52 protein-coding genes, 5 tRNA genes and 2 pseudogenes (2 of these 59 running past the window's edge) are annotated in these 55,259 nt (G+C 62.8%); 26 read left to right on the plus strand and 33 right to left on the minus strand.

What is annotated here, in order from left to right; genetic code table 11:
* The 5 genes from C2U37_RS10320 to nhaC all read right to left on the minus strand — a co-directional run.
* Window positions 1–941: the 5' portion of an ABC transporter permease gene (locus C2U37_RS10320; protein ID WP_104452228.1), read on the minus strand. Its footprint begins 28 nt before the window's first position; the window shows 941 of its 969 coding nt (coding positions 1–941); the start codon lies at window positions 939–941; the stop codon falls past the left edge of the window.
* Entirely contained in the window at window positions 938–1,951 is a 1,014-nt protein-coding gene (locus C2U37_RS10325; RefSeq protein WP_103255180.1) for an ABC transporter ATP-binding protein, read from the minus strand. The genes C2U37_RS10320 and C2U37_RS10325 overlap by 4 nt, the downstream gene beginning before the upstream one ends.
* A 165-nt stretch (window positions 1,952–2,116) precedes the next feature.
* Window positions 2,117–3,262, minus strand: coding sequence for an ABC transporter substrate-binding protein (locus tag C2U37_RS10330; RefSeq protein ID WP_104452229.1), 1,146 nt, complete (start codon window positions 3,260–3,262; stop codon window positions 2,117–2,119).
* A 195-nt stretch (window positions 3,263–3,457) separates the two neighbouring features.
* Entirely contained in the window at window positions 3,458–4,381 is a 924-nt protein-coding gene (locus C2U37_RS10335; protein WP_104452230.1) for a LysR family transcriptional regulator, read from the minus strand.
* 105 nt (window positions 4,382–4,486) lie between these two features.
* A complete protein-coding gene (nhaC, locus tag C2U37_RS10340; protein ID WP_104452231.1) occupies window positions 4,487–5,896 on the minus strand; it encodes a Na+/H+ antiporter NhaC in 1,410 nt (469 codons plus the stop codon).
* A gap of 299 nt (window positions 5,897–6,195) precedes the next feature.
* On the opposite strand from nhaC, the gene C2U37_RS10345 reads away from it, so the two are divergent.
* Window positions 6,196–6,405, plus strand: coding sequence for a hypothetical protein (locus C2U37_RS10345; RefSeq protein WP_010675758.1), 210 nt, complete (start codon window positions 6,196–6,198; stop codon window positions 6,403–6,405).
* Here the strand turns inward: C2U37_RS10345 and C2U37_RS10350 are convergent.
* From C2U37_RS10350 to rsmC, 9 genes are all read right to left on the minus strand, one after another.
* Window positions 6,402–6,674, minus strand: a complete 273-nt coding sequence (locus C2U37_RS10350) for a late competence development ComFB family protein (protein ID WP_029314828.1) — start codon at window positions 6,672–6,674, stop codon at window positions 6,402–6,404. The genes C2U37_RS10345 and C2U37_RS10350 overlap by 4 nt on opposite strands.
* A gap of 100 nt (window positions 6,675–6,774) precedes the next feature.
* Window positions 6,775–6,860: transfer RNA gene (locus C2U37_RS10355), tRNA-Leu, on the minus strand.
* A gap of 71 nt (window positions 6,861–6,931) precedes the next feature.
* A tRNA-Leu gene (locus tag C2U37_RS10360) sits at window positions 6,932–7,017 on the minus strand.
* Window positions 7,018–7,062: 45 nt separating this feature from the next.
* Window positions 7,063–7,148 (minus strand) — tRNA-Leu (locus C2U37_RS10365).
* Between the two features lie 45 nt (window positions 7,149–7,193).
* Window positions 7,194–7,279 (minus strand) — tRNA-Leu (locus tag C2U37_RS10370).
* A 55-nt stretch (window positions 7,280–7,334) separates the two neighbouring features.
* Window positions 7,335–7,420: transfer RNA gene (locus C2U37_RS10375), tRNA-Leu, on the minus strand.
* Window positions 7,421–7,536: 116 nt separating this feature from the next.
* Window positions 7,537–8,997: a glycogen synthase GlgA gene (glgA, locus tag C2U37_RS10380; RefSeq protein WP_104452232.1), complete on the minus strand. Its 1,461-nt coding sequence runs from the start codon at window positions 8,995–8,997 to the stop codon at window positions 7,537–7,539.
* The gene (gene glgC / locus C2U37_RS10385; RefSeq protein WP_010675755.1) at window positions 8,987–10,204 is read right to left on the minus strand and encodes a glucose-1-phosphate adenylyltransferase; all 1,218 of its coding nucleotides are present in this window, start codon (window positions 10,202–10,204) and stop codon (window positions 8,987–8,989) included. The genes glgA and glgC overlap by 11 nt, the downstream gene beginning before the upstream one ends.
* A gap of 149 nt (window positions 10,205–10,353) precedes the next feature.
* Window positions 10,354–11,382 carry a 16S rRNA (guanine(1207)-N(2))-methyltransferase RsmC gene (gene rsmC / locus C2U37_RS10390; protein ID WP_104452233.1) on the minus strand — a complete coding sequence of 343 codons (1,029 nt, stop codon included), beginning with the start codon at window positions 11,380–11,382 and terminating at the stop codon, window positions 10,354–10,356.
* A gap of 278 nt (window positions 11,383–11,660) precedes the next feature.
* Between rsmC and dapA the strand changes: the two genes are divergently transcribed.
* From dapA to C2U37_RS10405, 3 genes are all read left to right on the plus strand, one after another.
* Window positions 11,661–12,533: a 4-hydroxy-tetrahydrodipicolinate synthase gene (gene dapA, locus C2U37_RS10395; RefSeq protein WP_039040606.1), complete on the plus strand. Its 873-nt coding sequence runs from the start codon at window positions 11,661–11,663 to the stop codon at window positions 12,531–12,533.
* A gap of 95 nt (window positions 12,534–12,628) precedes the next feature.
* Complete coding sequence (locus C2U37_RS10400) at window positions 12,629–14,275, plus strand: sensor domain-containing diguanylate cyclase (RefSeq protein ID WP_104452234.1); 1,647 nt, start codon at window positions 12,629–12,631, stop codon at window positions 14,273–14,275.
* Window positions 14,276–14,411: 136 nt separating this feature from the next.
* Window positions 14,412–15,002 (plus strand): HAD family hydrolase, encoded by a 591-nt coding sequence (locus C2U37_RS10405; protein ID WP_041211731.1) that lies wholly within the window; start codon window positions 14,412–14,414, stop codon window positions 15,000–15,002.
* A 136-nt stretch (window positions 15,003–15,138) separates the two neighbouring features.
* Here C2U37_RS10405 and hfq read toward each other — a convergent pair whose 3' ends face one another.
* Window positions 15,139–15,498 carry an RNA chaperone Hfq gene (gene hfq, locus C2U37_RS10410; protein WP_039040603.1) on the minus strand — a complete coding sequence of 120 codons (360 nt, stop codon included), beginning with the start codon at window positions 15,496–15,498 and terminating at the stop codon, window positions 15,139–15,141.
* A 176-nt stretch (window positions 15,499–15,674) separates the two neighbouring features.
* On the opposite strand from hfq, the gene C2U37_RS10415 reads away from it, so the two are divergent.
* The 3 genes from C2U37_RS10415 to C2U37_RS10425 are packed head-to-tail and all read left to right on the plus strand — an operon-like array spanning window position 15,675 to window position 19,154.
* The gene (locus C2U37_RS10415; RefSeq protein ID WP_104452235.1) at window positions 15,675–16,946 is read left to right on the plus strand and encodes a paraquat-inducible protein A; all 1,272 of its coding nucleotides are present in this window, start codon (window positions 15,675–15,677) and stop codon (window positions 16,944–16,946) included.
* Window positions 16,939–18,585 (plus strand): intermembrane transport protein PqiB, encoded by a 1,647-nt coding sequence (pqiB, locus tag C2U37_RS10420; RefSeq protein WP_069651939.1) that lies wholly within the window; start codon window positions 16,939–16,941, stop codon window positions 18,583–18,585. Before C2U37_RS10415 ends, pqiB begins: the two co-directional genes overlap by 8 nt.
* Window positions 18,585–19,154, plus strand: coding sequence for a PqiC family protein (locus tag C2U37_RS10425; protein ID WP_039040600.1), 570 nt, complete (start codon window positions 18,585–18,587; stop codon window positions 19,152–19,154). Before pqiB ends, C2U37_RS10425 begins: the two co-directional genes overlap by 1 nt.
* Before the next feature lie 55 nt (window positions 19,155–19,209).
* On the opposite strand, the gene ompA is transcribed toward C2U37_RS10425, so the two are convergent.
* Complete coding sequence (ompA, locus tag C2U37_RS10430) at window positions 19,210–20,247, minus strand: porin OmpA (RefSeq protein WP_104452236.1); 1,038 nt, start codon at window positions 20,245–20,247, stop codon at window positions 19,210–19,212.
* A gap of 278 nt (window positions 20,248–20,525) precedes the next feature.
* A complete protein-coding gene (locus tag C2U37_RS10435) occupies window positions 20,526–21,533 on the minus strand; it encodes an SGNH/GDSL hydrolase family protein (protein ID WP_103858231.1) in 1,008 nt (335 codons plus the stop codon).
* A gap of 235 nt (window positions 21,534–21,768) precedes the next feature.
* On the opposite strand from C2U37_RS10435, the gene C2U37_RS10440 reads away from it, so the two are divergent.
* A complete protein-coding gene (locus C2U37_RS10440; RefSeq protein WP_104452237.1) occupies window positions 21,769–22,149 on the plus strand; it encodes a YgiW/YdeI family stress tolerance OB fold protein in 381 nt (126 codons plus the stop codon).
* A 57-nt stretch (window positions 22,150–22,206) separates the two neighbouring features.
* On the opposite strand, the gene mltC is transcribed toward C2U37_RS10440, so the two are convergent.
* The 5 genes from mltC to C2U37_RS10465 form a co-directional block, all read right to left on the minus strand.
* Window positions 22,207–23,310, minus strand: coding sequence for a membrane-bound lytic murein transglycosylase MltC (gene mltC / locus C2U37_RS10445; protein WP_104452238.1), 1,104 nt, complete (start codon window positions 23,308–23,310; stop codon window positions 22,207–22,209).
* Window positions 23,311–23,429: 119 nt separating this feature from the next.
* Complete coding sequence (locus C2U37_RS10450) at window positions 23,430–23,702, minus strand: oxidative damage protection protein (RefSeq protein ID WP_010675742.1); 273 nt, start codon at window positions 23,700–23,702, stop codon at window positions 23,430–23,432.
* The gene (gene mutY, locus C2U37_RS10455) at window positions 23,699–24,784 is read right to left on the minus strand and encodes an A/G-specific adenine glycosylase (RefSeq protein WP_103259506.1); all 1,086 of its coding nucleotides are present in this window, start codon (window positions 24,782–24,784) and stop codon (window positions 23,699–23,701) included. The genes C2U37_RS10450 and mutY overlap by 4 nt, the downstream gene beginning before the upstream one ends.
* A 167-nt stretch (window positions 24,785–24,951) precedes the next feature.
* Window positions 24,952–25,635 carry a GspB family T2SS assembly factor variant ExeB gene (gene exeB, locus C2U37_RS10460; protein ID WP_010675740.1) on the minus strand — a complete coding sequence of 228 codons (684 nt, stop codon included), beginning with the start codon at window positions 25,633–25,635 and terminating at the stop codon, window positions 24,952–24,954.
* The gene (locus C2U37_RS10465; protein ID WP_010675739.1) at window positions 25,635–27,278 is read right to left on the minus strand and encodes an ExeA family protein; all 1,644 of its coding nucleotides are present in this window, start codon (window positions 27,276–27,278) and stop codon (window positions 25,635–25,637) included. The genes exeB and C2U37_RS10465 overlap by 1 nt, the downstream gene beginning before the upstream one ends.
* 229 nt (window positions 27,279–27,507) lie before the next feature.
* Here C2U37_RS10465 and C2U37_RS10470 point away from each other — a divergent pair, with 229 nt between their 5' ends.
* A complete protein-coding gene (locus C2U37_RS10470) occupies window positions 27,508–28,746 on the plus strand; it encodes a multifunctional CCA addition/repair protein (RefSeq protein ID WP_045522083.1) in 1,239 nt (412 codons plus the stop codon).
* Between the two features lie 101 nt (window positions 28,747–28,847).
* Here C2U37_RS10470 and C2U37_RS10475 read toward each other — a convergent pair whose 3' ends face one another.
* The gene (locus tag C2U37_RS10475) at window positions 28,848–30,113 is read right to left on the minus strand and encodes an inorganic phosphate transporter (RefSeq protein ID WP_041211725.1); all 1,266 of its coding nucleotides are present in this window, start codon (window positions 30,111–30,113) and stop codon (window positions 28,848–28,850) included.
* 25 nt (window positions 30,114–30,138) lie between these two features.
* On the minus strand, window positions 30,139–30,819 hold the full coding sequence (locus C2U37_RS10480) for a TIGR00153 family protein (RefSeq protein ID WP_010675736.1): 681 nt from the start codon (window positions 30,817–30,819) through the stop codon (window positions 30,139–30,141).
* 169 nt (window positions 30,820–30,988) lie between these two features.
* Here C2U37_RS10480 and C2U37_RS10485 point away from each other — a divergent pair, with 169 nt between their 5' ends.
* Window positions 30,989–31,942 (plus strand): CYTH domain-containing protein, encoded by a 954-nt coding sequence (locus C2U37_RS10485; RefSeq protein ID WP_104452239.1) that lies wholly within the window; start codon window positions 30,989–30,991, stop codon window positions 31,940–31,942.
* Between the two features lie 79 nt (window positions 31,943–32,021).
* Here C2U37_RS10485 and C2U37_RS10490 read toward each other — a convergent pair whose 3' ends face one another.
* From C2U37_RS10490 to hslR, 7 genes are all read right to left on the minus strand, one after another.
* Window positions 32,022–32,492, minus strand: coding sequence for a glycine zipper 2TM domain-containing protein (locus C2U37_RS10490; protein ID WP_010675734.1), 471 nt, complete (start codon window positions 32,490–32,492; stop codon window positions 32,022–32,024).
* A gap of 131 nt (window positions 32,493–32,623) precedes the next feature.
* Window positions 32,624–33,076, minus strand: a complete 453-nt coding sequence (locus C2U37_RS10495) for a GNAT family N-acetyltransferase (protein ID WP_104452240.1) — start codon at window positions 33,074–33,076, stop codon at window positions 32,624–32,626.
* 137 nt (window positions 33,077–33,213) lie between these two features.
* Window positions 33,214–35,016: an aminopeptidase P family protein gene (locus tag C2U37_RS10500; RefSeq protein WP_045522080.1), complete on the minus strand. Its 1,803-nt coding sequence runs from the start codon at window positions 35,014–35,016 to the stop codon at window positions 33,214–33,216.
* A 33-nt stretch (window positions 35,017–35,049) separates the two neighbouring features.
* Window positions 35,050–35,715: a GntR family transcriptional regulator gene (locus C2U37_RS10505; protein ID WP_029314822.1), complete on the minus strand. Its 666-nt coding sequence runs from the start codon at window positions 35,713–35,715 to the stop codon at window positions 35,050–35,052.
* Between the two features lie 173 nt (window positions 35,716–35,888).
* Window positions 35,889–37,514 carry a phosphoenolpyruvate carboxykinase (ATP) gene (pckA, locus tag C2U37_RS10510; protein ID WP_010675730.1) on the minus strand — a complete coding sequence of 542 codons (1,626 nt, stop codon included), beginning with the start codon at window positions 37,512–37,514 and terminating at the stop codon, window positions 35,889–35,891.
* Window positions 37,515–37,663: 149 nt separating this feature from the next.
* The gene (hslO, locus tag C2U37_RS10515) at window positions 37,664–38,548 is read right to left on the minus strand and encodes an Hsp33 family molecular chaperone HslO (protein ID WP_182951373.1); all 885 of its coding nucleotides are present in this window, start codon (window positions 38,546–38,548) and stop codon (window positions 37,664–37,666) included.
* Window positions 38,549–38,652: 104 nt separating this feature from the next.
* A complete protein-coding gene (gene hslR / locus C2U37_RS10520) occupies window positions 38,653–39,051 on the minus strand; it encodes a ribosome-associated heat shock protein Hsp15 (RefSeq protein WP_103259513.1) in 399 nt (132 codons plus the stop codon).
* 216 nt (window positions 39,052–39,267) lie between these two features.
* On the opposite strand from hslR, the gene exeC reads away from it, so the two are divergent.
* The 14 genes and pseudogenes from exeC (at window position 39,268) to exeN (ending at window position 51,012) form a co-directional block, all read left to right on the plus strand.
* Entirely contained in the window at window positions 39,268–40,116 is an 849-nt protein-coding gene (gene exeC / locus C2U37_RS10525; RefSeq protein ID WP_372587280.1) for a GspC family type II secretion system variant ExeC, read from the plus strand.
* A 21-nt stretch (window positions 40,117–40,137) separates the two neighbouring features.
* Window positions 40,138–42,192 (plus strand): GspD family T2SS secretin variant ExeD, encoded by a 2,055-nt coding sequence (gene exeD / locus C2U37_RS10530; protein ID WP_010675726.1) that lies wholly within the window; start codon window positions 40,138–40,140, stop codon window positions 42,190–42,192.
* Window positions 42,192–43,697: a GspE family T2SS ATPase variant ExeE gene (gene exeE, locus C2U37_RS10535; protein ID WP_041211720.1), complete on the plus strand. Its 1,506-nt coding sequence runs from the start codon at window positions 42,192–42,194 to the stop codon at window positions 43,695–43,697. Before exeD ends, exeE begins: the two co-directional genes overlap by 1 nt.
* Window position 43,698: 1 nt before the next feature.
* Complete coding sequence (exeF, locus tag C2U37_RS10540; RefSeq protein WP_039040588.1) at window positions 43,699–44,919, plus strand: GspF family T2SS innner membrane protein variant ExeF; 1,221 nt, start codon at window positions 43,699–43,701, stop codon at window positions 44,917–44,919.
* A gap of 189 nt (window positions 44,920–45,108) precedes the next feature.
* Entirely contained in the window at window positions 45,109–45,540 is a 432-nt protein-coding gene (gene exeG / locus C2U37_RS10545; RefSeq protein WP_010675723.1) for a GspG family T2SS major pseudopilin variant ExeG, read from the plus strand.
* Between the two features lie 47 nt (window positions 45,541–45,587).
* The gene (gene exeH / locus C2U37_RS10550) at window positions 45,588–46,151 is read left to right on the plus strand and encodes a GspH family T2SS minor pseudopilin variant ExeH (protein WP_010675722.1); all 564 of its coding nucleotides are present in this window, start codon (window positions 45,588–45,590) and stop codon (window positions 46,149–46,151) included.
* A gap of 74 nt (window positions 46,152–46,225) precedes the next feature.
* Complete coding sequence (exeI, locus tag C2U37_RS10555; protein WP_010675721.1) at window positions 46,226–46,570, plus strand: GspI family T2SS minor pseudopilin variant ExeI; 345 nt, start codon at window positions 46,226–46,228, stop codon at window positions 46,568–46,570.
* A 44-nt stretch (window positions 46,571–46,614) separates the two neighbouring features.
* Window positions 46,615–47,256: a GspJ family T2SS minor pseudopilin variant ExeJ gene (gene exeJ / locus C2U37_RS10560; RefSeq protein ID WP_103858238.1), complete on the plus strand. Its 642-nt coding sequence runs from the start codon at window positions 46,615–46,617 to the stop codon at window positions 47,254–47,256.
* A 25-nt stretch (window positions 47,257–47,281) separates the two neighbouring features.
* A pseudogene (locus C2U37_RS25355) lies at window positions 47,282–47,356 on the plus strand (type II secretion system protein GspJ); the annotation flags it as partial.
* Window positions 47,357–47,381: 25 nt separating this feature from the next.
* Window positions 47,382–47,456, plus strand: a pseudogene (locus C2U37_RS10565) (type II secretion system protein GspJ); the annotation flags it as partial.
* On the plus strand, window positions 47,446–48,471 hold the full coding sequence (gene exeK, locus C2U37_RS10570; protein WP_104452241.1) for a GspK family T2SS minor pseudopilin variant ExeK: 1,026 nt from the start codon (window positions 47,446–47,448) through the stop codon (window positions 48,469–48,471). The pseudogene C2U37_RS10565 and the gene exeK, both read left to right, overlap by 11 nt.
* Window positions 48,472–48,584: 113 nt before the next feature.
* Window positions 48,585–49,769, plus strand: a complete 1,185-nt coding sequence (exeL, locus tag C2U37_RS10575) for a GspL family type II secretion system protein ExeL (RefSeq protein ID WP_081331954.1) — start codon at window positions 48,585–48,587, stop codon at window positions 49,767–49,769.
* Window positions 49,766–50,257 carry a GspM family type II secretion system protein ExeM gene (gene exeM, locus C2U37_RS10580; protein ID WP_104452242.1) on the plus strand — a complete coding sequence of 164 codons (492 nt, stop codon included), beginning with the start codon at window positions 49,766–49,768 and terminating at the stop codon, window positions 50,255–50,257. The genes exeL and exeM overlap by 4 nt, the downstream gene beginning before the upstream one ends.
* Complete coding sequence (gene exeN / locus C2U37_RS10585; protein ID WP_104452243.1) at window positions 50,254–51,012, plus strand: GspN family type II secretion system protein ExeN; 759 nt, start codon at window positions 50,254–50,256, stop codon at window positions 51,010–51,012. Before exeM ends, exeN begins: the two co-directional genes overlap by 4 nt.
* A gap of 48 nt (window positions 51,013–51,060) precedes the next feature.
* Here the strand turns inward: exeN and C2U37_RS10590 are convergent, their stop codons facing one another.
* Window positions 51,061–51,870 (minus strand): helix-turn-helix transcriptional regulator, encoded by an 810-nt coding sequence (locus C2U37_RS10590; protein ID WP_104452244.1) that lies wholly within the window; start codon window positions 51,868–51,870, stop codon window positions 51,061–51,063.
* Between the two features lie 145 nt (window positions 51,871–52,015).
* Here C2U37_RS10590 and tyrS point away from each other — a divergent pair, with 145 nt between their 5' ends.
* Window positions 52,016–53,281: a tyrosine--tRNA ligase gene (gene tyrS / locus C2U37_RS10595; protein ID WP_104453217.1), complete on the plus strand. Its 1,266-nt coding sequence runs from the start codon at window positions 52,016–52,018 to the stop codon at window positions 53,279–53,281.
* Here the strand turns inward: tyrS and C2U37_RS10600 are convergent.
* Window positions 53,276–54,181 carry a LysR family transcriptional regulator gene (locus tag C2U37_RS10600; RefSeq protein WP_104452245.1) on the minus strand — a complete coding sequence of 302 codons (906 nt, stop codon included), beginning with the start codon at window positions 54,179–54,181 and terminating at the stop codon, window positions 53,276–53,278. The genes tyrS and C2U37_RS10600 overlap by 6 nt on opposite strands.
* Before the next feature lie 116 nt (window positions 54,182–54,297).
* Here C2U37_RS10600 and C2U37_RS10605 point away from each other — a divergent pair, with 116 nt between their 5' ends.
* Window positions 54,298–55,259, plus strand: the 5' portion of a protein-coding gene (locus C2U37_RS10605) for an NADH:flavin oxidoreductase (RefSeq protein WP_048208481.1). It continues 145 nt past the right edge of the window; 962 of the gene's 1,107 nt are visible here — the first part of the coding sequence; it begins with the start codon at window positions 54,298–54,300; the stop codon falls past the right edge of the window.

A 55,259-nucleotide genomic window follows, 5' to 3' on the forward strand; every position in this document is an offset into this window, starting at 1 on the left:
TTCGCGATGGTGAGGTAGATGGCGATGATGAGGATCGGCACCAGCGAGAAGGCGGCAGCGAAGGGCAGGTTGCCCGCCGTGCCCTGCTGCATGTAGACCACCTGACCTATGTACATGGTGGAGTTGCCTATGATGCCGGGGATGATGTAGTCCCCCAGCGTCAGGGAGAAGGTGAAGATGGAGCCCGCCACCACGCCGGGCAGGGCCAGCGGCAGGATCAGGGTACGAAAGGTCTGGGCCGGGGTGGCGCCGAGATCGCCGCTCGCTTCCAGCAGGGAGCGCGGGATCCGCTCCACCGCCGCCTGGATGGGCAGGATCATGAAAGGCAGCCAGACGTAGACGAACACGATGAAGGTGCCGATGCGCGAGAACGACAGCGACGGCCCCCCGATCACCGGCAGCGAGAGGATGGCGTCCAGCAGCCAGTCCAGTCCCAGAGTATCTGCCAGCCAGCTGATGACCCCCTCCTTGGCCAGGATCAGCTTCCAGGCGTAGACCCGCACCAGATAGCTGGACCAGAGCGGCAGCATGATGCCGACGTAGAACAGGGCCCGGGTCTTGCCGCTGGTGTAGCGCGCCATGTAGTAGGCGATCGGAAAACCGAGCAGGGCGCAGGCCAGGGTTAACAGCAGCGACATGCCGACGGTGCGCAGGATCACGTCCAGGTTCTCCGCCCGCAGCAGGGCGACGAAGTTCTGTAGGCCCAGTTCGTGGCGGATCTGGCCGCTGAATTCGTCCAGCTCGAAGAAGGCGTTGGAGAGCAGCATCAGCAGGGAGCCGACATAGATGATGCCGAGCCACAGCAGGGGCGGCCCGAGCAGGATGGCCAACAGCAGACCCGGCCGCCCGTAGAGCAGGGTGGAGAGGCGCCGCAGCGGCCGATAGGAGAGGGGGGCAGTGGGTTGGCTCATGGCAAGGCTCGCACTGTGGGGGGCGCTCATGGTTGAGCTCCCTGAGGGGCGGTGTGCAGGCGATGGATCGCCTGCTCCGGCCAGCTGAGGCTGACCCGGGCGCCACGGGGCAGGCGGGCCTGGCCCTCGTTGGGGTGGTTGACGATAAGCTCGAGCTGCTCGCCGAGATCGACCCGGTAGCGTACGAAGGGACCGAGGTACTCCACTTCGCGCACCTCCCCTGACCAGCCCGGTGTGCCGGCCTCGGCGAGCCGGATCCGCTCAGGGCGGACCATCATCTGGTGAGCATCGCCGCACAGCCGGCGGGCCTGCTCCCCATCGAACAGGTTGACGGTGCCGACAAAGCGGGCGACGAAGGGGGTGGCGGGGGCGTCATAGATGGTATCCGGCGCGGCAATCTGCTCGATCTTGCCCTGATTGAAGATGCAGATGCGGTCGCTCATGGAGAGCGCCTCCTGCTGATCGTGGGTGACGAAGATGAAGGTGATGCCGAGTTGGCGCTGCAAGGCTTTCAGTTCGAGCTGCATCTGCTCGCGCAGCTTGAGGTCGAGGGCCCCGAGCGGTTCGTCCAGCAGCAGGATGCGCGGCTGGTTGATCAGTGCCCGGGCGATGGCGATGCGTTGGCGCTGGCCGCCGGAGAGCTGGCCCGGCTTGCGGTTGCCGACGCCGGGCAGGCGCACCAGCTCCAGCATCTCGTCCACCTTGCGGTAACGCTCCGCCTTGGCGACGCCCTTGAGCATCAGGCCATAGCCGATGTTGTCGCGCACATCCATGTTGGGAAACAGGGCGTAGTCCTGAAACACGGTATTGAGGTTGCGATCGTAGGGGGGCACGGTGGAGCAGGGCTCGCCGAACAGGCGGATCTCCCCCTCGCTCGGGTACTCGAAGCCCGCGATCATCCGCAGGCAGGTGGTCTTGCCGGAACCGCTCGGCCCCAGCAGGGTGAAAAATTCTCCGGACGGGATCTGGAAGGAGATGTCGTCGACCGCCTTCACCTCGCCATAGTGGCGGCTGACCCGGTCAAATTGTACGGCGTTCATGGGACGTCCTTGTCTGTGTGGGAAGCGGGCCGGACTCCTGTCCGGCCCCATCTGGTTATCCGGTCTTAGCGGCCACCCAGGATGGCGATATAGTCCGAAACCCAGCGGTAGCACAGAGGACACGCAGGTCCCCTGCCGCTGGGATATGGCCTTGTTCTACCAGCATCAGCGGCCACCCAGAATAGCGATATAGTCCGAGACCCAGCGGTAATACGGCACGCAGGTTCCCTGGCTCTTGCACTGGGAGACAGGGGTACGCCAGAAGTGAACCCGATCGAAGTTGTCGATGCCGTTGGTCTTGCACCCCTCTTTCCCGAGCAGGGCATTGCCCTCGCAGGCGGCCGGCACCACGGGCACGGACCCGAACCAGGAGGCGAGATCCCCCTGCAGCTTGTTGTTGAGGGAGTGCTCCAGCCACTGATAGGCACAGGTGAGGTTCTTCGCTTCGCTGTGCACCATGCTGGTGTCGGCCCAGCCGGTGACCCCTTCCTTGGGCACCGTCGTGGCGATGGGCTGCTTGTCGGCGATCAGGGTATTGGCCTGGAACGGCCAGGAGCCGGAGGCCACCACCCCCTCGTTCTTGAAGTCGTCGATCTGGACGAAGGCATCGTGCCAGTAGCGTCCCACCAGCTTGCGCTGCTGGCGCAGCAGATCGAGGGCGGCCTTGTACTGATCCTCGTTCAGCTCATAGGGATCCATGATGCCGAGCGCCGGCTGGTGGCTCATCAGATAAAGGGCGGCATCGGCGATGTGAATGGGGCCGTCGAACGCCTGCACCCGCCCCTTGTTGGACTTGCCGTCCGGCAGGGTCTGCTCCTCGAACACCACGCTCCAGGAGTCGGGCGCCTTGGGGAACACCTTGGTGTTGTACATCAAGATGTTGCCGCCCCACTGGTAGGGCACGCCGTAGTGCTTGCCGTCTACCGTGTGCCAGGGGGCATTCTGCAGGCGGGGGTCTATCTTGCCGTAGCTCGGGATGAGCGCCAGGTTGAGTGCCTGCACCTTGCCACCGGCAATCAGACGCAGGCTGGCGTCGCCGGAGGCGGTCACCAGATCGAAGCCCCCCTCGTTCATCAGCGCCACCATCTCGTCCGAGGTGGCGGCCGTCTTGACGTTGACCTTGCAGCCGGTCTCTTTTTCGAAGCCGGTGACCCAGTCGTAGTTCTTGTCGGTCTCGCCGCGCTCCACGTAGCCGGCCCAGGCCACGATGTTGAGCTGGCCTTCCCCCTTGCCGAGGGTGGTGGGGGCAGCCTGGACCTGGCTTGCCAGCAGCGCCGGGATCAGGGCCAGGGTCAGAGGGGTCAATTTCATCTTGCTCTCCTTGCATGATTGGCAACCGTGGCGGCGCCACAGTAGGCATTAACATCCTGTTAACCAGCCATGAGCGTAGGAGAAGCCGGGAGCAATGAGAATTTCAATTTTTAACGGCTTGGGTATCTGTAAAATCGATATCGAGTGCGGATGAATCTGATTTTTTGCCGGAGTCACGGCTGTTCAGGCTCAGTCCTAGCGGGGGAGGTGCTGGCGGGCCCGCAGCCGGCTCTGATCCCGCGCTATGTCGATGAACTCGCGGGCGGTCCACTCGAGGCGCGAGCCGCGCCGCCATACCAGGCCGATGTCGATGGCGGGGATGGGCTCCTTGATGGGGCGAGCCTCCACCCGCTCCTGCTCCAGGGACCAGGGGCGGTAGGCAAAATCCGGCAGCAGGGCGACCCCGAGCTGGCTCGCCACCAGGCTGCGCACTGCCTCCACCGAGGCGGTGCGCAGCACGGTGCGGGGGGAGATACCGTAGCGGCGCAGGCCGGCCCCGATGATCTGATCCAGCTGATCGGCGGTGAGCGAGATCATGGGCTCGTCCCCCAGGGCCTTGAGGGAGAGGGTGGATTCCGCGCAGAGGGGGTGGTTGGCGGCGAGCCAGAGCCTCAGTGGGGAGCGGGTCAGCAGCTCGGTATCGAACGCCTCCTGGCGTATGGTGCGGTTGGTCATCAGGATGCCCACGTCCACCTCGCCGTTGACGATCTGATGCTCGAGAAACGGCTGCTCATCCTCCTTCACCTCGATGCGCACCGCCGGAAAGGCGCGGCGAAAGCGGCCGATCGCCTCCGACAGGTAGTAGCCGGCCACCAGGGTCGTTACCCCTATGGTGAGCTGCCCCTGATCCTGCTGGGCCACCGCCTTGAGGGACTGGCCGGCCTCGGTCATGGCGCCGAGGATGCGCCTGGCATGGAGCAGGAACTGGTGGCCCTGAACCGTCAGGGTGACGCCGCGGGGGTTGCGCTCGAACAGGGCGGCGCCGAGCTCGGTCTCCAGCTCGCGGATGGCGCTGGTGACCGCCGACTGGGAGATGTGCAGTTCGGCGGCGGCGCGGCTCACGGAGAAGCTGTCGGCCACGGCCACGAAGTAACGGATCTGGCGAAAGGTGAAATTCATCTGGGCATCCTGCCACGAGCGACGAGGTTGGCTGCCAGCTTAACCTCTAACCTCCCCCAAGCAAAAGGCGCCGTGATGGCGCCTTTATCATTATTTTTCCGACTGTTAGCGGGAGCTGGCCGCCTCGATCACCGGGATCCGGTTCACCGCTTTGCCCAGATAGGCGAGGGTGATGGTCACTATGATGCAGGTGAAGCTGAGCCACATGTAGGGCAGGTAGTCGAGGGTGGCCACCCCCAGCACCCCGGCCATGAAGATGCCGTTGTCGCTCCAGGGCACCATGCCGCAGGTGAGGGTGCCGCCAAACTCGGCGTTGCGGGAGAGGTTCTTGCGTGCCAGTCCCAGCCGGTCGTAGTTCTTGGCCATGATCTTGGGGGTCAGGATCAGCGACACATACATGGCGGAGCCGAACACGTTGGCCAGGAAGGCGGTGCCTATGGTGTGGCTGGTCAGACTGCCGACGCTGTTGATACGCTTCTCGAAGGCGCTGGCGATGACGGAGAGGATGCCGACCTTCTCCAGCAGGCCGCCAAAGCCCAGGCCGAAGATGATGACGGCCACCGAGCCCAGCATGGACTCCATGCCGCCGCGGCCCAGGATGTTGTCGATGAAGTCGACCCCGGAGACGATGGGGAAGGGGCTGTAGGCCGAGTGCATCGCCTTGACCGGATCCATGCCCTGGAAGGCGATGGCCCAGACAAGGCCAAGCAGGGCGCCGAAGCTGATCACCGGGAAGGCGGGCTTGCGGTTCGCCAGCAGGCCCAGCACCAGGACCACCGGCACTATTGCCATGGGGGTGATGTTGAACTGCTTGTCGAGGGCCTCCATCACCAGGTTGACCTGCTCCAGACTGACGTTGCCGGAGTACTGCATGCCGACCACGGTGAACAGGGCCGCCGTGATGACGTAGGAGAACAGGCTGATGGGCAGCATCCCCTTGATGTGCTCCACCACGTCTACGTTGGACATGGTCGATGCCAGCACCACTGAGTCGGAGAGCGGAGAGAGCTTGTCACCGAAGTAGACGCCGGAGAGCACGGCACCCGCCACCAGGGGGGCAGGCACACCCAGGCTGTGGCCTATGCCCATCATGGCGATACCGGCGGTGGCGGCAGAGCCCCAGGAGGTGCCGGTGGCCAGGGAGGTGAGGGAGCAGATGATCAGGGTCGCCAGCAGGAAGATGGAGGGGTGTATCACCTTGAGGCCGAAGTAGATGATGCTGGGGACGATACCGCCAGCAATCCAGGTGCCGACCAGGGCACCGACGGAGACCAGTATCAATATGGCTCCCATCCCCTTGGCGACGCCGTCGACGGCCGCCTGCTCCAGGGACTTGTAATCGTGGCCGAGCTTGATGCCGAGTCCCATGATGACGAACCAGGCGATGAACAGTGCCAGCTGGATTGGCAGATCCAGCACGCTGGTGAAGGAGAAGGCCAGGGCCAGGAAAATGGCCAGGCAGGCAAATACTTGCGACATGCCCGGCAATCGGATGTGGTGTTGTTGGTTTTGCATAGACGCTCCCTAAACTCTTGCTCGCCAAGGTCAGCCCCTCTCGTCCTGCGGATGCGTCGATCCCGAGAGGCTTACCAAAAGAGGGCGCAATCTACCATAAAGTGGAGGTGTAAAATCCCTGCTCATTCGGCAAAACAGCTTTAAAATTTTAAAATCCCACAAAATAGTTGATCTAATCGGCATTTTTCACTGTTCAATCGACACCGTTTGATAGCCGGAGATCCATAGGCAAGTTCGATTGCAGATGGCGACACCAAAAATGATAATGGTTATCATTAATCTTTCTCGGACTAATGCCAATGAACTGGATAGCACGCGCTCTGCTCTTGGCCGCCCTTCTGGCGGTGCTGGTCTGGGGTCAGGAGAAGGAATACGGGTTCTGGAGCCTGGGGTTCTTGCTGGCTGCCTGGGTCATGCTGGAACCCAGGCTGAGACCGGTGTTGATCCTGCTGCCGGTTGCGGGAATGACAGGGGTCGTCACTCTGCTCTGGCAGCAGGGCTGGCATTAAGCCTGGCGAGTGGGGACGGCCTGGATCTTGTCGTAGGCCTGGCGCAGGGAGGCGATGACCTTCTTCTCCATCTCGCTACGTTCGGCGTCTGTCGTGAAGTAGATCATGTCGACATCGTGGCGGATGTAGTGGGAAGGAAGCTGGTTGAGTGTCAGGCAGCAGAGGTCTGCCAGCTGATAGGGGGTCAATGTTCGAGCCAACCCCTGTTTTTCTATCTCCTTGAGCACCAGATGCTCATAGAAGTTGTGAATATCGGTATCCAGGATCATGAGAAAACCCCCGTGGTGGCGCAGCATCTTCAACAGCATAGCCATGGGGCATGAAAACACAAAAGGCCCGTTACTCTCGTAACGGGCCTTTGCAGAATGATGGTGCGAAGAGAGGGACTCGAACCCTCACATCCGTGGGACACTAACACCTGAAGCTAGCGCGTCTACCAATTCCGCCACCTTCGCACACTGATTTTCTCCAGCTGGTTTTTAAATGCGGTTGGAGCGCATTTTCTGTGTTTTACATGCCAGAAGCATGGTGCGAAGAGAGGGACTCGAACCCTCACACCCGGGGGGCACTAACACCTGAAGCTAGCGCGTCTACCAATTCCGCCACCTTCGCACATCGGGTTATCAGTCTGGATTTACATGCTGTCTGACAAAAGCATGGTGCGAAGAGAGGGACTCGAACCCTCACACCCGGGGGGCACTAACACCTGAAGCTAGCGCGTCTACCAATTCCGCCACCTTCGCACATCGGGTTATCAGTCTGGATTTACATGCTGTCTGACAAAAGCATGGTGCGAAGAGAGGGACTCGAACCCTCACACCCGGGGGGCACTAACACCTGAAGCTAGCGCGTCTACCAATTCCGCCACCTTCGCACATCGGGTTATCAGTCTGAATTTACATGCCGTCTGATAAGAGCATGTTGCAGTATGGTGCGAAGAGAGGGACTCGAACCCTCACATCCGTGGGACACTAACACCTGAAGCTAGCGCGTCTACCAATTCCGCCACCTTCGCATCACTGCGGTGGGGGATTCTATAGAGTTTTGGGGGGGCGTCAACAGCCAAAGGGGACTTTTTTCGCTGTTGACGGATAAAGGCGTGCCAAGGGCACAAAACTTCAGCAATCGGCGTCAGACGGTGGCCAGCGCATCCTGATACATCTGTTCGTACAGGATGACGGAGTCTGCCCAGTCGAAGCGGGTGTTCATGGCGTGGTGTTGCACACGGGCAAAACGTGCCGGCTCCTGCAGATAATGGAGCAGGCTGCGGCGCATGGCATCGAGCAAGGTGCTGGCAGTGGGATCGTTGAAGCAGAAGCCGGTCGCGTGCGCCGGGTCGGCATCCCAGTCCACGACGGTATCTTTCAATCCGCCGACGGCCCGCACCAGGGGCAGGGTGCCATAGGCCAGACTGTACATCTGGTTGAGCCCGCATGGCTCGAACAGAGAAGGCATCAGGAAGAAGTCGGCACCGGCCTCCACCAGGTGGGCCAGACGGTCGTCATAGGCATTGATGAAGGCAAACTTGTCGGGATGCTGCTGGGCAATGCTTTGCAACTGGGCGGCGAGAGAGGGATCACCGGAGCCCACAATTACCACCTGGACCTGATGCTGCAAGAACTTGTCTAGCGCCGGGATGAGCAGGTGTACTCCTTTCTGCTCGGTCAGTCGACACACCATGCCATAGATGGGGAGGTTGCCGACGGGGAGCCCCGTCTCCTGCTGCAGGATGCGCTTGCAGGTGTGTTTGCCATCCAGGTTGTCGGCATCATAGGTGGCGGGCAACAGAGGATCGAAGGCGGGATCCCAGTCCTGATAGTCACAGCCGTTGAGGATGCCACGCAGGTCAGCTGCCCGCTGCTGGAATACGCTGGCCATGCCGTGAGCGCCCAGGTGTGTCAGCAGCTCGCTGGCGTAGTTGGGGCTGACCGCATTGATCTTGTCTGCGTAGAGCACACCGCACTTGAGCAGATTGATGTGACCATAGTCGTAGTTGATGCGCTGCTCGTAGTCGTGGATTTCCGGCACGGCCCAGAACTGCTGGCGATCGAACACGCCCTGAAAGGCCGCGTTGTGAATGCTGATGACCGACCGGGTGCGCTGGAAGAAGGGGTTGTGGGCATGACGGGTTTTCAGCAGCAGCGGCAGCAGACCGGTGTGCCAGTCGTTGCAGTGGGCGATGTCGGGAGCGAAACCCAGCTGTTCGCACGCATGCAGGGCCGCCGCGGCCAGAAAGGCAAAGCGTTCACCGTTGTCGGGATAGGCCTGGTTGTTCTCGGCATAGAGCTGGGGGCGGTCGAAATAGTGCGGGCAATCGAGCAGATAGACGCAGATCCCGTCCAGTTCCAGCTGATGGATGCGATAGCTGATATCACTGCGATCCTGGGGGGTGGGGAGCCAGCGCGAGGCGAGGAGGGTGGCCTCGTCCCGGCGCTTGATGGTCTTGTAGAAGGGCATAATGATGCGCACATCGTGTCCCTGACGGGCGAGATGCTGCGGCAGGGCCTTGGCCACATCTGCCAGGCCCCCGGTCTTCACCAGCCCCTCAACCTCCGAGGCTACAAACAGGATTTTCAGTGGGTTAATAGCCAACTCTTGCTCCCTTAGGTACCACGACGATACCGCCTTCGGATACGGTAAACCGCTCTCTGTCATGGTCCAGATTCTCACCGATCACGGTGCCGGGTGCAATTTCAACGTTTTTGTCGATGATGGCGCGGCGAATGGAGCAACCTTCGCCGATTTTCACATCCCCCAGCAGCACGGATTCACTGATGTGGCTGCAGGGGCCTATGTTGCAGCGAAATCCCAGTATGGATCGCTGGATCTGGCTGCCCTGAATGAAGCAGCCACCGGAGATCAGGGAGTTGGCGATCTTGACTTTGCAGTCGTCGGTATCGATGAAGGTGGCGGGGGGCAGGGGCGGGTAATGGGTGTGCAGCGGCCACTTGCGATTGTAGAGAGAGAAGGGGGCATCGTCGGCCACCAGGTCCATGTGCGCCTGCCAGTAAGAGTCGAGCGTCCCCACATCGCGCCAGTAGACGTTGGGCTTCTCGCCCGGGATCACGTTGGTGCTGTAGTCGTAGACATAGACGGGGGCACGGGGGAACAGGCTGGGAATGATGTCCTTGCCGAAATCGTGACTGGAGTTCTCCTCGGCGGCATCCCGCTTGAGCTCCCGATAGAGGGCCTCTGTCTCGAAGATGTAGTTGCCCATGGAGACCAGGGCCTGGGTGGGGTCGCCGGGGATGTGTTTCGGGTGACGGGGCTTTTCTTCAAAGCCAATCATGCGCCCTTCCTGATCCACCTCGATCACCCCGAAGGCGCTTGCTTCCTCGATGGGCATGCGCAGTGCCGCGACGGTCAGGGCGGCCGCTTTCTGCTTGTGGAAGCTCACCATCTGGCTCACGTCCATCTTGTAGATGTGATCGGAGCCGAAGATGCAGACGTGTTCGGGGTCGGAGATCTCGATGAAGCGCAGGTTCTGGTAAATGGCGTCTGCGGTGCCGTCATACCAGCGTTTGCCCATTCGCATCTGGGCCGGAATGGGGTCGATGAAGCGATCCGTGATGCCGACGATGTTCCAGCCCTTCTTCATGTGCAGATAAAGGGACTGGGACTTGAACTGGGTGAGTACATAGATGCGCAGGAAGTCGGCGTTGACGAAGTTGTTGAGCACGAAGTCGATCAACCGGTAACTGCCGCCAAAGGGTACGGAGGGTTTGCTGCGGGTGGTGGTCAGCGGTTGCAGTCGGGTACCTTCACCGCCTGCCAGTATCATGGTGAGTATGCCTGCCATCGTCGTTCTCTCCCTGAGATTATGATGTTGAAAAGGTTTTCATTTTGCTGCGAAAAAACACCCCTAAAGGGGTGGTAAACGTTTTCTTGGTACCTTAACAGATCCCGTCTGGCACTCTCTACTTGTTTTATTACAACCGTTGCACTTCTTTAAGCTTTGCTCAGATACACCTTGAATTTGGTATCGCCCGCGATCACCTCGGTCTGTTTGAAGTGCGCATCCAGTATAGGCTGGTATCGCAGGAAGGCATTGGCGACTATGGTCAGGGCGCCATTTGCGGTCAGGTACTCAGGAGCCTTTGCCAGGAAGGTTTCGGTGGCGGCGTAGAAGGTCTTGAGCCCGGCATGGAAGGGGGGATTCGAGACAATCTGTTGGAATGTTTCGGCAATGTCGGAATAGACATCGGAGGCATGAACACGCCCGCTCAGACCGTTGACCGCCAGGGTTCGGCGGCTGGACTCCAGTGCCAGGGCATTGATATCCACCATGGTGACGGCCAGGGCCGGGTTGCGCTTGGCCAGCACGGAACCGATGACGCCGGCGCCGCAGCCAAAGTCGAGCAGCTTGCCCGTCACGGGGGGGAGGCTCGCCAGCAGCATCTGGGTGCCGAGATCCAGGCCGTCTGCACTGAAGACCCCGGGCAGGGCCATGACGGTCAGGGTGGTGTCGCCCGCCTGGCACTCATAGCGACTGAACCAGGCGTCCAGCTCGAAGGGGACGACCGGTTTGTCGAGCGTGCCGTGGTAGAGAGAACAGCGGCGCGCAGAGTCACGCTTGATCGGTTTCTCGCCATAAGGTGCCAGCAGCTTGTCTGCTCCGTTGATGCCGCCCCGGTTCTCGCCGGCGAGGAACAGGTCGGCCCCGCTTTCGAGCAGCGGCGTCATCATGGCCAGCAGGTATTGCGCCTCGGCCTTGGCCTTGGGCATCAGCAGCAGCAGGGCATCGAATCGGGGGGCGCCACCCAGCTGGTGATCGAACAGGATGGCGTCTCCCAGAGCGGCCTGCTGGCTGCGGTAATAGCAGTAATCCGTGGTGAAGACGGTCAGGCTTTGTGCCAGCTCGGCCAGTTGACGAGGATAATCATCCTCCAGGGCACCGCACACCAACAGCCGCTTGCCGACAAAGAGGGCTTGGTTACGTTCCAGCATCTGACTGACGGCACTGACAGGACGGCTCATTGGGTCTCTCCACGCATTTTTGGGCGGCCATTATACATGGCCGCTTTCGCCTTGACATTTATGCCGTGTTCCCGAAATATGCCCAGACGCCTTATTTACCCAGAGATGATGCAATGCGGTCATGCGTATCGAAACGAAAGCATAAACACAGCCTGACCATCGGGCCTGCTGGCGTGCGCGCGTAACCTCTCATCCCTGAGACGATTCAAGCCCCGGTAGCGACTCCCGTACCGGGGCTTTTTATTGACCAATCCATCTGTTTAGGAGAAGGAAATCCCATGTTTCAAGGTTCGATAGTTGCCCTGATCACCCCATTTCGACAGGGCCAGCTGGACGAGGCCGCACTGGCTCGCCTGGTGGAGTGGCACATAGAGCAGGGAACCCATGGCATAGTGCCGGTCGGCACGACCGGGGAGAGCCCGACCCTGACCCACGATGAGCATTGCCGCGTGGTGGAGCTGGTGGTCAAGCTGGTGGCCGGGCGCATTCCCGTGATCGCAGGTGCAGGCTCCAACAACCCGGTTGAAGCCATTGAATACACCCGCTATGCCGAGCAGATGGGAGCGGATGCCACCCTGCATGTGGCCGGTTACTACAACCGCCCCAATCAGGAAGGGCTCTACCACCACTTCAAGGCGGTGCACGACGCCACCACCAAACCCATCATCGTCTACAACATTCCGCCCCGCGCCATCGTTGACGTGCAGCCGGCGACCCTGGCCCGTCTGGCCGAGTTGCCTCGCATTGCCGGCGTGAAGGATGCCACCGGTGATCTGGCCCGCCCCTGGGTTGAACGCCAGCTCATCAAGAAGCCGTTTGCCTGGCTCTCCGGTGAAGACGCCACCGCCGTGGCCTACAACATCGGTGGTGGCCAGGGTTGCATCTCGGTGACGGCCAACGTGGCCCCCAAGCTGGTGGCCGAGGTGCAGAACCTGGCGCTGGCCGGTGAGTGGCAAGCTGCCCGCGAATTGCAGGACAAGCTCATTCCGCTGCACCAGGCCATGTTCGCCGAGCCGAGCCCCGCAGGGGCCAAGTATGCGGTCTCCCTGCTGGGTCTGTGCAGCGAAGAGTGCCGTCTGCCGGTGATGCCGCTCTCCGAGGCCACCCGCGAGCGCATCCGCAGTGCCATGCAGGCATTGAATCTGTTGTAAAAACTGGGCTCTGGATCTCGCTTTTGATTGCCCGGTCAATTAATGGCCGGGCTTTGCCGATATACTCGCTTGGATACAACCAAGGATGATTTGGCATGGAAGAATGGGATCCGGAGCACTTCACCAGTTTTGAACATCTCTGTGAAGTGACCTTGTCTGCGGTCAGGGAAAAAACAGAGGCTGAACAGATCTATCTGTGGCTGCGTGCTCCGACGCCCCAGCTCTATCACTATCGCCCGGAACAGGGTCTGCTCTGCCTGAGCGCCGACATCCTCTCTTCCCTCGAGTTGCCCATCCTCTTCATCGAACGTTCCCTTGCGCTCGGCCAGTTGCTGGTGGAGCCCATCGCGCCGACCCGTGCCATCTGGGAGCGGGAGAGCGTCGAACCCGAGATCCCGCGCCTGCGCGCCAGCTTCCCCCTCAAGCGTCACAAGGGGCTGGAGGCTGTGGTCTATCTGGAAACCCGCCGTCGTCTCGATCGCCTGCCAAGACGCCAGCAACAAAGCATCCAGCTGCTCATGCATTATCTCGCCGCCGAGCTCGAGAGTCGGCGACTCGCGGGACAGGTGGATCTGGAGCGGGATCAGCGGCTCCATACCCAGGCAGACCTCGTGCGCAGCCAGGCCCTGCAGGACTCTTTCCTCAGCATGCTGCAGGCGCTGCATCAGGTGGGGGTCAAGCTCTCCCGCTGCGAGAGCGAGGATCGTTTGCTGCACGACGCGGTGGCACTGGCCCGCCAGGAGTTGCAGTTCGATCGCATCGCCATCTTCCTGACTGACAGTGAATTCAAGACCATGCACGGTACCTGGGGTACCAACGAGGCGGGTGAGCTCATCGACGAGCGCCATTTCATCAGCCCCATTCCGGATCACCCCACGGTGCAGGAGGCGCTGCGTCGCAAGGACTATGTCCTGGTGCTGGAGGACACGCCTCTCTATTACGAGAAGCAGGAGGTGGGTCGCGGCTGGAACGCCATGGTGTCGCTCTGGGACGGGAGTACCCCCATCGGCTGGATCGCCGCCGACAACCTGCTCTGGCGGCGCCCGCTCAAGGCGTATCAGAGCGAGATCTTCAAGCAGTATGCCGCCGTTCTCTCCCAGTTGCTGATCCGCCAGCGCACCCAGGAGAAGCTTGAGCGCTTCAATCGGGAGCTGGAGCTGAGGGTGCAGGAGCGCACCCGGCAACTGGCCGATACCAACCGGGCGCTGGAGGAGGCCAACCGGCGCCTCTCCTTGCTGTCTCTGGAAGATCCCCTGACTGGCATCGCCAACCGCCGCCAATGGGACATCACCATGGAACGGGAGTGGGAGCGGGCTCGCCGCCATCAGGGGGTGCTGGCGGTGCTGATGATCGATGTGGACGAGTTCAAGTCCTACAACGATCACTTCGGCCACGGCAAGGGGGATCTGTGCCTGCAGCGGGTGGCGGCACTGCTGCAGGACACCGAGCGGCGGCGCACCAACCTGGTGGCCCGCTATGGGGGGGAGGAGTTTGTCATCCTGCTGTGTTCACCGCAGCCGGGAGAGGCGGAGCGGCTGGCGGAGCAGATCCACCACGGCCTTGACGCCTTGCAGATTCCCCATCCGGCCTCCCGGGTGGCGGCGACACTCACCGTCAGCATCGGGTTCAGCTATCTGGTCCCATCATCGGACAAGGAGTGGCAAACCCTGACCGAGCAGGCGGATCAGGCACTCTATCACGCCAAATCCCAAGGGCGTGCCTGTACCCTGGCATATCGCTGACACCTGCGTGGGGGCTGCTTCCTGGCATCGCCCTGTATAAATGAGGTGGCAAGCGTTTCTCGCCATCTGGCGCATGGCGATGCGCCCGCGCTCTGGCTAGAATGGGGGCCCATTTTTCACAGACAGATCCTGCACCATGACCCTATCCGGATTTCAAGGCCTGGTTTTCGACCTCGACGGCACTCTGGTGGACTCCATGCCCTTGCACCTGGCCGCCTGGGAGCACACCGCCCGCGAGTTTGGCTTTCGGTTCGACGCCGACTGGTTTTATGAGCTGGGAGGCATGCCCAGCCGCAAGATAGCCCTGCTGGTGGCCGAAGTGCAGCAGATCGCGCTGGATCCCCTGGTGGTGACACGCTGCAAGACCGAACACTATGTCGCCAACCTGCACAAGGCCACCCCCTTCCCGGCCATGCTGGATCTGGTGGAACGCTATCACGGCCGGATCCCCATGGGCATAGGGACAGGCTCTCCCCGTATCAATGCCGAAGCGGTGCTGCGCAACACAGGGCTGGATCGGTATTTCCCCGTGGTGGTCACCGCCGACGACGTGGAGCTGCACAAACCCCATCCAGACACCTTCCTGCTGGTGGCGCGACGCCTGGGGGTCGAGCCCGGTCAATGTCTGGTGTTCGAGGACACGGGCATAGGCGCACAGGCCGGTGAAGCGGCCGGCATGCAGGTCTGCATGGTCAGAGAGGGAAAACCGGTCGGGTTGACCTACTGAGTAACGAAGACGAGCGGGTCAACAACCTGCTCGGGAGAGAAGCCCCACTCTCATACGGGACAGGCGAAACATGAGAGTGGGGAGCAGATGTCACTGGCTGACGCAGCGACACCGTCAGGATGGGCGGGGGCGAGATTTACTGCTCGCTGCCGCCACCCTGGTTGTCGTCATAACGGCTGGGTGCGCCATGGGGGCGCGGCGCCATGGAAACCCGTGGCTTGCGGGCCCGCTGGATGCTGACGGCAGGACGGCCGGAGTGCATGGCAATGGTGGAAATCTTGGCCTTGTAGACCAGTTGCTGATTGCCATGGGCATCGGTCAACAGCACGCTGTACTGGTCAAAACCGCTGATGGTCCCCTCCAGCTTGATGCCGCTCACCAGGAAGATGGCGACCTGGCTACGGTTTTTGCGCAACCAGTTGAGGGCAGAATCTTGCCCGTTCCCGAGGGAGAAGGCCTGCTCGATAGTGGAGTAGCTTGGGGATTCAGTTGTCATAAATTATTGTCCCGCGGAAAAAAAGTGGCGTTTGATTGTGCTAAATGGTCACTGCCTTGTCAAAGTCATTCTCACACCCGGGCAGGATGGACAACGACAGGGCTGGTCGGCAGGGGCCGCTGCTGCAATAATTGGCGGCTCTGGCCCCGTGGCGGGCCTCATGCTGGGGTCTTATCTTGCATCCGGTTTCACACCAACATCCACCCACCTATACCCATGACGCGACCGCCTGCGAAGAGTGTGACCTGCTGGTGCCGGCCACCGAGCTGGCCGTGGGGGAGACGAGCAGTTGTCCGCGCTGCGGCCATACCCTGACTCGTCATCTGCCGGAGCAGGAGCGTAGGCCCATCGCCTATGGCTTTGCGGCCATCATCATGTTCGTGCTCTCCAACGCCTTTACCTTCATGTCGTTCTCGGCCAAGGGGGTGGGGCAGGAGATGACCTTCCTGCAGTGCATCACCACCCTGGTGGATCAAGGCTACCTGTTCCTCGGGGCCGTGCTGAGCATTACCCTGATCGGGTTGCCGCTGGTCTATATCGGCTCCATCATGCTGGTGCTGTGGCGCCTGGACAAGGATCTGCACAGCAAGGCCCTGCGCTCCCTTGGCCGCCTGCTGTGCCGGATCAAGCCCTGGCTGATGGTGGACGTCTTCCTCATCGGGGTGCTCATCTCTCTGGTCAAGCTGATGGGGATGGCCGACATCAAGATGGGGCTGTCGTTCTGGGCCTTCGTTGGCTACACCCTGCTGCTCATCAAGATGATCTCCTCCCTGGATCGGATGTGGCTGTGGCAGCGGCTGTTCGGCCCGACGGCGGCGAGGGAGCTGGATCCCGAGGAGAGCGCCCTGTCGTGCGGTCTGGTGGGCTGTCACATCTGCGGTGCCCTGAACGAGCAAGATGCCCATAGTTGCGTTCGCTGCGGGGATCACCTGCACAGCCGCAAGCCGGGTGGTCTGAACCGCACTTGGGCCCTGCTGATCACCTCGGTGATCCTCTATGTCCCAGCCAACCTGTATCCCATCATGGACACCGTGTTCCTGGGGGATGACAGCCCCTCGACCATCATGGGCGGGGTGGTGCTGCTGTGGACCATGGGCTCCTACCCCATTGCCGCCGTCATCTTCTTCGCGAGCGTGGTGGTACCGCTGGTGAAGATCCTGGCGCTGCTGTGGCTCTGCTACGTGGTGCAGCGCGGCCAGGGGACATCTCCCCTCGGCAAGCTAAAACTCTATCGCATGACCGAATTTGTGGGGCGCTGGTCGATGATCGACGTCTTCGTGGTGGCCATCCTGGCCGGTCTCATCCGGCTCGACAATCTGATGACCATCTACCCTGGCCCTGCGGCCGTCGCCTTTGCCGGGGTCGTACTGGTCACCATGGTGGCTGCCATGAGTTTCGATTCCCGCCTGATCTGGGATTTACAACAAGGAGAACGCGAACGTGAGTGAGCGTAAGACAAGGTGGAAACCGGGCTCTGATTTCATGAGTTCGGCTGCCGCTATCTGGATGGTGCCTTTGCTGGCGCTCTTCATCGGCGCCTGGATGCTGTTCCAGCACTGGTATTCACAAGGGCCGAGCTTCACCCTGACGGTGGCGACCGCCGAGGGCATAGTGGCGGGCAAGACGGTGATCCGTTCTCGTGAAGTGGAGGTGGGCCGTATCGAGACGGTGGAGCTTAGCGAGGATTACAGCCATGCCGTGCTCAAGGCTCGCCTGACCAATGCCGCCGCCGGCATGCTCAAGAAAGACAGCCAGTTCTGGGTGGTCAAGCCCAGGGTCGGGCGTGAGGGCGTTTCCGGTCTTGGCACCTTGCTCTCCGGTGCCTATATCGAGCTTTCTCCCGGCAAGAAGGGCAGGGCGCGAAGCGAATACGCCATGCTGGACAGGCCACCCCTGGCATCCCTGGATGCCAAGGGATTGCGGCTCTCCCTGTCCAGTCGGGATGCCAACGCGCTGGGTGCGGGCTCCCCCATCAGCTATCAGGGATTCACCATCGGCCAGGTCGAAGAGGCCAAGTTCCTGCCCGAGAAGAGCGAGATGCAGTACCAGCTCTTCATCAACGCGCCTTATGACGTCCTGGTGAGCAGCAACTCCCGGTTCTGGTTGACGCCCGGCTTCGAGGTCTCCATGAGCAGCGAGGGGATGAAGGTGAAGATGGACTCGCTGGAGAGCCTGATCAACGGCGGCATCACCATGGGGCTGCCTCCCGGCTGGTTGCCGGGGGAACCGGTGAAACAGAACGACGAGTTCGTGCTGTTCAAGGACGAGGAGAGCGTGCTGGCCGGTAGCCTGGATCAGTTCATCGACTATGTCTTCCTGTTCGACAATGATGTGGGCGGGCTGCATCCCGGCGCGGCGGTACAATATCGCGGCATCCGGGTCGGTACCGTCATCTCGGCTCCCTATCTCATCGACGACAAGGGCGTCCAGCTGTTCAAGAGCCGGCAGATCCCGGTGTTGGCGCGCATCGAGGTGCAGCGTCTCTCCCACCGTTATGCCAATGCGGAGAAGGAGCAGTGGCGGGCCCTGTTCAACAAGCAGTTCAAGGAAGGGCTGAGGGCCAGCCTCAAGACCGCCAGCCTGCTGACGGGGGGCAAGGTGATCGATCTGAACTTCTATCCGGATGCGCCAGTCTATCAGCCGCTCAAGATGGCGGGCTATCAGGTCTTCCCGACCGCCCAGGCCGGGCTGGATCAGATCGAGCGCAAGGTGAACCTCATCCTCGACAAGTTCGTCGACATGGACATGGCCACCACCCTCACTCAGGTCAACAGCACCCTGATGACGCTGGACAAGACGCTCAAGCATGTCAGTGCCGTGAGTGCGAATTTGGAGCAGTTTACTGGTCAGCAGTCGACCCAGCAGTTGCCGGCCTCCCTCAACCAGAGCCTCAAGCAGTTGCAGGAGACGTTGCAGACCTATGATGCCGGTTCCCAGACCAATCAGGAACTGCGCCAGTCGGTGCAATCCCTCAACCAGCTGATGAGCGAGTTGCAACCTCTGGTCCATTCACTGAACGAGCAGCCGAGTTCACTGATCTTTGACCGCGCTCGTCCGCGGGATCCCGAGCCCAAGCGAGGAAAATGATGAAAAAACGGATGATGACGCTGGCCTTGCTGGGCCTGCTGGCGGGATGTGGCAGTGCGCCGACGACGCTGCATTACTATTCGCTGGATGCCGACACGGCGCCGTCGAGTGTCACCACGGCACAGCCGCAGCACCAGTTGGTGCTGCGCCCCGTCGCCCTGTCCGGTCAGCTTGACCGGATGAGCCTGGTCTATCAGCTGGAGGGCAAGGAGCTGCACTTTGCCGAGTACCATCGCTGGGCAGGTTCCCTCGATGCCCAGTTGAACCAGTTGACCCTCAATGGCCTCTCCAGCCGCTTGCCTGGCTGGGTGGTGCGTCAGGACGGGGCCCGCAAGGGGCCTGTGCTGAGCATCTCGGTCGAGCGTTTCCAGGGGCGGCACGACGGCCGCGCCCTGCTGAGCGGTCGCTGGCGCCTGCTGACGGAGGAGGGGGTCGTGTTGAGAGATGTTCCCTTCCAGCAGGAGCGGGTGCTGCCTGCCGATGGGTATGGCGCCCTGGTGAACGAGCTGGGACAGGGCTGGCAACTGTTGCTCGATCAGATTGCGGCGGATGTACGCACGCGCATCTGAGGAAGCATAAAAAAAGACGGGAGGCCATGGCCTCCCGTTTTGTTTGGGGTCGTCGTTATTGCTGTACTTCCGAGACGCCCTGTACCTTGACCTCTACCCGGCGATCCGGGGCCAGGCAGACGATCAGCTCGCGCTTGGATTTGCTGGTGCAGCTGTCGCCGGTGACGGGAGACTGCTTGCCACGCCCTTCCACATTGACCTTGCCGGCGGGCAGCCCCTTGCCAATCAGGTAATCGGCCACGGTCCGGGCACGCTGCTCGGACAACTTCTGGTTGTAGGCCTCGGAACCGATGCGGTCGGTATAGCCGATGACGGTGGCCGACCCGTCTTTAGGCCTTTCCTCTTCAATCTGGCTGTAGAGGGTATCCAGCGCCTGCCCGGCCTGGGGCTTGAGGGTGGCCTTGTTGAAGTCAAACAGCACGTCCGAGCTCAAGGTGAACTGCTTGTCGACCATCACGGGCTCGGGCGCGGGGGCGGGGGCGGGAGCTGCGACCGGCAGAGCCGGTGCAACCTGACCGAAGCGGTAGACGGCGGCCAGGGAGAGCAGGCCGTTGTCCATGCGCAGGCCGGTATCGTCACGGCTGCCATACGGGGTGCTGTACTGGTATTCGAGGCGGGCTGCCCAATCCAGGTTCAGGGCATACTCCGCACCGAGCGCGCCGACGAAGGTGAAGCGGCTGTCGTTTTCCAGCTGATCGCTGTCGGTCCAGCCATAGCCGCCCCCGACACGGCCGTAAAGGTCCAGATTGTCCGCAACCGGGAAGCCCAGTTTCAGCGTGAGCTGGGCCAGCTGGGCTTGCACGGAGTCATTGAAGGCCGCGCCATTGCGGGTGCCGCTGTACTTGAGCTTGCCAAGGTAGTCATAACCGAGTTCGACACCCAGATTCTGGTTGATCTGGTAACCGGCGAAGGCACCGGCGCCGACTTCATCGTCGTCTTTGTCGGTGATGGCGATGGCGTTGCTTTCATCGACACCGTAGAAGTTGGACCAACCCAGTTTGGCACCGCCATACCAGGTGTTGTCTTGTCCGGCTGCCTGGGCGTTGGCCGCAAGCAAGCCTGAAACCAGCAAGGTAATCAGTGTTTTGTTCATAGATGCCTCTGCAATCTTGTGTGTGGGGAGCGCGAATTCATGTCGCCTCGCCTCGTGGGTTGGGCCTGTGTTCGACCACAACACGTTTAAACGTAGCTCGCTTTTCTCGATCTACAAGCAACTGATATAAAACATATTGTGATATCCATCTGCATCATAGTGGAGACAGAAGACCGCCGGGGAACCGTGACTCGAATCTGTGATGGGTGTCATATGGATTGCTTGCCCTTGTGGGCAAGAGGGCCGGCGAAGCGCCGGCCCTGGCAGGATGGCCTCCGTTATCGAGGGAGGAATTCGTACTCCTGTTCGATGAAGGCGGCAGCCCGCTCGCTCAGGGCGGCGTGTACCACTGTGGTGGGGTGGACCTGGTCCCAGAACATCTTGCCTTCACAGTTCAGCTCGCCCGCACTGCGGCGCGCCATGGGCGTTGCGACGGCCTGAGCCAGCAGAGGGTTGCCGGCGATGGCAAGGCGCTCCTCGGGATTGAAGGGGGCCAGTCGACTGTCGGTGGCGGCGCTGCGAGAGGCAAACGGCTTCCACACATAGCCGCCGCCATAGCAGGCGTGTTCGGTGTCGCTCAGGCCGAAGTTCTGTGGCTCGCGCAGCATCTCGGCGAACTGCTTGTCGATCTCGAACAATTTCACCATGCCGGTGGGAGCCAGCTGGCGTGCCAGGTTCAGCAGCAGCTGGTTGTGGTAGGCGGAGACATGGCTGGCCGCCTCGACCACTTTCTGGCTGCGGGCCGAGGGGTTCTGGCCCAGATCCGGCAGGTTGAACAACAGAATCTGCTTGGCGCCGTTCAATACCATGCGGTTGGCCGCATCGCTGATGGCGTCGCGCACCCGCTTGGCATCCTGCTCGGTGTTCCAGCCATAGGCCAGGTAGTCGTTGGCACCGACCCAGAGGATCACCAGATCGTCGGGCTTGAAGCTGTCCTTTTGCAGGAACTGGGTCACCTCGTAATCCAGGTTGTTGATGACCTGATACTTGGGATTCCAGGAGATCTTGTTGTAGGCCACGGCAGTGGCGCCCCCTTCCGCCTCGTTGGCGATGGCGAGGCCCGGGAAGTGCTGGGTGAGCTGCTCCAGCCAGACCGGGCCGTTGGAGAAGCGGCCCTGATGGTAAGGCGGGCTGGAGGGGAGGTAACCGCGCATCTTGTCGTACATCTTGCCGGTATCGGAGAGGCTGTCGCCGAACATCACGATGCGGGAGAAGGGGGGACGCGTCTCGGCGGCATGGGCCGTGAGGGCGAAGAGTCCCAATAAACACAAAAGCCATTTGTTCATGTAGCTGTTCTCATGGATGGGGCAGGACGGGCCTGCGGGCTGTTCCTCGATGGCGGCGGGCTGGGAACCCGCATGGCCAGGTGAAAAAGGTATCCACTCGAATACATTTTTGCAGCATGCCGTGGCCATTTAATCGCTTGCGATCACATCACTCCTCCCTGAATGGGGAGGCTTCACGCTTGTTTCACGCGCCCCCGGGCAAGATGCCCTCATACCGCAAAGACAGGAGCATGAAATGAACAACGCAAAAGCAATCGCCCTGGTGGCCCTGATGTCCGTCTCTTCCTTCGCCATGGCGGCCTACACCGGCCCCAAGGAGCAGAACAAGGTATCGGTCGCCCAGTTGAAAGACGTGGCCGATGATCAGTGGGTGACCCTGGAAGGCAAACTGGTCAAACACCTGGGTGGCGAAAACTACCTGTTCCGTGACGACAGCGGCGAGGTGGAAGTGGAGGTGGACGGTGACGTGTGGCGCGGTACCGAGGTGGGCCCTGACGATCTGATCCGCGTGCGCGGCGAAGTGGACCACAGCTGGAACAAGACCGAAGTCGAGGTGGAACACCTGGAGAAGGTGGGGGCAACGCCCCTGAGCAAGGGCGGCTTTATCGCCAAGTAAGCTTTCAGGCCACAGTAAATGAGAAGGGCGCTCCGGGAGCGCCCTTCTTGCATGCCATCAGCCAGCCCGGCTTGCGACGGTTCGCTTGAACCCCTTCTCGGCCTGATTGACCTTGTAGAGATAGCGGCGAGCCTCTGCCTTGGGATGCTGTTCGGTCAGCACCTGATAGACGGCCTCGGGGGAGAGGCGGTTTATCATGCCGGGGGCCGCCTTGCGATCGTTGGAGAAGGTGTTGAGCACCCCTCCCGCACCACCGTTGTAGGCGGAGATCACCGCATAGCGGCGGGACTGGGGATCCTGGATATCCGCCAGATAGACGGTCTGCAGCAGGTGCAGGTAGGCTGTCCCCACATCGATGTTGTAGGCCGGATTGAACAGATCTTCCCTGGTCGGCTGGCCATCCTTGCCCTTGACCCTCACATAGACATCCCGCCCAGCGGTAGCCGGGATCACCTGCATCAAGCCATAGGCGTTGGCGTGGCTGACCGCATAGGGGTTGAAGCTGCTCTCGGTCTTGATCACTGCGTAGATGAGACTCTCGGCGACGCCGTACTTGCGGGAGGCGTCGCGGATGATGCTGGCGTATTTGTAGCCGCGCCTGTCTTCGTGGTTGGCCACCATGGGAATGTCGATGAAGAAGATGTTGCGGATCCCGAGGGTGCGCTTCTTCATCGCGTTGGTGATCAGATAGTCGGCATAACGCTCTGCACGCCAGCTGGAGCGGATCGCTTGTCCCTGGTTGTCCAGCACCTGGCCATAGAGGAAGGGCTCGCCACCAGGCATGATCTCACGGTCGGAATAGAGGTCGACCTCTGCCGGATCGTCCGGGGTTAGCAGGGTTTCGATGATGGCGCGGCGCAGGTGGGCGCGGGGATCCAGACCCGAGACGGTCTCCACCATGATGTGACCGCTGGAGAAATCGATGTGGGCGCGGCTCTTGTACTGATCCGTGTATTTGACGTAGTCAAACTTGCCCGCGAACAGCGCCTCGCGCCCCCATATCTCGTTCACGTTATGGGAGAGCGCACTGATCATGTGTTCAAAACCGCGCACGTCCTTGCCGTTGACCAGATCATCATCGCCACTCCCGCTGGTCTGGGGTGTGGATGAACAGGCAGAGAGAAACAGCAGGGCGCACAGCAGCCCAAAAAAACGACCCATAAGATCCTCAAACCGGGCGGTGGGGCCGCCCGTCACTGACTGGCCTGAGCCAGGATTGGTGTCACCCTGCGGCATGTCGACGACTCAGGGGGACGCTGGCCCTTTGACTCGATTCCCGCTCACTGGCTGGGAGGGGTGTAGCCGTCGATCTGGACTTCACCCGCGTCGAACAGATAGCTGACCATCTCTTTTTCCAGCAACTGGCGGTGCTCGAGATTCATCATGTTCAGCTTCTTCTCGTTGATCAGCATGACCTGCTTCTTCTGCCACTCGGTCCAGGCTTCCTTGCTGATGTTGTCGAAGATCCGCTTGCCGAGTTCACCGGGGTAGAGTTGGAAATCGAGACCCGGCGCTTCTTTCTTCAGGCGCAGGCAAAATACGGTACGGCTCATGTTGACCTCTGTGGTTGCAAGTCTGGTTGTAAGTCCGGGTAGGCGAGCAGACGGGCCGTGGCCGCCGCCAATCCCACCTCGGCAGGATGGCGTAAGTTATACCAGAGTCGGGTATCCGCTTCCATGAGCAGGGGGGCGGGCGGAACAGCCATTTCGATCAGCAAAGGGCGGATATCGAGGTGGAAGTGGCTGAAAGTGTGACGAAATCCAGCGAGCTCCTGATAGGCGGCATCCTCCAGCCCCAACTCCCGCAGTCGTCCGGTCACCTCGGTGAGGGATTCCACCTGCGGGAAGCAGTAAAGCCCGCCCCAGATCCCTTGCGGCGGACGCTTCTCCAGCAGCAGCTGATCGCCGTGGCGGATGATCAGCATAATGCCGTTGCGTGCCGGAATGCTCTTCTTCGGCTTGCTGTGAGGGTAGGAGGTGGGGTTGCCCTGCGACAGCCCCTGGCAATCGGCCTGCACCGGGCAGCGCTCGCAGGCGGGCTTGCTGCGGGTGCAGACGGTGGCCCCCATGTCCATCATGGCCTGGTTGTACTGGGCCACCCCGACGCGCGGGGTGAGGCGGGTCGCCAGCTCCCAGAGATCGTGCTCGACCTGCTTCTGGCCCGGCCAGCCCGCCAGCGCCAGCCAGCGGGTGAGTACCCGCTTCACGTTGCCATCCAGGATGGCGTGGGGCTGGCCCAGAGAGAGGGAGAGCACGGCCCCGGCGGTGGAGCGACCGATGCCGGGCAGAGCCATCACCTCTTCCAGTTGTTCCGGAAAGAGGCCGCCGTGCAGATCGCGGATCTGCTGGGCGGCCTTGTGCAGGTTGCGGGCGCGCGCGTAGTAGCCAAGCCCGGTCCAGTGATGCAGCACCTCGTCGATGGGGGCGTTGGCCAGGGCCAGCACGTCGGGGAAGCGGGCCATGAACCGCTCGTAATAGGGGATGACAGTGGCAACCTGAGTCTGTTGCAGCATGATCTCGGAGACCCAGACCCGGTAGGGGGTCTTGTCCTGCTGCCAGGGCAGGGTCTTGCGGCCGTGGATCTGGTACCAGTCCAGAATACGGGTGGCGAAGGTGGTGTTGTCTGAGTGGCTCACAGTGTGCTCATGTTCTGATGATAAGTCCGCCCGCCATCAGGAGGGCGATCCCCGACCCGGCGCATGGCAAAGGTCGAGTGTAGGTTATTGATTAAAAAGGGGAGCTCTCGGGCTCCCTCTGAATAGGCGGTGACCTTCCCGGGGGAGGGCCACTGGATGCCGGCAGATCAGCCGCGCCAGTCTTGCAGCGCCTTGAGGCTGGCATACTGGCCGCCGACCTGCAGGACGATGTAGTCCTGGGCGATGGCTGCCAGGATGACACCGGGGGCTATTTCATTGCCCTCGCGCCACTCCCGTCCATTGAGCACGACGGCCCGCTTGGCAGGGTCGGAGGAGTAGTTGTGGGCACCATAGGTCAGGGACGGTACCTGCTGTTTCAGGGCCGGGGCCAGGGCGCCGAGGGGGATGGCACTGGTCTGGACCTGAGCCTGGGGCGCACTCTCTTCCACCAGCGGCGTGTTGTTGAGGGCGGCCATCAGCCGTTCTGCCAGACTCTGCCCCCCCTGGTTTGCGGTAGTCGCAGCCGGGGTTGCGGCAGGTCTTGGAGCGACCACGGGCTCCGGCAAGGGGGGCGGCAGCGGCCGGGTGATCATGGGCCTGGGTTCGACCCGCACGAAGGGGGGAGTCACCACTTCCTTCACTTCGACCTGCTGTTCCACGGGTTTGAGGTGATAGAGGTGCCAGCCATAGTTGGCGGCGGCGCCCATCACCAGGGCCAGGGGCACCAGGGCCCACCAGATCCAGCGGCGGTTGGGCTCCTCTTCCTGGCTCACGGGCAGACCCATGAGCGGCATATGGGGGGTGAACTGGGGCTGGTCGGCCCGGCGCAGGGCCTTGAGCAGGGTGGACATCAGGAGGCCTCCTCGACCATGGGATCCGTCTCATCATCCGCCACGCTGTCGAGATCGACCGGCGTACTGGCTCGCAGGGATTCATCCTCCAGCCTGGGCATGGGTTCGCCGGAGGCCACATTCAGCCGCAGCAGGGTGTTGCTGCCGGCGATGCCGTCCGGGGTCAGTCCCTGCTCGCGCTGGAACTGTTGCAGCTTGTTCTTGAGGGTGGCATCGAATCGACTCACCTTGCGATCGGGTTGCTGCATGGCGCGGCTAAGGGCGTTGTCCAGCCACTGCACCTGGGCAGCCCCGGCATTGCTCGCTATCAGGGGCACGTTGCCCCTGGGCATGCGCCAGAGCAGGGTGTAGCTGCCGCCCCAGGCGTCGGAGAGCCACTGCCTGTCCACCTGCCAGCTCTGGTTGCCGATGAGCAGGGAAGCCTTGTCCGCCCCCAGGCTGACCAGGGTGGCGTAATAGAGGCCGCCGGTCTCGTCGGTGAGACTGATGAGGGCCGGGTATTGCAGCGCCTGCAATTGCGCCAGGGAGGCTTCTCCCTCCTGGCAGCGCAGGCCCGCACGGGGGGCATTGTCGCAGGTTGCCTCCTCCAGCTCGGCCTGGTAGCCCCATACCTTGTAGAGATTCTGCATGGCGACGTCCGGCTCCAGCGCCTGATTGATGGCGCGGGTCAGCTGGGCTTGCTGCTCCGGCGTGTCATCCACCTTGACCGGTACCTCGACCTTGACCAGGGGGCGGGCTGGGAAGAATCCGAAGAATTGCCAGCCCCACCAGCCGGTGGCGACCAGCAGGGCGCCCACCAGGGCGACCGTGAGGCCGGATTGCCAGCTTCCCTCGTCGCGAATGCCGCTCACCTCATACGCGGACTGGCTGATGTCCCCGTGCACTATCTTGTGGCTGCCACGGGCGAAGGCGGCGATGAGGGCGCGGTCGCAGATGAGGTTGATGAGACGGGGAATGCCCCCGGAGAGGCGATGCAGGGTCTGGATGGCCCTGGGGGTGAAGATGGGCTGGACGCAGCCTGCCACCTGCAACCGGAAGCGGACATAGGCATCCACATCCTGGCGCGACAGCGGCAGCAGGTGATAGCGGGCGGTGATCCGCTGCGCCAGCTGGCGCAGCAGGGGCTGGCGCAGCATCTGTTGCAGCTCGGGCTGGCCGATGAGCACCACCTGCAGCAGTTTCTTCTCGTCTGTCTCCAGATTGGTGAGCAGTCGCAACTGCTCCAGCACGCCGGGCAGCAGGTGCTGGGCTTCATCCACCAGCACCACGCTGCGCTTGCCTGCCGCCAGATTCGCCAGCAGATGATCCCGGATAAGGTCGAACAATTGCTTGAGGCTGGCCTCTTCGCCGTAGGGCAACTGGAATTCGTCGCAGATGGCGGCCAGCAGATCCCGCTCGGTCAGAGAGGGATTGAGGATGTAGGCGATCTCGGTGTCGGCGGGCAATTGCTGCAGCAGGCAGCGGGAGACGGTGGTCTTTCCCGTACCCACTTCCCCGGTCAGCAGCACGAAGCCGCCACCGTCCTGCAACCCGTAGTTGAGGTGGGCGAGGGCCTCCCCGTGACGCTCGCTCATATAGAGGTATTTGGGATTGGGCGAGATGGAGAACGGGGGCTCCGACAGACCGAAGAACTGTGTGTACATAAGGATCCATTCCATTGTTATGGGCGGCAGGTTAAAGCCTCCCAAAAGGGATGTCAAAGACCCGGATACCATAAGGGGAGCTGGCTCGAACCACGGGCTGACTCACCCAGGACGATGGCGGGAAGTGGCCGCCCGGCTGAGTGATGGCGAGCCCGGTGCGACGGGTGCACATCGTCTCTCTTGGCCAAAAGCGGTATCATCGGGGCAAGTTTATCGAGGGAGAGTGCGCGTGCAGATTTATCTGGTCGGAGGGGCGGTGCGGGATCGCCTGTTGGGATTGCCCCAGGGGGATCGGGATCACCTGGTGGTCGGCGCCACGGTGGAGCAGATGCTGGGTCTCGGATTCACCCAGGTGGGCCGAGACTTTCCGGTCTTTCTTCACCCCAAAACCCAGCAGGAGTACGCCCTGGCGCGCACCGAGCGCAAGCAGGGGCAGGGTTACACCGGCTTCGTCTGCCATGCCGCCCCCGAGGTGACGCTGGAGCAGGATCTGCTGCGCCGGGATCTCACCATCAACGCCATCGCCGAAGATGAGGACGGGCAACTGCACGATCCCTACGGCGGCGTGCAGGATCTGGAGGCGCGGTTGCTGCGCCATGTCTCGCCGGCCTTTGCCGAGGATCCCCTGCGCATCCTGCGGGTGGCGCGCTTCGCCGCCCGTTTCCATGCCCAGGGGTTCGTGGTGGCCCCCGAGACGTTGGGGCTGATGCGCGAGATGACGGAGGCTGGAGAGCTGGCCCACCTGACCCCGGAGCGGGTCTGGAAGGAGCTGGAAAAAGTGCTGCTGGGGCCGACACCCCAGATCTTCTTCGAGGTGCTGCGCGAATGCGGCGCACTCAAGGCGCTCTTCCCCGAGCTCGATGCCCTGTTCGGGGTGCCGGCCCCTGCCAGATGGCACCCGGAGATCGACACCGGCATCCATACCATGATGGTGCTGGCGCAGGCATGTCGTCTCTCCCCCGAATTGACCGTGCGCTTCGCGTCCCTCTGCCACGACTTTGGCAAGGGGCTGACTCCGCCCGCCTTCTGGCCGAGCCATCACGGCCATGGTCAGAAGGGGTTGCCGCTCATTCGGGATTTTTGCGAGCGCTTCCGGGTGCCGAACGAGTGTCGCGATTTGGCCCTGCTGGTGAGCGACCTGCACACCCATATCCACATTGCCTTCGAGCTCAAGCCCGCGACCCTGCTCAAGGTATTCGACAAGGCCGATGCCTGGCGCAGACCGGAGCGCTTTGCCCAGCTGCTCGATGCCTGTCGCGCCGACTTCCACGGTCGTACCGGCTTCGAAGAGAAGGTCTACAGTCAGCCGGACTATGTCGCCGAGGCCCTGGAGGCGGCGCAGGCTGTGCCGGTCAAGGAGATAGTGGCGGCCGGCTTCAAGGGGGAGGCAATCCGCGAGCAGCTTGCCAAGCGGCGGCTCGATGCCATCAGCCGGGTGCGCGACGAGTGGACCTTCATCGAGGAGTAAACGCCGCAGCCGATCGACGCTCAATCGACGGCGTGATATGGGCGAAGCATAAAAAAGCCCGGGTCAATGACCCGGGCTTTTTGTCGTGCGGCGTGGGCTGCTCAGGAGAAGCAGGCCTGCAGCACGTAGAAGATGGCGATGGCCAGGATGGCGCCCGCGGGCAGGGTGATGACCCAGGAGACCACGATGTTGCGCAGCACGCCCAGGTTCAGGGCCGCGATGCCCCGTGCCAGACCGACACCCATGACGGCACCCACCAGGGTCTGGGTGGTGGAGATGGGCAGACCGGTGCCGGAGGCGATCACCACGGTGGCGGCGGTGGCCAGCTGGGCGGCGAAGCCACGGCTCGGGGTCAGGTGGGTGATGCCGGTGCCGACGGTCGCCATCACCTTCTCGCCCATGGTGGCCAGACCGATGACGATGCCGATGCCGCCAAGGGGCAGGATCCACCAGGCGATGTGGGAGCTGCCGCCGATCTCGCCGCCGGCCGCCACGATGGAGGCGACTGCAGAGAGCGGACCGATGGCGTTGGCCACGTCGTTGGAGCCGTGGGCGAAGGCCATGGCACAGGCGGTGATGATCATCAGGATGCCGAACACCTTCTCCACGTTGGCGAAGTGCATCTTGCTGTCATCTTTCGGGTTGTACTGCTGGCCGCGGATATAGATCCAGCCGGCAAACGCCACCGCGATGGAGATGGCGACGGAGAGCAGGACGCCCTCGCCATTGCTCAGGTGCAGACCGACGTGGGTCAGCCCCTTCTTGATGGTGACTAGGCAGATGACCAGGGACGTCAGGAACATGTAGAAGGGGACATAGCGCTTGGCGTTGTCCAGGGGGTTGTCCGTGTTGAAGATGAGCTTCTGCACGCTGATGAACATGAAGTAGGCGATGATGCCCGAGATGGCCGGCGTGACTACCCAGGAGCCGACGATGCCGCCAAACTTGTTCCACTGTACCGCTTCCGGACCGATGCTCACCACGGCGAAGCCCACGATGGCGCCGATGATGGAGTGGGTGGTGGAGACGGGCCAGCCGAAATAGGAGGCCAGGATCAGCCACAGACCCGCAGCCAGCAGGGAGGCGATCATGCCGAGCACCAGCAGATCCGGCGTGTCGGCAAAGGCGTTGCTGTCGATGATGCCGCTGCGGATGGTGGCCGTCACTTCGCCACCGGCCAGATAGGCACCGGCGAACTCGAAGATCATGGCGATGATGATCGCCTGACGGATGGTCAGGGACTTTGTGCCGACCGATGTGCCCATGGCGTTGGCGACGTCGTTCGCACCAATGCCCCAGGCCATCAAAAAGCCGAACAAGGCCGCCACGAGCACCAGGGTGGTGCCGTAATTTGCGATAATGTCCATTAGTAGTGTTTACCCAGTCAGTCGATTACGAACGAGCCAGCATCAATTCCAGACGGGCGCCAACGCGCTCTGCCTGATCAGCCAGGTCACCTACCCATTCGAGGATCTTGTAGAGGAACATAACGTCGATCGGATTGTATTTGTGCTCAACGGCTTGCAGCTGTTGGCGCAGTCCGATCTGCATGGTGTCAGTATCGTCCTCGATGAGATCCAGCTGGTGGATCATCTCGGCAACCATTTCAACTTCACGTCCTTTAAAGCCGGTTTCGAGCAGCTCATCGAGTTCTCCGATGGCTTTTTCGGCTTGGGCGGTCGCATCGATACAGCGTTTGAGATAGGCCATGAAATCGGCGCGCATCTCGGTGGGGAATTCCATCTTGCGGCCAAGCATGCGACCGGAAATATCCTTGGCACGGTTGGCAATCTTGTCCTGCTGGGTCAAGAGCTCCAGCAGATCGGTACGGGCGACCGGCAGGAACAGGCCGCGAGGGAGTTTCAAGCGGATTTCGCGCTTGAGGATGTCCGCTTCTTTTTCCAGCTGGGCGATCTGTTGCCGGATCTTCTCGGCATCTTCCCAGCGGTCTTCAGCGACGGCATCAAAGAAGGGAATGAGCTGTTCGCAGCACACGTGAACCTTGACGATATGCTTCTGCAGCGGCTTGATGGGGGACTTGGCAAAAAGACCCAAAATAGTATTTACTGGCATGGCCAAACCTGTGTCGGTGAAAAAACACTCGATACGATTTTATGAGGGGCGCATGGTAACCGAACTGTGCCATCAATAAAACCGTGAATTAATCGTGAACTGTCGCTGGCATTATATCCTCGCGACCCTGAACATGCCCCCCAAAGTTGCCCGCCAGCCCGGAATGACTATGCAAACTGAGATCGAGATAAAGTTTTTCGTCACCAGCAATATTCAAGAATCCATCTCCAACATTCTGAATTCACTAGAGATTATCTCTTCCAATCAAGCCGCTCTTGGCAACGTCTATTTCGACACGCCCGATCTGGGTTTGCGTGGGCTCGAGATGGGGTTGCGCATTCGTCGCAGCGATGATTTTTCCGAGCAGACCATCAAGTGCCGGGGGCAGGTCGTGGGCGGATTGCACGCCAGACCCGAGTACAACACCCCGGTGGAGGGAACCATTCCGACCCTGTCTGCCTTTCCTGCCGATATCTGGCCGAGTCTGGTGGTGCGCGATGAACTCCAGAGCCGTCTGGTGGCCCAGTTCAGCACCGATTTCCTGCGCCGCCACTGGCTGCTCGCATTCGGAGATGCCGAGATCGAGCTGGCCTGGGATCAGGGGGAGATTGTCGGTGCCCTGGGGCGTATCGGGATCGACGAGCTGGAGCTGGAGCTGAAATCCGGCGATGCCCGCGCCCTGTTCACCCTGGCGAGCAAGCTGGCGGCGCTGGGAGGATTGCGGCTGGGTGCCCAGTCCAAGGCGCAGCGCGGATACAGGCTGGCTGGGCTTGGCAAGCCACTGGCCGTGCAGCCCCTGCAAAGGATTGTGGGCAAAGATCAGAAGGTCAGCATTACCCTGGGTCTGCAGCACTGGCAGCATCATGAGCAGCTCTGGCTCGAGAGTGGCGATGCTGGCGAACAACAACGGGCGCTGCATGCCCTGCTCGAGGGGGTATCCCTGGTTGCCGAGGCAGCAGGCACGCTGACGGTGCCCCCCTCCTGGCTGGCCGACCTGCAGGCGCAACAGCGTCTGATGGTGCAGGTGGCCGGGGATCGTGCATCACTGCATGCCCTGTTCCACCATGCCGACCTGGTGGGCCTGCAGCTGTCCATCGCGGCTTGGCTGCATCTGGGCGGGTGAATCCTCAGTGGTGCAGAGCGCAAAAAGGTGAGCCCGGGCTCACCTTTTTTTATGGCATTGTGCACCTTGAGCGGCGCTATCAGTTCACCACGGCCACGTTGATGGTGCCGTTGCCCTGGGTCATGCGGACCCGGGCGCCAGGCACAAAGGTGGGGCTGGCCTTTTGTACCACCACGATGGATTCGCCGTTCTCTTTCTTGATCTCGAGCTCGACCCCGTCAACCTGGTTGAGTTTGTCCCCTGCCGCCTTGCCGGCCGCCGCACCCGCGATGGCGCCACCGGCCGCCGCGATGTCACTGCCACGACCGCCGCCTATGGTGCTGCCGAGCAGGCCGCCGACCACGGCGCCGCCAATGGTGCCGATCAGGGAGTTCTCATCGGCCTGGATCTTGACGGGGCGGGTGGAGAGGATGGTGCCATAGCTGACGGTCTGTACCTGCTTGGCGCGATCCTTGGTGTAGACATCGCCGGAGTAGACGTCGCTGTTGGCACAGCCGGTGATGGCGGTGGTGGCCGCCAGCAGGGTGACGAGAGCAATACGTTTGAACATGATGGGCCTCCTGGGCGGGCATCGGATTAATCTGGTGATGAATTGCACTTTACGCCAACCAGATTGCGCATTAAACCCGCAAAGTGTAACCAATTATGTGGCCGGAAGGCTCCCGTGCCGGTGACGGATGGTCAGGTCAGGGCTTTTTCCAGCAGCAGGCGATCCTCGCCCGGCCCGAAGTAGCCTCTCTCTTCTGCCAACTGCTGATAACCCAGCCTTAAGTAGAGGCGCTGGGCCGGATTGGCGGGATCCACGGTCAGCCTCACCCGGGCAACCTGCAAATGCGCCAGAGCCTGCTCCACCTGCAACATCATTTGCTCGGCCAGGCCGAAGCCGCGCGCTTCGGGACGCACTGCGAGGGAGAGCAGCCAGCCCTGCGACCGATCCTGACCAAGCCCCCCGAGGGCATAGCCCAGCAGCCGGCCTTCCCGTTCCGCGACGACCAGCAGTTCGGGCCACAGATCCATGGCCTGGCGAAAGAAGAAACCGGGGTAGACATCCTCGCCGAAGACATCGGCATCTATCTGCCAGATGGCGTGCATGTCGGTGTGGGTGGCAAGGCGCAATACGGGGGACGAGTGCATCGGGGCTCCTCTGATCGGGTCTCTGCTGCGGGGCAGCCAAAAAGGAGGCACAGGGTAGAAGGGGCGGGGAGTCGATGCAAGGGGGGCATTTGTGGCATGTCGCAGATAAAGAAACAGGGCCCGCAGGCCCTGTGTCATCAGAGGAGGCTGGTTGCCTGCTCCAGCCAGGCGAGATCCTCGCCCTCCAGCAGCGGACTCAGACGGCGGTAGACCTCCGCATGGTATTCGTTGATCCAGCGGAACTCCGCCGGGCTCAGCAGGCTGCGATCGATGAGGCGGATGTCGAACGGCACATAGGTCAGTCGCTCGAAGCCCAGCATCGGCAGCTCGCCACGGGCCTCCTGTTCGGTCACCACCACCAGGTTTTCACAGCGGATGCCGAAGGCATCTTCCCGGTAGTAGCCCGGCTCGTTGGAGAGCACCATGCCCGGCTGCAGGGCCACCAGGCTGCCCTTGGGGGCGATGCGCTGCGGGCCTTCGTGCACGCTGAGGAAGTGGCCGACCCCGTGGCCGGTGCCATGGTCGTAGTTGTAGCCGGCCTGCCACAGGGGCATGCGGGCCAGCACGTCGAGCTGGATGCCGGCTGTACCGCGGGGGAAGCGGGCCTGATCCAGGGCAATATGACCCTGCAGCACCCGGGTAAACATGGCCCTGTGCTCGTCGGTCACCTCACCCACCTTGACGGTGCGGGTGATGTCGGTGGTGCCGTCCAGGTACTGGGCGCCGGAGTCCACCAGATAGATGCTGTCCTGGCCGAAGGCCCGCGGGGTACCGTTAGTGTGGCGGTAGTGGCACATGGCGGCGTTGGGGCCGAGTGCCGAGATGGTGTCGAAGCTCGGCTCCACATAGTGCTCCTGCTCGTGGCGGAAGGCTTCCAGCTGGTCGGCCAGGGTGCCTTCGTCCACACCGTCGAACTCGCCGCTGGCGATCAGGCGATCCAGCCAGGCCAGGAAGCGGGTGACGGCAACGCCGTCGCGCAGGTGGGCGGCACGCATGCCGGCCAGCTCCACGGGGTTCTTGCACGCCTTGGGCAGCATGGTGGGATCCTGGCCGGCCACCAGAATGGCGCCTGCCTCTTCCATCACGAGCTGGGTCCAGGCGTTGGCGGTGTTGGGGTCGGCCAGCACCTTCTGCTGATCCTCGCCGATGCGCTGCAACACGTCACCCAGCTTGTCGATGGGGTAGACGGAGACATCCTGCCCCACGTGCTGACTGAAGGCGAAGCAGTCGATCTTGTCGGTATCGACGAAGAAATCCATGGTGGTGTTGGCGTAGAGCACCGCAAAGCCCAGCACCACCGGCAGGCGTTCCACGTCGCGACCACGCAGGTTGAGCAGCCAGTTGATGGGCTCGGCCTGGGTCAGCAGCACCGCATCCAGCCCGCGCTTGCGCAGATCGCTGGCCAGCATTTCGCGCTTGGCCTGGCTGGACTGGCCCGCCAGCTCCTCGCTGTAGAGGATGACAGGGCTCTTGGTCGGAGCGGGACGATCGCTCCAGTGCAGATCGATGGGGTTCTCGTCGATGCGCACCAGCTCGATGCCGTGATCGGCCAGCACGGCGTTGGCGTTCTGATACCAGGCCAGGCTGTGCAGGCGGGCATCGAAACCGACCCGGGAGCCTGAGGGCAACTGCTCCGCCAGCCACTGCACGTGGGGGTCTTCATTGAGGTGGAGAAACTCGAACAGCTCGGCCGGCGCCTGCATGCGCGCCTGCACGGTATAACGACCGTCGATGAACAGGGCCGCCCGATGCGCCATGATGATGGCGAGCCCGGCGGAGCCGTTGAAACCCGTGATCCAGTCCAGCCGCTCGGCATAGGCGGGAATGTACTCCCCCAGATGCTCGTCGTCGTGGGGAACGATGAAGGCGTCCAGCTCCAGCGTGGCCAGTGTGGCCCTGACCTGGGCGACGCGGGTTTCAATAATCTCGAAATGGTTCATGTCGTTATTGCCAGCTTGTGGTGATGTGAGTGTTCATTGATGGTGGCCGCTTGCCAGGATCTGTCTGATCGACTGGCCTGCCGCCTCGATGTGTTGCTTGAGCAGTACCACTGCTTCGTGCTTGCGCCGGGCGCGGCACAGTTCAAGGAGTCGGGCGTGCTCCCGCTCGGCCTTGTCCACGCCGCCCTGGGCGAACAGCAGTTCGAAACGCACATAGCGGTCGCAGCTCAGATTGATCTGGGCGATCAGTTCCAGTGCCTGGGGACGATTGGCGGCCTGGTAGAGGGTGGCGTGAAAGCGGTGATTCAACTCGGCCCAGTGTTCGATCTGGGTGCCAGACTCCAGCGCCAGATCAAACTGGGCGAGGATGGCTTGCGCCTGGGCGAAGGTCTCCTCCGTCATCAGGTCGACGGCGTGGAACAGGGTATCGGCTTCGAGCAGTGCCCGCAAATAAAAGAGCTCCTCGATGGCCGAGGCATCCAGCATGGTCACCACGGCGCCGCGATGGGCCTCGAACTTCACCAGCCCCTGCGCTTCCAGTTGCATCAGGGCTTCACGTACCGGGATACGGCTCACCGCCAGCTCCTTGGCGATGGCGTCCTGGCGCAGGGGGGCGCCCGCTGCAAACTCGCCACGCAATATCCGGCCGCGGAGGTTCTCCATCACCATCTGGGTTCGGGTCTTGTAAGGTGGGGTCATGCTGGGGTCACGGGCAGGTTGCAAAATTGTATATTGTATAAAGTTTGGCTGAATCTAACGCGCAAGGGCCGTCAAGGCAAGGCTTGGCGGGAGTCATATGCCGCGCATCGGCCAAAAAAATACCGGCCAGCAGGGCTGACCGGTACGGGATTGCGAGACGCGAGGCGCGTTTCTTACAACTGCGGGCCCGCCGCGACCAGGCGTTTGCCTTCGTCGTTGTCGGTGAAGCGCTCGAAGTTCTTGATGAAGCGCCCGGCCAGATCGGCCGCCTTGGCATCCCACTCTGCCTGGTCGGCGTAAGTGTCTCGCGGATCCAGGATGGCGGGGTTGACGCCCGGCAGCTCGGTCGGCACTTCCAGATTGAACACCGGCAGTACCTTGGTCGGCGCCTTCTCGATGGAACCATCCAGGATGGCGTCGATGATGCCACGGGTATCCTTGATGGAGATCCGCTTGCCGGTGCCGTTCCAGCCGGTGTTGACCAGATAGGCTTCAGCCCCTGCCGCTTCCATCCGTTTCACCAGCTCCTGGCCGTACTTGGTCGGGTGCAGGCTGAGGAAAGCCGCGCCGAAGCAGGAGGAGAAGGTCGGGGTCGGCTCTGTGATGCCGCGCTCGGTACCGGCCAGCTTGGCGGTGAAGCCGGACAGGAAGTGGTACTTGGTCTGCTCCTTGGTCAGCTTGGCGACCGGGGGCAGCACACCGAAGGCGTCTGCGGTCAGGAAGATCACCTTGGTGGCGTGACCCGCCTTGGAGACCGGCTTGACGATGTTGTCGATGTGATAGATGGGGTAGGAGACCCGGGTATTCTCGGTGCGGGAACCATCGTCGAAGTCGATGGTGCCATCGGCAGCCACGGTCACGTTCTCCAGCAGCGCATCGCGGCGGATGGCGTGGTAGATGTCCGGCTCGGCCTCTTCGGAGAGCTTGATGGTCTTGGCGTAGCAGCCCCCTTCGAAGTTGAACACGCCGTGATCATCCCAGCCGTGCTCGTCATCGCCGATCAGCTGACGCTTGGGATCGGTGGAGAGGGTGGTCTTGCCGGTGCCGGAGAGGCCGAAGAAGATGGCCACGTCCCCATCCTTGCCCACGTTGGCGGAGCAGTGCATGGAGGCGATGCCGCGCAGGGGCAGGAAGTAGTTCATCATGGAGAACATGCCCTTCTTCATCTCGCCACCGTACCAGGTGCCGCCGATGAGTTGCATCTTCTCGGTCATGTTGAAGGCGACGAAGTTCTCGGAGTTGAGACCCTGCTCCTTCCAGTTCGGGTTGGTGCACTTGGCACCGTTCATCACCACGAAGTCCGGTTTGAAGGTCTTCAGCTCCTCTTCGCTCGGGCGGATGAACATGTTCTTCACGAAGTGCGCCTGCCAGGCCACCTCGGTGATGATGCGCACAGCCAGGCGGGTGTCCGGGTTGGCGCCGCAGAAGCCGTCCACCACGAACAGACGCTTGCCGGAGAGCTGTTTGGTGACCAGCCCTTTCAGATGTGACCACACTTCCGGGGTAATCGCCTTGTTATCGTTTTTACCCTGGTCAGACCACCACACAGTATCCTGGGTAGTGGCATCTTTGACGATATATTTATCTTTAGGGGAGCGGCCGGTGAAGATGCCGGTGTTGACATTGACGGCGCCAAGCTCGGTGACGACGCCACGTTCGAAGCCCTCAAGGTCTGAGCGGGTCTCTTCAGCGAAAAGCTGCTCATAGGAGGGGTTGCGAACGATTTCCTGGCTGTTTTTGATACCGTATTGGTCCAGCTTCAGTTGTTGGGCCAGGGTGGGTTCTACCACGATTGTCATTGTATTCTCCTGGGTTCAGAGGTGTGTAGGGTTCTATCTGACGTTCATGCTACCACCTAGGTGGTAGTTTTTAGCGATCGCCATCAAACTTTATAAAATAGGGTATTTTTTTGTTATTTAAGTTAAAGGCGGGTTTTGCCCGCCTTTGATTAGTGTAACTGGTTTGCATCATTACCGGGAGCCCTGCTGAACAGGGTTTCGATGTCTATCCCGTCGAATTCGTAGTGGGCGCCGCAGTAATCGCAGTGCATGTCGATCTTGCCGAGCTCCTGCACCATGGATACCGCTTCCTCCTTGTCTATCTGCAGCAAGGCCCCTTCGCAACGGGCGCGGGAGCAGGTGCAGCGGAACTCGATGGCCTGGGGATCGAACACCCGTACCTTGTCCTGGTGGTAGAGGCGGTAGAGGATCTCTTCCGCGTCCAGACCGAACAGCTCTTCGTCCTTGATGGTGGTGGTGAGCTGGACCAGGTGGTCGAAATCGTCGCTGTGATCCTCGCTCTGGGCCGGCAGCTCCTGCAGCAGGATGCCCGCCGCACGGGGCTCGCCCTCGTGGTGGCCGGTGCGGATCCAGAGGCGGGTGGCCAGTTGTTCGGACTGGGCGAAGTAGTGCTCCAGGCAGGCCGCCAGGGTGTCGGCCTCCAGGGCGATGATGCCCTGATAGCGCTCTCCCTGATCCGGGGTGATGGTGATGACCAGATGGCCGTTGCCGATCAGGCTTTGCAGCTTGCCGTCCGTCGGCAGCTCCCCTTCATAGCGTGCCACGCCGCGCAATTGCTGGTTGTTGTCGCCGTTGATGACGGCCAGACGTACCGGACCGTCCCCCTGCAGCTGCACCGTGATGGAGCCTTCGAACTTGAGGGTGGCGGTCAGCAGGCTGGTGGCAACCAGCAGCTCGCCCAGCAGGTGCTGCACCTGTACCGGGTAGTTCTGGGCGTCGATGATGTGGCGGTAGGTACGATCCAGCTGGACCAGCTCCCCACGCACTTCGTACTCTTCGAACAGATAGCGATACAGGAGGTCTTGGTTACTCATCATGGTTTCCTAGGATGTTCTTGGGGGAAAATAAACACATTGTTAAACAGGTGGTTAGGAACTAATTCCTCCACCTGTCGTCATAAAGGGGCCACAGACGCGGATTAGGATTGCTTGACCCGGATAAGCTGGCGTCGCTCCTGCTTGTCAGGTCGGCGCTCCGGGCTTGGGGCAAACTGGCTGTTGAAGCGGCGGGCTTCGCTGTTTTCGGCCCGTTTCTTCAGGCTGGCCTCTGTCTCTTCATAGAGTTGCTGGGCCAGCGGGGCGGATTTGCGCTGCTCGCTCACCTCGAGCACCCGCACCTCCCGCTCGTCCTGGCCTTGCCAGAATCGCACCAGGGCGCCGACCTCGACCGCCTTGCCCGGCTTGGTGCGCTGGCCGTTGTAGTGCACCTTGCCGCCGTCGATCTGATCCCGCGCCAGACAGCGGGTCTTGTAAAAGCGGGCGGCCCACAGCCACTTGTCGAGACGGACCTGAGTGCTGCTTTGTGCTGGATTCGACATGGATCGGCTCCGGGATGGCTGAAAAGGTGCCTGATTATACCAGAGGCGGGCCCCGGGATAGAAACAGGGGGCATCCGGGTGTGACGGAAACTGAATTTTCACCCCTTGGTCCCATCCGGTCGGTTGTCTCTGGGTCCATTGCCGTACACAATAGCCAACCGACTTGGATGCCAGACAATTTTGAGAAAGATGACGCTACCGTTCAGGGATGATTTGTTGACTTCCCTTCTGGCTCGCTGCAAGGCCATGCCACTTTCCCGTTTCAGCCAGCCCCTGTTCTGGCTTCTGCTGCTGTTGCTGGCCCAGCAGTGTGCCGTGCTCACCTGGCGCCTGTACGAACTGGCCCAGCCCGCTCCCCTGACCCCCTGGCAACCCTCGGTCACCTCGGTGCAGGGGAGTGGCGGCGATCGCCTCGATCTTGGCAACCTCAGCCGCCTCTCTCTCTTTGGCAAGGCGCTGCAACCCCAGGCGGACAAGGCGGCAGAGACGGTGGCGGCGGATGCCCCGAAAACCCAGCTCAATGCCCAGCTCAACGGGGTGCTGGCAAGCTCGGATCCCGCCAAGTCCATCGCCATCATCGCCCACAACGGGACACAGAACTCTTACGGCATCGGGGACTACATCGACGGTACCCAGGCCAGGATACGCCAGGTGTTTGCCGATCGGGTCATCATCGCCCGGGACGGCCGTGACGAGACCCTGATGCTGGACGGGGAAGAGTATGGCAAGCCCCTGCCCAAACCGGCCCGCCAGGAGGGGCTCTCCTCCGTGCGCAGCGAACTGCTGGGCAACCCGGGCAAGATCACCGATTACCTCAATATTTCTCCGGTCCGGGTGGACGGTCGCATGACCGGCTATCGCCTCAACCCGGGTCGCAATCCGGAACTGTTCAATCAACTCGGACTGGTCGCCAACGATCTGGCGGTCAGCATCAACGGCCTGGATCTGCGTGACAACGCCCAGGCTATGCAGGCGATGCAGCAGGTGGCGGGCGCCACGGAAATGACCGTCACCGTCGAGCGGCAAGGACAGCTCTACGACGTCTATGTCGGCTTGTCAGAATAATGAATTGGAGTAGCACCAAGAATGACAAATAAAGGGAAGGGCTGGCGTCTGGCCACCATGGCGGCAGCCTTGATGATGGCCGGTTCTGCCTGGGCCACCGAGTATTCCGCCAGTTTCAAGAACGCCGACATCGAGGAGTTCATCAACACGGTCGGCAAGAACCTGAACAAAACCATCATCATAGAGCCATCGGTACGCGGCAAGATCAACGTGCGCAGCTATGACCTGCTCAACGAGGATCAGTACTACCAGTTCTTCCTGAGCGTGCTCGACGTTTACGGCTTTGCCGTGGTGCCCATGAACAACGGCGTGCTCAAGGTAGTGCGCTCCAAGGATGCCAAGACCTCGGCCATCCCCGTGGTGGATGACACCAACCCCGGCGTGGGTGACGAGATGGTGACCCGGGTCGTGCCGGTGCGCAATGTCTCGGTCCGTGAACTGGCCCCCCTGCTGCGTCAGCTCAACGACAACGCCGGCGGCGGCAACGTGGTCCACTACGAGCCCTCCAACGTGCTGCTCATCACTGGCCGCGCCGCTGTCGTCAACCGCCTGGTGGAGGTGGTTCGCCGGGTGGACAAGGCGGGGGATCAGGACATGGACGTCATCAAGCTCAAGTTCGCCTCCGCCGGCGAGATGGTGCGGCTGGTGACCAACCTCAACAAGGATGGCAGCAATCAGGGGGCCAACGCCTCGCTGCTGCTTTCCCCCAAGGTGGTGGCCGACGAGCGCACCAACTCCGTGGTCATCAGCGGCGAGCCCAAGGCCCGTGCCCGCATCATCCAGATGGTGCGCCAGCTCGACCGGGATCTGCAGAGCCAGGGCAACACCCGGGTCTTCTACCTGAAATATGGCAAGGCCAAGGATCTGGTGGACGTCCTCAAGGGGGTCAGCTCCAGCATCGCCGCCGACAAGAAGGGCGGGGCGGCTGCCACGGCCACGGGCGGCGCCAGCATCGGCGGCGGCCAGCTCGCCATCTCCGCCGACGAGACCACCAATGCCCTGGTGATCACCGCCCAGCCGGACGTGATGGCCGAGCTGGAGCAGGTCATCGCCAAGCTCGACATTCGTCGTGCCCAGGTGCTGGTGGAGGCCATCATCGTCGAGATATCGGATGGTGACGGCATGAACCTCGGGGTGCAGTGGGCCAACACCAATGGCGGCGGCACCCAGTTCACCGACACCGGTCTGCCCATCGGCTCCTTGGCCATCGCCGCCAAGGATTACAAAGACAACGGCAACACCGACGGCCTGTCATCCCTGGCGGGCAGCTTCAGCGGCATGGCGGCAGGCTTCTATCACGGAGACTGGGCGGCGCTGGTGACGGCGCTCTCCACCAACAGCAAGAACGACATCCTCTCCACCCCGAGCATCGTCACCATGGACAACAAGGAGGCCTCCTTCAACGTCGGTCAGGAAGTGCCGGTGCAGAGCGGCTCCCAGAGCTCCACCACCAGCGATCAGGTGTTCAACACCATAGAGCGCAAGACGGTGGGGACCAAGCTGGTGGTGACGCCCCAGATCAACGAAGGAGATTCCGTGCTGCTCAACATCGAGCAGGAGGTCTCCAGCGTGGCACAGAAGCAGGCGACCGGGACCGCCAACCTGGGCCCCACCTTCGATACCCGCACCGTGAAGAACGCCGTGCTGGTCAAGAGCGGCGAGACAGTGGTGCTGGGCGGCCTGATGGACGAACAGACCCAGGAGCAGATCTCCAAGGTGCCCCTGCTCGGGGATATTCCGGTGCTGGGCTACCTGTTCCGTTCCTCCAAGACCTCCACCGCCAAGCGCAACCTGATGGTCTTCATCCGCCCGACCATATTGCGTGACGCCAATGTCTACTCCGGGGTCTCCAGCAACAAGTACACCCTGTTCAGGGCCGAACAGCTGAGCCGGGCTGCGGAAGAGGGCTATGCCACCTCGCCGGCTCGCCAGGTGCTGCCCGCCTATGGCCAGGACGTGATGATGTCCCCCGAGGTGCAGCAGCAGATCCAGAGAATGCAGGCCCAGCAGCAGGCGACCGCCACCGGCGTGCGCGCCCAGGTGCAGGAGCAGCCCTTCGTGCAGAGCAAGCCCTGATGGCCGCCTACCAGCTCGATGGCAGCGAGCTGCCGGCTCCCCTGCCGGAACTGCCGTTCGCGTTTGCCCGCAACTTCGGGGCCATCCTGACCGAGCGCCAGGGTGCCCCGGTGCTGCTCTGTCGTCAGGGGATCTCCCCCCAGACCCTGCTGGAGGTGCGACGGGTGGCGGGCTGTGCCTTCGCGGTGGAGCAGCTTGGCAACGACGAGTTCGAGACGCTCCTGATGGCCCACTATCAGCGTGACTCCTCTGAGGCGCGTCAGCTGATGGAGGATCTCGGCAACGAGATGGACTTCTTTGCCCTGGCCGAGGAGCTGCCCCAGAGCGAGGATCTGCTGGATGCCGACGACGATGCCCCCATCATTCGCCTCATCAATGCCATGTTGAGCGAGGCGATAAAAGAAGAGGCGTCCGACATCCACATCGAGACCTTCGAGCGGGCCCTGGTGATCCGTTTTCGCATCGATGGGGTGCTGCGGGAGATCCTGCGCCCCCATCGCAAGCTCGCCTCCCTGCTGGTGTCGCGCATCAAGGTCATGTCGCGCATGGACATCGCCGAGAAGCGGGTGCCCCAGGATGGCCGCATCTCACTGCGCATCGGCGGCCGGGCGGTGGATGTGCGGGTCTCCACCATGCCCTCCAGCTACGGCGAGCGGGTGGTATTGCGACTGCTCGACAAGAACAACGTGCGCCTCGAGCTCAAGCAGCTCGGCATGACACTGGCCAACCGCAACATCATCAGCGAACTCATTCGCAAGCCCCACGGCATCATCCTGGTGACGGGCCCGACCGGTTCGGGCAAGTCCACCACCCTTTATGCGGCCCTCTCGGAGATCAACTCCCGGGATCGCAACATCCTGACCGTCGAAGACCCCATCGAATATGACCTCGAAGGGGTGGGCCAGACCCAGGTCAACAGCAAGGTGGACATGACCTTCGCCCGGGGCCTGCGCGCCATTCTGCGTCAGGATCCGGACGTGGTGATGGTGGGGGAAATCCGTGACCTCGAGACCGCCCAGATCGCGGTGCAGGCATCCCTCACCGGTCACCTGGTGATGTCGACCCTGCACACCAACACCGCCATCGGCGCCATCACCCGGATGCGGGACATGGGGATCGAGCCCTTCCTGCTCTCCTCGTCGCTCCTGGCGGTACTGGCCCAGCGGCTGGTGCGCACCCTCTGCCCGGATTGCCGCGCACCGCACCCTGTCACCGAGCAGGAGCGTCTGGCCATGGGCATCGAGCTTGCGCCGGATCAGCAGATCTGGCGTCCGGTGGGCTGCGAGCAGTGCAACCACACCGGCTATCGCGGCCGGACCGGCATCCACGAGCTGGTGGTGGTGGACGAGGCGGTGCGCGAGGCGATCCACAGCGCCAGCGGCGAGCTCGCCATCGAGCGGCTGATCCGGGGTCACACCCCCAGCATCCGCCGCGACGGCATCGACAAGGTGCTCAAGGGGCAGACCAGCCTCGAAGAGGTGCTGCGCGTGACCCGGGAAGACTGAGATGGCGGCATTTGAATACAAGGCCCTCGACGGCAAGGGGCGCAACAAGAGCGGCGTGCTGGAAGGGGATTCCGCCCGCCAGGTGCGCCAGCTGCTGCGCGAGCAGGGGCTGACCCCCCTCGAGGTGAACGAGACCACCGAGAAGGCCAAACGGGAGGCGAACCGCTTCGTGCTGTTTCGCCGTGGTGCCTCCACCGCAGAACTGGCCCTCATCACCCGCCAGCTGGCGACTCTGGTGGGGGCCGGTCTCACCATCGAAGAGGCCCTCAAGGCGGTCGCCGAGCAGTGCGAGAAGGCCCACCTGCGCAGCCTGGTGGCGACGGTGCGCAGCAAGGTGGTGGAGGGGTATTCCCTGGCCGATTCGCTGGGGGCCTTCCCCCATGTGTTCGACCAGCTGTTCCGCTCCATGGTGGCGGCCGGCGAGAAGTCCGGTCACCTGGAGAAGGTGCTCAACCGTCTCGCCGATTACACCGAGCAGCGCCAGCACATGCGCACCAAGCTGCTGCAGGCGATGATCTATCCCATCGTCCTCACCCTGGTGGCGGTGGGGGTCATCTCCATACTGCTCACCGCCGTGGTGCCCAAGGTGGTGGCCCAGTTCGAACACATGGGCCAGCAACTGCCGGGCACCACCCGCTTCCTCATCGGCACCAGCGAGCTGTTGCAGCACTACGGCCTCTGGTTCCTGCTGCTCCTTGGCATTGGCGGCCTGATCTGGCGCTGGTGGCTGACCGACGACAAGCGTCGTCGTCGCTGGCACCAGGTGATACTGCGCCTGCCGGTGATCGGTCGGGTCAGCCGCGGTCTCAACACCGCCCGCTTTGCCCGCACCCTGAGCATCCTCAACGCCAGCGCCGTCCCCCTGCTGGAGGGAATGAAGATCGCCGGCGAAGTGCTCTCCAACGACTATGCCCGCATGCGCATCGGTGAGGCCACCGAACGGGTGCGGGAGGGGACCAGCCTGCGCAAGTCGCTGGATGAAACCAGAATTTTTCCGCCCATGATGCTGCACATGATCGCCTCGGGCGAGCAGAGCGGCGAGCTCGACAGCATGCTGGAGCGGGCGGCGGACAACCAGGACAGGGAGTTCGAAACCCAGGTGAACATCGCCCTCGGGGTGTTCGAGCCCATGCTGGTGGTCTCCATGGCCGGGGTGGTGCTGTTTATCGTGATGTCGATCCTGCAGCCAATCCTAGAGCTCAACAACATGGTGAATCTGTGAGGCTGGCGTGCGTGTGACATCGGTCGATCCCGCGGTCAACTCGCGCGAGCTCAACAATATGGTGAATCTGTGAGGGTCGGGTGCCCGAATAGGCTTCGCCATTCGAACCTGCAAATTCAATCGAACGATCGTGGTTTAACAGTTAATCGTTGATGGCTCATGCCATCTCATTTCGTTAGGGAGTCAGTCATGCAAAAGCGTCGTCAATCGGGTTTTACCCTGCTGGAAGTGATGGTGGTCATCGTGATCCTGGGGATCCTGGCCAGCCTGGTGGTGCCCAACCTGATGGGCAACAAGGAGAAGGCGGATCAGCAAAAAGCGGTCTCCGACATAGTGGCGCTGGAAAACGCCCTCGACATGTACAAGCTGGACAACAACCGCTACCCCACCACCGAGCAGGGGCTGGACGCTCTGGTCAACAAGCCGACCGCATCCCCTGAGCCGCGCAGCTACCGTGAAGGGGGCTACATCAAGCGCCTGCCGCAGGATCCCTGGGGCAACCAGTACCAGCTGCTGAGCCCGGGCCAGTTCGGCAAGATCGACATCTTCTCCATGGGGATGGACGGCGAAGCCGGGACCGATGACGACATCGGCAACTGGAACCTGAAGGACTTCCAATAAGTGATTCCGCCGCGTCGTGCTCACTGCGCCCCCCCGGGGCTGCCTGCATGAAGGTGGCCTCTTCTGCCCGTCACCAGGCCGGTTTTACCCTGCTGGAAGTGTTGCTGGTCGCCATGTTGATGGGACTGGTGGCGACCGCCGTCACCCTCAGCATGGGGGGCGCCAGGGGGGATCGGGAGCTCGACAAGCAGGCGCGCCGCTTCATGGCGACCCTGCAGCAGGCCCAGGAGTATTCGGTCATGGATGGCAGGCTGCTGGGGCTGCGGGTCGAGGAGAACGGCTGGCAGTTTATGTCCCGGGATCCCAAGGATCGCAAGTGGCGCGCCCTGACCGGTGACAAGCTGCTGGGGCCGGTGACGTTGCCGGAGGGGATGACCCTGGCGGTGGAGCTGGAAGGTTTCAACTGGCGCACTGCGTCGGACGAACGCCAGGAGCAGGGTCGGGACGAGCGTGAGCGGACACCCCAGATCCTGGTCTTTCCGGGGGGAGAGCTCTCTCCCTTCGTGCTGACCCTGAGCCAGCAGGACGAGGATCTGCATTACCTGCGCACCGTCAGAGGGGACGAGTTCGGTCGTCTCTCCCTGTTGCAGGATGAAGAGGAAGAAGAGTGAGGAGCGCCAGGCCCGCAGGGGGCGCTCTAGCGCGTCGCACCGCTCTGTCGGGCGGACACGCCCGGGTGCGCGGCATGACGCTGCTGGAGGTGATGGTGGCCCTGGCTGTGTTTGCCATCGCCGGGCTGGCGGTGATGAAGACCGCGAGCGAACACCTGGCCGGCCTCAATTATCTGGAGCAGAAGACCCTGGCGACCTGGGTGGTGGAGAATCAGCTGGTGCAGCAGAAGCTCGAAGGCAAGTGGCCGGGAGACAGCTGGGTGGAAGGGGACGAGGAGATGGCCGGGCAGACCTGGTACTGGCGCTATCGCGGCGTCGCCACGGCGGACAGCAACTTCAGGGCGCTGGACATGGAAGTGCGCACTGCGCCCAAGGCCGACAGCCCGGTGGCCATGATCCGGACCTATCTCAGCCGATGAACATTCATCAACGTGCGTCCATGATCCGGAGCCGGTGTCAGCCGATGATCCAGAGCAACCCCCGCCCATCGCGCCACCGCGGCTTTACCCTGCTTGAGATGCTGGTGGCCATTGCCATCTTCGCCACCCTGAGCCTGGGGGCCTATCAGGTGCTGCAAGGGGTGCTGACCAGCGACGAGGTGGCCAAGCGCAAGGAGGCCCGCCTTTCGGAACTGCAGCTCGCCTTCAGCCTGCTGGAGCGGGACGTCACCCAGATGGTGCCGCGCAGCGGTCGCATCGACGGCGAAAACAACAAGGTGCTGCTGGCGGCGTCCCGCTTCGGCCAGCAGAGCGACGACTGGGGCATGGCCTTCATTCGCGGCGGCTGGCTCAATCCGGACGGCATACTGCCGCGCTCCGGCCTGCAACGAGTGGGTTGGCGTCTCAAGGGGCAGACCCTGGAGCGGTTGAGCTACCTCTATCCGGATCCGGCCATTGGCACCGAGCCGCGCATTCAGCCCGTGCTGACCGGCGTGACGGCGCTGCGCCTCTATTTCTACGACAAGGGACAGTGGAAGGAAGAGTGGACCCAACGCGACCTGCTGCCCTACGGGCTGGCGGTGGAGCTGGAGCTTGAAGACTACGGCACCATCCGTCGCCAGTTCCTGATCGGAGCCGGTGGTCAGAGGGCAGAGAATGGTAACTGATCGTCGTTTTCCCCTGTCTATCACGGAGGATGACGGCACTATTCGACGCCGCCAGTTCCTGATCGGAGCCGGTGGTCAGAGGGCAGAGAATGGTAACTGATCGTCGTTCTCCCCTGTCCGTCACGGAGGATGACGGCACTATTCGACGTCGCCAGTTCCTGATCGGTGCTGGTGGCCAGAGGGCGGACAATGGCAATTAAGCGCGGCCGGGGCCGATCCCGCACTACACTGGGCCGCCAGGGGGGCATGGCGCTGCTGGTGGTGCTGCTCATCCTCGCGGTGATGGTGATCGTCGCCAGCAACATGAGTGGCCGCCTGCAACTGGAGCTGCGCCGCACCGCCAACCTCACCCTGGGCAAGCAGGCCTGGTGGTATGCCATGTCGGCGGAGGCTCTGGTGATCAAGGTGCTGAACCAGGACTTCAAGGACGACCCGGATCGGGTGAGTCTGGGACAGAACTGGGCGCGGGAGGACGGGGTCTTCCCGGTGGAGGATGGCACTCTCTCGGGCCGGGTGCGGGATCTGCAATCCTGCTTCAACCTCAACAGCCTGAGCGTGCCCCTCAAGGAGGGGGAGAACGGCGACGATCTCGAGGCCCAGCCTTACCAGTTCAAGGTGTTCCGGGCCCTGCTCGCCCAGCTCGAGGTGGATGATTACGAAGCGGTGCAGCTGACGGACGCCATCCGCGACTGGACCGACAAGGATACCCAGCTGGTCTCGAGCAACGGGGCCGAGGATGCCTACTACGAGGGACTCAATCCCCCCTACCTGGTGGCTAACCAGCGGATGCTGGGCACCGACGAATTGCGGGCGGTGCGCGGGGTGAGCGCCAGCCTGTACGCCCGGTTGGCCCCCTATGTGTGCTCCCTGCCCAATGACAAGCTGGTGGTGAACATCAACACCATCCGGCCGGAGCAGGCGGCCCTGCTGGTGGGGCTCTACCAGGGGAAGATCGGGCTGGACGATGCCAAGCGGGTGCTGACCAGCCGCCCCAAGAAGGGGTGGAAGAACAAGCAGGAGATGACGGAGCAGTTGCAGGTTCAGCCGGGTGCCATCACCGGGCTGGATGGCGCCCTGGACATCAAGAGCAGCTTCTTCGAGGCCCGCCTGCTGGCGGAGGTGGGGGAGACCCGCGCCAGGCTTGAGACCGTCTTCCAGCGTGGCAAGGACAACAAGCTGGTGATGCTGCGTCGCCTGAGCGGCGGCGCCGAATAACAAGGGGGCGTGGGGCGGTTTCAGCTGCCCTGCGCATCCCCCGATTGGACTGCAACCCATGGCTGTGCGCCCGCCCCCCTGAGGGAGGAGCGGGCATGGCAGGAGAGACATTAGTGAGCGAGAGTCTGGTCATCCGTCTGGGGACCAATGCGCAGCAGCCAGTGCACTGGCTGGTCTGGTCGGCGCAGGAGCAGGAGATCATCGCCTCCGGCATCCTGGCCTCGGCGCACGCCCTCGGCGAGCTGCAGGAGCGTGCCGGTGGTCGCCCCGTGGTGACCCTGGTGCCCGGCAGCGATCTTATCTTCCGGCGGGTCAATCTGCCGGGCAAATACAGCCGCCAGAGTGCGGCGGCCCTGCCCTATCTGCTGGAGGAGCAGATCGCCTCAGACGTGGACGATCTGCACCTGGTGGTGCTCGGCCATCAGGGCCGCGAGGTGGATCTGATGGCGGTGGACAAGGGGAAGATGCACTCCTGGCTCGGCTGGCTGGAGCAGGCAGGGCTCAAGACCCTGCACCTGCTGCCCGACGTGCTGGCACTGCCGCTCGTCGCCGATGGCTGGTCAGCCCTGCAGCTGGGGGAGGAGTGGCTGGTCCGTCAGGGCCCCCGTCAGGGCATAGTGGCGGAGGAATCCCTGCTGGCCATGCTGCTGGCAGCGCAGACCGAACCCGTCACCCTGCACTGCCATACTCCCATCCCCGCCATGGCGGCGGGCAACTGGCAGGGGGCTGACCCGGAACTGCCCATGCTGTTGCTGGCGAAAGGGGCGTTGACCTGCCAGGCCAACCTGTTGCAGGGGCCCTATCGTCCCCAGACCGAATACGCCCGCTACTGGTTGCAGTGGCGCAAGGTGGCGGTGCTGGCAGGCGTATTGTTGCTGGTGGCCCTGGTGCAGCGCGGTGTGCATCTGCACCAGCTGGCGGAACAGGACAAGGCCCTCAAGGCGGAGATCCGGCAGGTCTACACCCGGATCTTCCCGGGGGAGACGCGCATCGTCAACGTGCGCAGCCAGATGACCCAGCACCTCCAGCAGTTGGGGCAGGCTCCCCAGGATGGCGTCCTGTTGCTCCTGACCGAGCTGGCCCCGGTGTTTGCCGAGGTGCCCGGCCTCAAGCCCGAAGTGCTGCGCTTCGATGCAGCCCGGGGCGAGCTGAGGTTGCAGGTGACGGCCCCCGGCTTCACCGAGATCGAACGTTTCCGCGAGCTGGCGGGCAAGCGCTTCGAGGTGCAGCAGGGTGAGGTGCGAAGCACCGAAGGCAAGGTCGAAGGGGCGCTGGTGCTCAAGGGGAGGTCGTCATGATGGACAAACTGCAGAGCTGGTGGCGCGGCATCAGTGCCCGCGAGCAGCGGCTGGTGGCGGTGGGGGGCAGCGTACTGCTCATCTGGCTCTTCTACTGGGCGATCTGGCAGCCGGTGGCAAATCGCATTGCCGAGCGCGAGCGGCAGGTGGTGAACCAGCAGCAGACCCTGGCCTGGCTCAAGGAGAAGGGACAGGAGGTGCTGGCGATGCAGGGGGGACAGGGGCGCCAGATCGATACCGGCGGTACCCTGGACGGCGTGGTGAACCGCACCGCCTTCAACCAGAAGATCAAGATTGCCCGCTTGCAGCCCCAGGGTCAGGAGCTGCAGGTATGGATAGACACTGTGCCGTTCGATGATCTGCTGATCTGGCTTGCGACCCTCTCGGATCAATACGGCGTCCAGGTGCAGATCATCGAGCTGGCCCGCGAGGGGCTGGCCCCCGGGCTGGTCAAGGTCAGACGTTTGCAGTTGAGTCGTTCCCAATGAAGCGAAAAATAGTGATCGCCAGTCTCTTCCTGCTGGCCTATCTCGGTTTCCTGCTGGCCCAGTTGCCTGCATCCCTGGTGGTGCGTCATCTGCCGCTGCCCCCCAATCTGGTGCGGCTGGAGGGGGTGAGTGGCACCCTCTGGAGCGGTCAGGCCGCCCGGGTGCAATATGCCAGCGAGTCCCTCACCCAGTTGCGCTGGGATCTCGATGGCTGGTCCCTGCTGCGGCTGGCGCCCGAGGCGTCGGTGCGCTTTGGCGAGCGCAGCGGGCTCAACGGGCAGGGGATCCTGGGTTGGAACGGTGCTGCTTTCGGGCGCGACATCACCCTGAATGCGCCGGCCCCCTGGGTGCTGGAGCGGGTGCCGATGAGACCCCCCTTCCCGTTGACGGCGGCGGGTCAGTTGCAGCTCAAGATCGATCAGTTTGCCCAGGGCACTCCCTGGTGCGACAACCTTTACGGGGATCTCCACTGGTATGACGCACAGGCGGACACCCCGGCGGGCAAGCTGGCCCTGGGGGATCCCGAGATCACGCTCACCTGTCTCGACTCCCGGCTGGTGGCCGAGATCAAGCAGGGCTCGGAGGCGGTGCAGGTGCTGGGCAAGCTGGAGTTGCAGGCCAATCGCCAGTACCTGTTCCAGGGCACCCTGAAACCGGGTCCCGAGCTGCCGGACCAGATGAAACAGGGGCTCCCCTTCCTCGGCCAGCCCGATGGGCAGGGGCGCTTCCCGCTGCGTTATCAGGGCCGCATCTGACGGCGTTGCCCATGGTTTGAACCACCCCGCCCCGGCGGGGTGGTGTCGTTATGGGGGCGCGCCGGCTGGCGCCGTGATGAGGTGATTGAGGAAGAAGCTGAACAGCTCGGCCCGGGAGTGCAGGTTCAACTTGGCGTAGAGGTGCTTGCGGTGATTCTTCACCGTGCCGCTGCCGATGCCGAGTGCATCGGCAATGGCCTCGGTATCCAGCCCCTGCAACAGCAATCCCGCCACCTGGCGCTCCCGCCGGGTTAGCTGATCTCCCCCCACACTGGCGATAGCCTGCTCCACCGCCCCCTTGAGGTCAGTGCCATCTGACCTGGCCGGGCTGCGAGCCAGGCGGGGTGTCTCTTCCCGCCAGTGCTGGCGACACAGGGAGTGGACCAGCGGGAACAGTGCCTCCAGCCTGGCCAGCTCGTCACGGCTGAGGGAGCTGCGCTTGTCGAGGCGGCCCAGAAACAGCATCAGGGTGAGGCCGCCGCGCACCGGCAGGATCAGCCCCACCTCCTCCTGCCAGCCGGTGGCCTGATAGAAGTGGTGGCGATACTCGGGGTCGAGCCGCCCCCGCGACACCTGCGCCAGGGTCCAGACCCCGGCACCCATCCCCTGTTCCAGCGCCTGCATGAAGGGATCCTGACTGAAGTGGCGGGTGAGGTAGCGGTCGAACAATAGGGCCCGCTGATGATGCAGGTTGTCGTAGAGGTAGACGGGGCGCAGCCCCACCCCGAGCAGCAGGGCACAGTCGAATGCCACCTGTTGCTGGATGAGGCGCACCAGGGCTGCCGGGAAGCCGCTGCCGTGCAGGGCATCGACGGCGGCGGTCAGGCTCAGGGTATCCGTGGCAGGAGACGGGGGCATGGCGATGGGCTCCGGGTCAGGGAATGGTTTCCCCACGATGGCAGGATGCTAGCACGGGAGTGGCAAAACTGTCCCCTGGGGGACATATCTGCCAGCACCGCAAGCGGCGAGGATGGCCCTCTTTCTCTTGCTGTTGGAGCCCCCCATGACAAATCCTCACCTGCTCGATGAGCTGACCCAGCGCGGCCTGGTGGCCCAGAATTCCGACCCGGTGGCGCTGGCCGACCATCTTGCCACCCCGCGCACCGTCTATTGCGGCTTCGATCCTACCGCTGGCAGCCTGCACATCGGCCATCTGGTGCCACTGCTGATGCTGCGCCGCTTCCAGCTGGCGGGCCACACCCCGGTGGCTCTGGTGGGCGGGGCCACCGGCCTTATCGGCGATCCCAGCTTCAAGGCAAGCGAGCGCCCCCTCAACAGCGCCGAGACGGTGCAGGGCTGGGTCGCCAGCCTGTCGGCCCAGATAAAAGCGCTGCTGCCAGCGAGCGACGGGCTGGCGGCGCCGCTGCTGGTCAACAACGCCGACTGGATGGGGCAGATGTCCGCCCTCGATTTTCTGCGGGACATCGGCAAGCACTTCTCGGTCAACGCCATGCTGGCCCGCGAATCGGTGCGCCAGCGCCTGGCCCGCCCGGATCAGGGCATCTCGTTCACCGAGTTCTCCTACACCCTGCTGCAATCCCAGGACTTCGCCGTGCTCAACCAACGCCTCGGCTGCACCCTGCAGATCGGCGGCAACGACCAGTGGGGCAACATCACCAGCGGCATGGACCTCACTAGGCGGCTGCATCAGGCCCAGGTCTATGGCATGACGCTGCCGCTCATCACCAAGGCCGATGGCACCAAGTTCGGCAAGACCGAGGGGGGCGCCGTCTGGCTCGACCCGGCGCTCACCTCCCCTTACGCCTTCTACCAGTTCTGGCTCGGTACCGCAGACGAGGATGTCTACCGATTCCTGCGCTACTACAGCTTTATGCCGCTGGCCGAGATTGAGGCGCTGGAAGCGGAGGATGCGAAGCGGCAGGGGCGCAAGCTGGCCCAGCAGGTGCTGGCGGACGAGCTGACCGAACTGGTACACGGCAAGGGGGCGCTGGCGGCGGCGCAGCGCATCAGCGAATCGTTGTTCAGTGGCGAGGTAGCGCGCCTTGGGGAGAGCGATCTGGCCCAGCTGGCGCAAGATGGCATGCCAAGCAGCTGCATCGAGGGGGAAACGGATCTGGTGACCCTGCTGGTGGAGTGCGGCCTGGCCAACTCGAAGCGGATCGCCCGCGAGCTGCTGGCGGCGGGGGCCGTCAGCGTCAACGGTGCGATCCGCCAGGATGAGCCGCTCACCGCCGACGATCGGCTGTTCGGCCGCTACCTGCTGCTGCGCCGGGGCAAGAAGCAGTACCACCTGGTGATCTGCTCATGAAGGGGTGAGCGCATCGATGACGTAGTCGAGGAAGTGGCCGACCAGGGCCGACTCGGCCCGGCGCTGGGTATAGAGGGCGTAGAAATGGGCCCCCTTGGGGCGATAGTCCGGCAGCACTTCGCGCACCCCCCCCTCGGCCAGCTCGGCCGCCACCAGGTAGCGCGGCAGGCGGGCTATCCCCAGTCCCTGGCGCATCCCCTGGTGAATCGCCTTCTTGCTGCTGAAGGCCAGTTCGCCCACTACCTCGAGAGGGATCTCGCGCCCCTGGGCAAGCAGGGGCCAGCGCTCGTGGCGGCCGTACTCCTGGCTGCGGGTGATGAGGCTGTGCTGGTGCAGATCCTGCGGTGTGGTGAGGGGCGGGTGGCGGTCCAGGTAGTCGGCGCTGGCGCAGAGCACCAGATCGTCCACCGCGATGGGGCGCGCCAGGTAGGGCTGGGTGCCGAGCTCAGTGCTGCGAAACGCCACGTGCAGGTTGTCGCGCAGCAGGTCGGCCGGGGTATTGCTGAAGTCGGCGATGATCCGCACCTCCGGGTGGTCGGCGCGAAAGCGCAGCAGCACCGGAGTCAGCACCACTTCTCCCCAGAGATCCGGCGCCGTGATGCGCAGCTCCCCGCACAGTGCCGAGCGGCGGCGCTGCAGGCCGTCCAGCAACTGCTCGTGCAGGGCGATCATCTGGTCAGCCTGGCGGTAGGCGAGCTCTCCTGCGTCGGTCAGCTGCACCCGGCGGGTGGTGCGGCTCAGGAGCACGCTGCCGAGGCTCTGCTCCAGGTGGCGCAGATCTTTTGACGCCTTGCTCGGGGTGATGCCCAGGCGGGCCGCCGCCGCGGCGAAGGATCCACAGCGGACGATGGCGACCAGCAGGCGCATCAGGTAGAGGGTGTCGAGCTTGTGGTGACGCATGAGGGGTGGCCTATTGTGTCTTGCTGGGAATGAATGTCTTGCTTGTGTGCCTGATTATATCCTCCTGGCCCGGGTTTATAGTGGCCGCCATGCCATTGCGATCCCGGGAGAGGACGATGAACAAGACACTGGGCGACAGCTTCCACTTCGAGCGAGCTGGATTGCGGCTCAAGAACCGGGCCGTGCTGGCCCCTTTGACCCACAACATGAGCGGCGCAGGCGGTGATCCCGGCCAGGCCGAGCTCGACTGGCTGGCGCGCTGCGCCCGTGGCGGCTTCGGCCTGCTCATCGCCGCCGCCACCCAGGTGCAGCCCGGCGGGCGCTGCTGGGCGGGGCAGCCTGCCCTGATGACGGACGCTCAGCAGCAGGCCTTCACTGCTCTGGCCGACAGTGCGCGGCAGGCCGGGGCGCTGGCGGTGGTGCAACTGCATCACGGCGGGATGCGGGCTCTGCCAGAGCTGAACGACGGGGCGCCAGTCGGCCCGTGTGCGCTGGCGCCGGGCGGGCGTTACCCCCTCGGGGTCAAGGGGCTGAGCGAGGAGGAGATTCTGACGCTCATTGACGCCTTTGTGATCGCTGCCGAGCGGGCCCATGGCGCCGGCCTGCACGGGGTCGAGCTGCACGCAGCCCACCACTTCCTGCTCTGCAACTTCCTCAACCCCCTGCACAACCGGCGCACCGACCGCTGGGGGGGCAGCCTCGCGAACCGGGCGCGGATCCTGGTGGAGATAGTGCGCGGCATTCGCGCCCGTCTACCCCGGGGCTTCCTGGTCGGGGTGCGTCTCTCCCCCGAGAGCTATGCCCATATCCAGGGCATCGAACTGGCCCATCAGCTGGCGGTGGCGCGCCTGCTGGCGGACGAGGGGATCGACTACCTGCACTTCTCCATGGGGGACAGCTTCAAGGCGGTGGCGGGGGATCCCGACGGCGGCGCCCTGCTGGAGGCGGTAAGGGTCGGGTTGGCCGGACGGGTGCCGCTCATGGTGGCGGGCAAGATTCGCGACGCAGATTCGGCGGAGCGGGCTCTGGCCGGCGGCGCCGATCTGGTGGCGGTGGGCACGGCGGCCCTTGGCAATCC

This window comes from Aeromonas sp. ASNIH1, assembly GCF_002934285.1.
GTDB lineage: Bacteria > Pseudomonadota > Gammaproteobacteria > Enterobacterales > Aeromonadaceae > Aeromonas > Aeromonas caviae.

Excerpts from the sequence above, each read along its gene's own strand:
- C2U37_RS10505 (WP_029314822.1), bottom strand. The coding sequence starts at position 35,715 with ATGACCCCACCTTACAAGACCCGAACCCAGATGGTGATGGAGAACCTC.
- ompA (WP_104452236.1), bottom strand. The coding sequence starts at position 20,247 with ATGAACAAAACACTGATTACCTTGCTGGTTTCAGGCTTGCTTGCGGCC.
- pckA (WP_010675730.1), bottom strand. The coding sequence starts at position 37,514 with ATGACAATCGTGGTAGAACCCACCCTGGCCCAACAACTGAAGCTGGAC.
- C2U37_RS10335 (WP_104452230.1), bottom strand. The coding sequence starts at position 4,381 with ATGAATTTCACCTTTCGCCAGATCCGTTACTTCGTGGCCGTGGCCGAC.
- C2U37_RS10590 (WP_104452244.1), bottom strand. The coding sequence starts at position 51,870 with ATGCCCCCGTCTCCTGCCACGGATACCCTGAGCCTGACCGCCGCCGTC.
- dapA (WP_039040606.1), top strand. The coding sequence starts at position 11,661 with ATGTTTCAAGGTTCGATAGTTGCCCTGATCACCCCATTTCGACAGGGC.
- C2U37_RS10440 (WP_104452237.1), top strand. The coding sequence starts at position 21,769 with ATGAACAACGCAAAAGCAATCGCCCTGGTGGCCCTGATGTCCGTCTCT.
- hfq (WP_039040603.1), bottom strand. The coding sequence starts at position 15,498 with ATGACAACTGAATCCCCAAGCTACTCCACTATCGAGCAGGCCTTCTCC.
- exeE (WP_041211720.1), top strand. The coding sequence starts at position 42,192 with ATGGCCGCCTACCAGCTCGATGGCAGCGAGCTGCCGGCTCCCCTGCCG.
- hslO (WP_182951373.1), bottom strand. The coding sequence starts at position 38,548 with ATGAGTAACCAAGACCTCCTGTATCGCTATCTGTTCGAAGAGTACGAA.
- C2U37_RS10350 (WP_029314828.1), bottom strand. The coding sequence starts at position 6,674 with ATGATCCTGGATACCGATATTCACAACTTCTATGAGCATCTGGTGCTC.
- exeD (WP_010675726.1), top strand. The coding sequence starts at position 40,138 with ATGACAAATAAAGGGAAGGGCTGGCGTCTGGCCACCATGGCGGCAGCC.
- C2U37_RS10450 (WP_010675742.1), bottom strand. The coding sequence starts at position 23,702 with ATGAGCCGTACCGTATTTTGCCTGCGCCTGAAGAAAGAAGCGCCGGGT.
- glgC (WP_010675755.1), bottom strand. The coding sequence starts at position 10,204 with ATGGCAGGCATACTCACCATGATACTGGCAGGCGGTGAAGGTACCCGA.
- C2U37_RS10500 (WP_045522080.1), bottom strand. The coding sequence starts at position 35,016 with ATGAACCATTTCGAGATTATTGAAACCCGCGTCGCCCAGGTCAGGGCC.
- exeM (WP_104452242.1), top strand. The coding sequence starts at position 49,766 with ATGATGGACAAACTGCAGAGCTGGTGGCGCGGCATCAGTGCCCGCGAG.
- exeN (WP_104452243.1), top strand. The coding sequence starts at position 50,254 with ATGAAGCGAAAAATAGTGATCGCCAGTCTCTTCCTGCTGGCCTATCTC.
- nhaC (WP_104452231.1), bottom strand. The coding sequence starts at position 5,896 with ATGCAAAACCAACAACACCACATCCGATTGCCGGGCATGTCGCAAGTA.
- C2U37_RS10495 (WP_104452240.1), bottom strand. The coding sequence starts at position 33,076 with ATGCACTCGTCCCCCGTATTGCGCCTTGCCACCCACACCGACATGCAC.
- C2U37_RS10490 (WP_010675734.1), bottom strand. The coding sequence starts at position 32,492 with ATGTTCAAACGTATTGCTCTCGTCACCCTGCTGGCGGCCACCACCGCC.
- exeJ (WP_103858238.1), top strand. The coding sequence starts at position 46,615 with ATGATCCAGAGCAACCCCCGCCCATCGCGCCACCGCGGCTTTACCCTG.
- rsmC (WP_104452233.1), bottom strand. The coding sequence starts at position 11,382 with ATGAGCCGTCCTGTCAGTGCCGTCAGTCAGATGCTGGAACGTAACCAA.
- C2U37_RS10405 (WP_041211731.1), top strand. The coding sequence starts at position 14,412 with ATGACCCTATCCGGATTTCAAGGCCTGGTTTTCGACCTCGACGGCACT.
- hslR (WP_103259513.1), bottom strand. The coding sequence starts at position 39,051 with ATGTCGAATCCAGCACAAAGCAGCACTCAGGTCCGTCTCGACAAGTGG.
- exeI (WP_010675721.1), top strand. The coding sequence starts at position 46,226 with ATGACGCTGCTGGAGGTGATGGTGGCCCTGGCTGTGTTTGCCATCGCC.
- C2U37_RS10425 (WP_039040600.1), top strand. The coding sequence starts at position 18,585 with ATGAAAAAACGGATGATGACGCTGGCCTTGCTGGGCCTGCTGGCGGGA.
- exeH (WP_010675722.1), top strand. The coding sequence starts at position 45,588 with ATGAAGGTGGCCTCTTCTGCCCGTCACCAGGCCGGTTTTACCCTGCTG.
- exeF (WP_039040588.1), top strand. The coding sequence starts at position 43,699 with ATGGCGGCATTTGAATACAAGGCCCTCGACGGCAAGGGGCGCAACAAG.
- exeK (WP_104452241.1), top strand. The coding sequence starts at position 47,446 with ATGGCAATTAAGCGCGGCCGGGGCCGATCCCGCACTACACTGGGCCGC.
- C2U37_RS10400 (WP_104452234.1), top strand. The coding sequence starts at position 12,629 with ATGGAAGAATGGGATCCGGAGCACTTCACCAGTTTTGAACATCTCTGT.
- C2U37_RS10480 (WP_010675736.1), bottom strand. The coding sequence starts at position 30,819 with ATGCCAGTAAATACTATTTTGGGTCTTTTTGCCAAGTCCCCCATCAAG.
- exeG (WP_010675723.1), top strand. The coding sequence starts at position 45,109 with ATGCAAAAGCGTCGTCAATCGGGTTTTACCCTGCTGGAAGTGATGGTG.
- exeB (WP_010675740.1), bottom strand. The coding sequence starts at position 25,635 with ATGTCCACCCTGCTCAAGGCCCTGCGCCGGGCCGACCAGCCCCAGTTC.
- C2U37_RS10325 (WP_103255180.1), bottom strand. The coding sequence starts at position 1,951 with ATGAACGCCGTACAATTTGACCGGGTCAGCCGCCACTATGGCGAGGTG.
- C2U37_RS10485 (WP_104452239.1), top strand. The coding sequence starts at position 30,989 with ATGCAAACTGAGATCGAGATAAAGTTTTTCGTCACCAGCAATATTCAA.
- C2U37_RS10435 (WP_103858231.1), bottom strand. The coding sequence starts at position 21,533 with ATGAACAAATGGCTTTTGTGTTTATTGGGACTCTTCGCCCTCACGGCC.
- C2U37_RS10600 (WP_104452245.1), bottom strand. The coding sequence starts at position 54,181 with ATGCGTCACCACAAGCTCGACACCCTCTACCTGATGCGCCTGCTGGTC.
- C2U37_RS10345 (WP_010675758.1), top strand. The coding sequence starts at position 6,196 with ATGAACTGGATAGCACGCGCTCTGCTCTTGGCCGCCCTTCTGGCGGTG.
- tyrS (WP_104453217.1), top strand. The coding sequence starts at position 52,016 with ATGACAAATCCTCACCTGCTCGATGAGCTGACCCAGCGCGGCCTGGTG.
- mltC (WP_104452238.1), bottom strand. The coding sequence starts at position 23,310 with ATGGGTCGTTTTTTTGGGCTGCTGTGCGCCCTGCTGTTTCTCTCTGCC.
- C2U37_RS10475 (WP_041211725.1), bottom strand. The coding sequence starts at position 30,113 with ATGGACATTATCGCAAATTACGGCACCACCCTGGTGCTCGTGGCGGCC.
- C2U37_RS10330 (WP_104452229.1), bottom strand. The coding sequence starts at position 3,262 with ATGAAATTGACCCCTCTGACCCTGGCCCTGATCCCGGCGCTGCTGGCA.
- C2U37_RS10465 (WP_010675739.1), bottom strand. The coding sequence starts at position 27,278 with ATGTACACACAGTTCTTCGGTCTGTCGGAGCCCCCGTTCTCCATCTCG.